Source organism: Curtobacterium sp. MCLR17_044 (assembly GCF_003234435.1).
Lineage (GTDB): Bacteria > Actinomycetota > Actinomycetes > Actinomycetales > Microbacteriaceae > Curtobacterium > Curtobacterium flaccumfaciens.
In genome coordinates, this window is the sequence record NZ_QKTC01000009.1 from 1 (window position 1) to 56171 (window position 56171).

The window sequence follows — 56171 nt, forward strand, 5'->3', positions numbered from 1 at the left end:
AGGCCGTCAGGCTCGCACCGGGTGACGCACCGCGCACGGTGCGGCTCGCGCGGATGCGGCACGGGATCGCGGACCGCGCACGGTGCGGACTGGAGGCGCGGGGCGGGCCCGTCCCGCGCCTCCAGACCGAAGGTGGCCGGGTCAGGCGTCGTCGTGCGCGGCCAGGAAGGCCGCGACGACCCGGCGGAACTCCGCCGGCTGTTCCAGGTGCGAGCAGTGGCTCGCGCCGGGGAAGACGTGCTGCTGGACGTCGGCGATCCGCTCGACGAACGGCGCCCACGTGGCGGGGGTGGCCTCGTCGTGCTCGCCGGCGACGACGAGCGTCGGCACGGCGACACGATCGAGCCGGTCGACGATGGTCCAGTCGCGCATCGTGCCGATGACGTGGAACTCGTTCGGGCCGTTCATCGTGTGGTAGACCGTCGGCTCGCGCTCCATCTGCTCCTCGGAGTCGACGAAGTCCTGCGGCATCGGGACCACGCGGCAGACGTGCCGCTCGTAGAAGACCTGCGTCGCCGCCAGGTACTCGGGGTCGTCGACGGTGCCGGCCGTCTCGTGCCGGGTCAGGGCGTCCTGCACGTCGGCGGGCAGCTGCGCGCGGAGCTCGGCGGCGCCGTCGACCCAGAGCTGCATCGAGGCGGGGGAGTTGCAGATCGCCAGCGACCGGAGCCCAGCGGGCTGCTGCACCGCGATCTCGGCGCCGAGCATGCCGCCCCACGACTGCCCGAGCACGTGGTGGTCGCCGAGCCCGAGGTGCTCGACCAGGGCGGCGTACTCGTCGACGAACAGCTGCGGCTGCCAGGTGTCGACCGGCGCGTCCGGGCGGTGGCTGCTCCGGCCGCAGCCGAACTGGTCGTGGTGGACGACGGTCCGGCCGGTCTCGTCGGCCAGGGCCGCGAGGTTCCGGAGGTAGTCGTGGGCCATGCCGGGCCCGCCGTGCAGGACGACGAGGGGCAGCGCGCCCGCGACCGGGGTGTCGGGCGTGGTGACCCGGTACCAGGTCTCGCCGTCGCGGAACGGCATCGTGGATTCGGTGATGCTGGACATGGGGGTCAGCATGGAGCGGAAAAAGGTCCCACGCAATACCTTTTCTGCTGCCTTAACGTGGTCGTAACACCGCGAAGGGGGTCCGTGTGTCCGATCGTGCGACCGAGACGCGCGTCGACGAGGTCGAGGACCGCCTCGTGACCGCCGTCGCCGTGGGTGAGTACCTGCCCGGCGCGAACCTGCCGCCGGAACGCGAACTGGCCGGCCTGCTCGGCGTCGCCCGGGTCACCGTGCGCGGTGCGATCGCGCGGCTCGTCGAACGGGGGCTGCTCGAGACCCGTCGAGGCCGGGGCGGCGGCACGTTCGTCCGCACCGAGTGGCCGGACAACTCTTCGGACGCCGTCGGGCGGGTGCTGCTCGCCCGGTGGGAGGCGATCCAGGACACCGCCGACGCCATCGCGCTGCTGCACGGGGCGCTCGCGACGGCCGCCGCGGAACGGGTCACCCCGGACGACGCCGCCCTGATCCGTGCGCGGCTCGAGGTGTTCCGTGACGCCACCTCGGGACTCGAGAAGCAGCAGGCCGACGCCGTGCTGCACCGGACGATCATCGACGCCGCGCGGAACGACGCCCTGCGGACGGCGCTCGCCGGGTTGGAGGCGCAGATCTCCATCGCCGCTCCGGCGCACCTGTGGGGCACGGCCGAGGGCATGGCGGAGATGGAGACCCGCGCGCTCCACGAGCACGAACTGCTGGTGGACGCGGTGTGTTCGGGGCGGGCGCCCGAGGCGGGCGTGATCGCCCGGCAGCACGTCGGGATCGACGTCGAACTGCTCGAACGGGCCGTACGGCGGACGGGGCAGGTGCCCCGCCACTGAGAGGACGGTCTGTCGGTCGGTGTGTTGGTCGGTCGGTGTGGCGGTCGGTCGTCAGTGCACGGCGGGTGCCGGCACCGGGTAGACGTCGTCGGGCATCGGCCACGGCGCCCACTTCGGCCGCGGCGCGTACACCAGGTACGGCTGCGGCGTCGGGTAGCTGACGAGCTCGAGTGTCGACCCCCACGGCGTGCGCGTGTAGACGAACCGGTTGCCGGCCCCCGCCTCGTCGCCACGCAGGTCGCGCGGGTCGGAATTCCGGGTACCGCCGGCTGACTCGACCCGGGCGAGCGTCTCGTCCAGGTCGTCGGCGTACATCGCCAGGTGCTGCCACCCCAGGTCGGACGGGTGTGCGGCGTTCCGCTGCTCGGGCCCCAGGTACTCGAACAGCTCGAGCCCCGGCCCCTCCGGCAGCGCGAGCATCCGCATGGCCCCCTGCGCCATGGTGCTCGGGATGCCGAGGTAGCCGTGCGCCTCGGAACTGCTGTTCGGCGTCTCGTCACGACGCCGCATGTCGTACAGGACGACGGCGTCGAACGCCGCCTCGAAGAACTGCGTGGCTGCGTCGATGTCCGGCACCGTGACGCCCACGTGGTCGATCCTGATTCCCCTGCTCATGGTCGATTCGTACCACCGGCGGTCCCCGCTGCTCGGGTCGGAGCGGGGTCCGTGCGGGGTCGGTGCCCATCGATGCGGCAAGCCGCACCGTGGCTCCGCGCGCGGCACCGGGAGCGGTCGGCGCCGGTCTCGACCACCGTCCCGGAACGGTCGTTCCAGGACGGGGTGCGGGACACACGACCGTTACACGAGGGAAACGGCGGGGGCGAAGTCGCTCCGTAGCTTCGTGCTCAAGCACGCACCGCCCCGCTTCCCACTCCCTCGGAGGACGCCATGGCTACCGACATCGCGACACCAGTCGCCGCGCCCCACGCCCCCACCACGACCGTCGCTCCCGCCCCAGCGGGCGCCGGTGTCGTCAAGCCCGGGTACGACCCGGCGCTCACGAACGAGGACCTCGCCCCGCTGCGCGAGCAGCGCTGGACGAGCTACAACTTCTTCGCCTTCTGGATGTCCGACGTGCACTCGGTCGGCGGCTACGTCACCGCCGGGTCGCTCTTCGCCCTCGGGATCGCGAGCTGGCAGGTGCTCATCGCCCTGGTGGTCGGCATCCTCATCGTGCAGGTCTTCGCCAACCTGGTCGCGAAGCCGTCGCAGCGCACCGGCGTGCCGTACCCGGTGATCAACCGCGCGGTGTTCGGGGTGCTCGGCGCGAACGTCCCCGCCATCATCCGCGGCCTCATCGCGATGGCCTGGTACGGCGTGCAGACCTTCCTCGCCGCCCAGTCGCTGAACATCATCTTCCTCAAGTTCATCCCGGCGTCGGCGGGGCTGCTCGACCACTCGTTCCTCGGGCTGTCGGCCCTGGGCTGGATCTCGTACGCGATCCTCTGGGTGGCACAGGGCGCGCTGTTCTGGATGGGCATGGAGGCGATCAAGCGGTTCATCGACTGGGCCGGACCGGCGGTCTACGTGGTGATGATCGTGCTCGCGGTCTACCTGGTCAGCCAGGCGGGCATCGGCAACATCTCGTTCACCCTGTCGGCCGGCGAGCCGCTGTCGTTCGGGGCGTCGATCCCGGTGATGCTGTCCGCGGTCGCCCTGGTGGTCAGCTACTTCTCCGGCCCGATGCTGAACTTCGGTGACTTCTCGCGCTACGGCCGGTCGTTCCGTGCGGTCAAGCGCGGCAACTTCTGGGGTCTGCCGATCAACTTCCTGTTCTTCTCGGTCCTGACGGTCCTCTGCGCCAGCGCGACGGTGCCGGTGTTCGGCAAGCTCATCACCGACCCGATCGAGACCGTGCAGGCCATCGGAGCACCCTTCGCGATCCTGCTCGGCGGCCTGACCTTCGTCACCGCGACCGTCGGCATCAACATCGTGGCGAACTTCATCAGCCCCGCGTTCGACTTCTCGAACGTGGCACCCCGGAAGATCTCGTGGCGGGCCGGGGGCATGATCGCCGCGGTCGGCTCCGTGCTCCTCACCCCGTGGAACTGGTACGGCAACGACCAGGCGATCCTGTACACGCTCGGGGTGCTCGGTGCGCTGATCGGCCCGCTGTTCGGCATCCTCATCGCGGGCTACTACATCGTCGGCAAGCAGCGCATCGCGATCGACGACATGTACTCCACGAGCCGCACGGCCCGGTACTGGTACCGCGGCGGGTTCAACCCGAACGCCATCTGGACCCTCGTGGTCACCGGCGCGATCTCGGTGGCGAGCGCGGTCCTGCCCCCGGCAGTCGGCGTGCTGCCGTGGCTGTCGAGCTACAGCTGGTTCATCGGGTGCGGCCTGGGCCTCGTCGTCTTCTGGGCGCTCGAGCGTGTCCGGCCGAGCATGCCCGTGCTCGACGCGGACGACCCCTCGGTCGACGACGGCGCGGCCGTCGGTCGCGCCTGACCCCCGGCGTCGCGGCCCGTCCTCCACAGGGCGGGTCGCGGCGCTCGGTCGTCCACAGATCCACACCACGGCCGGGAGGCCCGCCCCGCCCCCGCCACGATGGTCACCACCCAGCACCACCGGTTCCACCGCTCCACTCGCTCCACCGGAAGGACCCCGATGCGCATCCGCGTCGTCAACCCCAACACCACCGCGTCGATGACACGGGCGATCGGCGTCGCGGCCCAGGCCGCCGCCGCTCCCGGCACGCTGGTCGAAGCGGTCGAACCCTCGATGGGGCCGGCCTCGATCGAGAGCCACTACGAAGAGGCCCTGGCCGTGCCCGGGTTGCTCGAGCAGATCGCCCGCGGCGAGCAGGACGGGGTGGACGCGTTCGTCGTCGCCTGCTTCGGGGACCCGGGGCTCGACGCCGCGCGGGAGCTCGCGACGGTGCCGGTGATCGGGATCGCGGAGGCCGGGTTCCACGCCGCCGCGATGCTCGGCAGGCGGTTCGGCGTGGTCACCACCCTGGCGCGGACGACCGGCCGCGCCCACGAGCTCGCCCAGCGCTACGGCTTCGCCCCGCTCGTCACGGAGATCCGGGCGTGCGAGGTCCCGGTGCTCGAGCTCGACGACCCCGAGTCCGGAGCGCGGGCGCTCGTGATCGAGGAGTGCCGAGCGGTCATCGACGGGGGAGCCGATGCCGTCGTGCTCGGCTGCGCGGGCATGGCCGACTTCTGCGCCGAGGTCTCGCTGGCCATCGGGGCACCGGTCGTCGACGGCGTCGCGGCGGCCACGGTCCTGACGGAGTCGCTCGTCCGGCTCGGGTTGTCCACGGGCAAGCGCGGCGAGTACGCCCTGCCGCCGGTGAAGGTCATGTCGGGGCTGCTGGCGGGCTTCGAACGCCACCCGGCGGCGGTCGAGACGGCCGGGGCGGGCGCATGACGGGCCTCCCGGCGGGCGACACGGCAGACCTGGTCGTCCGCGCGCAGCGAGCCTGGGTCGACGGGGCGTTCCGTCCTGCCGCGGTCGTCGTCCACGACGGCCGGGTCACCGGCGTCCTGCCCGTCGACGCGGTCGTCGACGCCGTGCAGGACCACACCGTGCCGGCCGGGCAGGTGCTGCTCCCCGGACTCGTCGACACGCACGTGCACGTCAACGAGCCCGGCCGCACCGAGTGGGAGGGCTTCGCGTCCGCGACCCGGGCCGCTGCGATGGGCGGCGTCACCACGATCGTGGACATGCCGCTCAACTCCATCCCCGCGACGACCACGGTCGAGGCGCTCGCGGTCAAACGTGCGAGTGCCGAGGGCCGGGTGGCGGTCGACGTCGGGTTCTGGGGTGGCGCGGTCCCCGAGGGTCTCGGGTCGCTCGACACCCTGCACGACGCCGGCGTCTTCGGGTTCAAGTGCTTCACGGCGCCGAGCGGTGTCGACGAGTTCCCGCACCTCGACCCCGAGCAGCTCCGCGCCGCGATCGCCGAGGTCGCCGGTATCGACGCCCTGCTGATCGTGCACGCCGAGGACCCGGAACACCTCGTGCCGCACCGCGCGCTCGGCGGCCGGTACGCCGACTTCCTGGCCACCCGGCCCGTCGCCGCCGAACGGTCCGCGATCGCGCAGGTCATCGACGGCGCGCGGGCGACCGGTGCGCGGGTGCACGTGCTGCACCTGTCCGACGCGGGCGCACTGCCGATGCTCCGCACGGCGAAGGACGACGGCGTCCGGATCACGGTCGAGACGTGCCCGCACTACCTGTCGTTCGAGGCGGGCACGATCCCGGACGGCGCGACCGCCTACAAGTGCTGCCCACCGATCCGCGACGACGCCAACCGCGACGCGCTGTGGGGCGGCGTGCTCGACGGCACGATCGACCTCGTCGTGTCGGACCACTCGCCCTCCACTGCCGATCTGAAGACCGATGACTGGGGTCTCGCCTGGGGCGGGGTCGCCGGCCTGCAGGTCGGGTTCCGGGCGGTGTGGACCGAGGCCGAGCACCGAGGGATCCCGCTCGAGGCGCTGCTCCCGCTGTTCACGACCGGTCCGGCCGCCCTGGTCGGGCTGCGCGACCGCGGGGTGATCGCTCCCGGTGCCCTGGCGCACTTCGCCGTGTTCGATCCGTCCGCCGAGTCCGTCGTCGACGTCGCCGGGCTCGAGCACCGCAACCCGGTGTCCGCGTTCGACGGGCTCCGCGTGCGCGGCAGCGTCACCGAGACCTGGCTCCGCGGCCGTCGCATCGCCACGGCGGACGGCGGCGTGGTCGGCGTCGAGGGGCAGCTGGCCGGACGGCCCGTGCTCGCGGCGGAAACACCCCTGTAACGATCGTTCCGGTATCGTCGGATCAGGAACGGAAGGAACCACCATGCTCCCAGTGAACCCACCCGCCCGTCTCCTCATGGGGCCCGGTCCGATCGACGCCGACCCGCGCGTGCTCCGTGCCCTGTCGACGCCGCTCGTCGGCCAGTACGACCCCTGGATGACCTCGACGATGAACGAGACGCAGGCGCTCTACCGCCGCGTGTTCGGCACCCGCAACGACGCGACGCTGCTCGTGGACGGCACCTCGCGTGCGGGGATCGAAGCGGTGCTGGTGTCACTGCTCGCCCCGGGTGACCGCGTGCTCGTGCCGGTGTTCGGTCGGTTCGGGCACCTGCTCGCCGAGATCGCCGGCCGTGCCGGGGCCGAGGTCCACACCATCGAGACCGACTGGGGCCAGGTCTTCACGCCGTCCGCGATCGAGTCGGCCATCGCCCGCGTCCGGCCGAAGGTGCTGGCGGTCGTGCAGGGCGACACCTCGACCACGATGAACCAGCCGCTCGACGAACTCGGTGCGATCTGCGAGCGGTACGGCGTCCTGCTCTACACCGACGCCACGGCGACGGTCGGCGGCAACCCGCTCGAGGTCGACGCCTGGGGGATCGACGCCGTGAGCGCCGGGCTGCAGAAGTGCCTCGGCGGCCCGTCCGGCAGCGCACCCGTCACGCTGTCGCCGAAGGCCGTGGCCGTGCTCGACGAGCGGCGGAGCGTCGAGGCCGGCATCCGGGAACCCGGTGACGACGTCGCCGACGAACCGATCCGCTCGAACTACCTCGACCTCGCGATGATCCTCGACTACTGGGGCCCCCGCCGCCTGAACCACCACACCGAGGCCGCTTCGATGCTCTACGCCGCGCACGAGTGCGCCCGCATCCTGCTCGAGGAAGGCCGCGACGCGGTCGTCGCCCGCCACGAGACCGCCGGGCGCGCGATGCTCGCCGGGGTGCAGGCCCTCGGGCTCCCGGTATTCGGCGACGTCGCCCACAAGATGCACAACGTCGTCGCCGTCGAGATCCCGTCCGACGTCGTCGGCGACCAGGTGCGCGGCGCGATGCTCGACGACCACGGGATCGAGATCGGCACCTCGTTCGGGCCGCTGCACGGTCGGGTCTGGCGCATCGGCACGATGGGCTACAACGCCCGGAAGGACACCGTGGTCACGACCCTGGCCGCGCTCGAGCACACCCTGCGCCGGGCCGGGCACGCGGTCCCGCACGGCGGTGGTGTCGATGCCGCCCTCGACGTCTTCCGCGACGACACCGCAGCGGTCGCTCCCGCCGGGGCCGAGGTGCTCGCGTGAGCGCCGTGCCCGTCCTGAACGCCACCGCCGTGGGCACCGCCGACGCCGAACTCGTCGCCCGCTGGTGCGACGAGCTCGCCGCCCTCAGTGCCGAACCGGGCCGGATCACCCGCGTCTACCTGTCGCCCGAGCACGCCCGGGCGAACGCCCTCGTCGCGGGCTGGATGCAGGACGCCGGACTGTCCACCTGGCAGGACGCCGCCGGCAACCTGCACGGCCGGGCCGCGGGCGCGACGCCCGACGCCCCCGTGCTGCTGCTCGGCTCGCACCTGGACACCGTGGTCGACGCCGGACGGTACGACGGCGTCGTCGGGGTGCTCATGGCCATCCGCACCGCCGCCCGGCTCACCGCGGACGGTCCGCTGCCCGTCGCGCTCGAGGTCATCGCGTTCTCCGACGAAGAGGGCACGCGCTTCGGCAAGGCCCTGCTCGGGTCGTCCGCGGTGGCCGGGGTCTGGGACGACGCCTGGTGGAACCTGACCGACGGTGACGGCGTCACGCTCCGGCAGGCCTTCACCGACTTCGGCCTCGACCCGGAGCGCGTCGGCGACGCCGCGGTCGACCCGGCGTCGGTGGTCGGCTACCTCGAGGCGCACATCGAGCAGGGGCCGTACCTCGAGCAGGCCGGGCAGGCCCTCGGGGTCGTCACGAGCATCGCGAGTGCCCGCCGGTTCTCGGTCGAGGCCGTGGGAGAGGCCCGGCACGCCGGCGGCACCCCCTACGAGCGCCGGCACGACGCCCTGCTCGCCGCCGCCGAGGCCGCGCTCGCGGTGGAACGGATCTGCCGGGCATCGCACCAGGTCGGCACCGTCGGCACGATGACCGTCGAGCCCGGAGCCGTCAACGTCGTCCCCGGGCTCGCACGGTTCTCCGTCGATCTGCGCGGCGAGTTCGACGACGAGCGCGACGAGGTCTGGGACGAACTCTCCAAGGCCTTCACACTCATCGGTGAACGGCGCGGGGTGAGCGTCACCCCGACCGAGGTGCACCGTGCACCCGCGGTGTTCTGCTCGCCCCGGCTGATGGACGCCGTCCGCGCCGGGATCGTGTCGACGGGCGAGACCGCGCCGATGGAGCTGTTCTCACGAGCCGGCCACGACGCGATGTCGCTCGGGCTCGTGACCGACGTGGCGATGCTGTTCCTCCGCAACCCCGACGGCATCAGCCACCACCCGGACGAGTTCGTGTCGACGCCGGACATCGCCCTCGGCCTCGACGCCCTGGCCGTCGCCGTCGACCGGGTGGCCCGCGCATGAGCACCGCCGGCCCCGACGTCCGCGCCCGGATCGACTCCGTGTGGGAACAGCTCTCGCCCGCCGAACGACGGGTCGCCGCCATGGTCCGCCACGACCCGGAACTCCTGCTCGTCGGCACCTCCGCCGAACTCGCGGCCGAGTCCGGCACCTCGAAGGCCACGGTCTCGCGACTCGTGCGGTCGCTGGGGTTCCAGGACGCCGCCGAGGTCCGGCAGAACCTGATGTCCGCACGGGGTTCGGGCCTGCCGTGGGTCGCCGAGGACGCCGCCCACGTCGACCAGCGCGCGGTCGAGGCGCGCAACCTCGACGCGGCCTTCGCGTCCCTCGGCCGAGCGGATCGCCCGCGCCTGGCCCGTCGGATCGTCCGTGCCCGCCGCGTGCTCGTCCTCGGTGAACGCGGCGCGTACCCGATCGCACTGCAACTGCGGTCCCAGCTGGCGCAGGTGCGGTCCGACGTCCGGGTCGGTCCGTCGCCCGGGCAGCGACTCGGCGAAGAGGTCGCCGACCTCGACCGGCACGACCTCGTGATCCTGGTGACCGTGCGTCGGCACACCGCCGGGGTCGAACGGATCGTCCGGCACTGCGTCGACTCCGGGGCGGACGTCATCGTCCTCGGCGACCCGACGGCCGCGGTCATCGCCGCTCCCGCCGCCACCGCGATCCTCTGCCCGGTCGACTCGCCGTCGGCGTTCGACTCGATGGCCGCGCTGTTCGCCGTCGTCGCCGCGATCACGAACGACGTCTACGACGCCTCGGGTCCCGGTGGCCGGGTGCGGGTCGACGCCGTCGCCACCGCCTACGACGCGTTGGGGGAGCTCGCTGCGCCCTGATCGCCGTCCGATCCGGCGCGCAGCTCGGCACGCAGTTCGGCGGCGAGCGAGGCGTTGCGGTCGGCGATGAGCCGCGGCATGTACCGGGCCAGCGCGAGCAGCTCGGCCAGGCGGCCCAGCAGGCCGAGCGGTGCCCGGAACGTGATGGTGTCGACCATGCGCGTGCCGCCGGCCGACGGCTCGAAGCGGTGCTCGTGGTGGAACCGGGCGAACGGCCCACGCACCTGTTCGTCGACGAAGCGGTGGGGCGCCTCCAGGGCGGTGATCCTGCTCGTCATCCGCCAGACGACCCCGAAGTGCCGCGCACGCCAGGTGACGGTCTCGCCCAGGCCGATCATGCCGGCCGTCGTGCCGGCGACGGCGCGTTCGTCGGTCGCGGCCATCGATCGCTCGTGCGCGCCGATGTCGAGCGACAGCGCGAAGGCGCGCTCCGGCGGAACCGGCAGGTCCGTCACGACCCGGAACGAGACGGTCACGACGTCGGCCAGACCGTCGCGGCGGACCGATCGTCGTCGTGCAACGCGGCGGCGAGCAACTGGTCGTGCCGGCTGCCGCGGTGCAGCACGCTCGACCGCGTACGTCCTTCGAACCGAAGACCGAGCCGCTGTGCGACCGCGGCCGACGCGGTGTTCGTGGCGATCGCGCGCCACTGCACCCGGACGAGACCGAGTCCCTCGGGCGGACCGACGAAGGCCCACTGCAGCACGCGCTCGGCGGCCTCGGTCATGATGCCGGAGCCGCGACCGTCCGGGTGCATGGCGTACCCGATCTCGGCGGCCCCGTCGGCGAAGGCGAACAGGCCGACCGTGCCGAGCAGCCGGAGGTCGTCCGCGCGCCGGATCCCGAACTCGTACCGGGTGTCCGCCACCCAGCCGGGCGCGACGACGTCAGTGATCCAGTACCGTGCCTCGGCGTGCCCGTACGGCACCGGCACCGGGGTGGAAGCGATGACGTCGGGGTCGTTGGCGTAGGCCACCACGTCGTCGGCGTCGCCGAGCTCGGGGACCGAGAGCACCAGTCGCTCGGTGCGGAGGGTGACGGGCTGCACCGTTCGAGCCTAGCCACGACGGCGCGGGCGGTAGCGTCGGGGGATGACGTTCGACGCGCTCCCGTTCCCGGTCATCGACGGCCACAACGACCTGCCCTGGGAACGCCGTGACAGCCACGACTCCGGCGTCGAGGGCATCGACACCGAGACCGACTCGCTGCACACCGACATCCCGAAGCTCCGCGCCGGCGGCGTCGTCGGGCAGTTCTGGTCGGTGTTCGTGCCCGCGGACGACCCGGACCCCGTGACGACGACGCTGCAGCAGGTCGACCTCGCGCACCGGATCATCGCGCGCTACCCCGACGACCTCGCGCTCGCCCGCACCGCCGCCGAGGTCCGTGCCGCCGTCGACTCCGGCCGGATCGCGTCGCTGCTCGGCGCCGAGGGCGGGCACTCGATCGGTGACGACCTCGCGGTCCTCCGCACCCTCGCGCGGCTCGGCGTCCGCTACATGACGCTCACCCACAACGACGACACCCCCTGGGCCGACTCCGCGACCGGGGAGCGGGCGCACGGCGGCCTCACCGACCGCGGGCGGCAGATCGTCGCCGAGATGGAGCGGATCGGCATGCTCGTCGACCTGTCCCACACCGCACCGGCCACCATGCGGGACACCCTCGACGTGGCGACCCGGCCCGTCGTGTTCAGCCACTCGTCGACCGTCGCGATCGACGACCACCCGCGGAACGTGCCCGACGACGTGCTCGCCCGGTTGGCCGACAACGGCGGCGTCGTGATGATCACCTTCGTGCCGAAGTTCGTGTCGCGGGCGTGGGCGGACTGGGAGGAGTCGGGCATGGCCGGCGAACCGCCCCTGGTCACGGTGTCGGACGTCGCCGACCACGTCGAGCACGCCCGCGACGTCGCCGGTGTGGCGCACCTGGGCCTCGGCGGCGACTACGACGGCACCCCGGTGCTGCCGCCGGACCTGCGGGACGTGTCGCGGTACCCGGTGCTCGCGGCGGAGCTCGTCCGACGCGGGTGGGGCGAGTCGGACCTGCGGGCGCTGGCCGGTGGCAACGTGCTGCGGGTGCTCGAGGCGACCGACGAGCGGTTCGCCCGGACGGCGTTCGTGCGCTGAGGCGGTGGGGCGAGCCGCGAAAGCGACTCTCCTCGGCGCTGGTCGTGCTCACTCCCGCGAAAGCGACAGAACCCTGCGAACCTTCCGCGGGCATCTGTCGCTTTCGCAGGCCGGGGCAGGAAGGGCCTGGAGGCGCGACTCGCGTCCGGCGCGCACGCGCCGTCACGGACAGGACCGCCTGGGGTCCGGTCGCTAGGATCGGGCGCACACCGCGCCTCCAGGAAGAGCGATGCGCGACCTGAGCTGCGAAGGACGGACCGGATGAGCGGCACCATCTACGAGAACATCTCCCAGGCGTTCGGCAACACCCCCCTCGTCAAGCTGAACCGGCTGCCGAAGGCGGGCGGGGCCGAGGTGCTCGCCAAGCTCGAGTTCTACAACCCGGGTGCCAGCGTCAAGGACCGTCTGGGCGTCGCGATCATCGACGCCGCCGAGGCCTCCGGTGCGCTGCAGGCCGGTGGCACCATCGTCGAGGGCTCGTCCGGCAACACCGGCATCGCCCTCGCCCTGGTCGGCGCCGCTCGCGGGTACCGGGTCGTCATCACGATGCCCGAGACGATGAGCGTCGAGCGCCGTGCGGTCATCCGTGCGTACGGGGCCGAGATCGTCCTGACCCCCGGGCCCGAGGGCATGAAGGGCGCGGTCGCCAAGGCAGAGTCGATCGTCGCGGAGACCCCCGGCGCGATCCTCGCCCACCAGTTCGAGACGGCTGCGAACGCCGAGATCCACCGGAAGACCACGGCGGAGGAGATCCTCCGCGACACCGAGGAACACGTCGACGTGTTCGTCGCGGGTGTCGGCACCGGCGGCACGATCACCGGTGTCGGGCAGGTGCTCAAGGAGCGCGTACCCGGCGTGCAGATCGTCGCCGTCGAGCCGAAGGACTCGCCCCTGCTCACCGAGGGCAAGGCCGGTCCGCACAAGATCCAGGGCATCGGCGCGAACTTCGTGCCAGAGGTCCTCGACCAGAGCGTCATCGACGAGGTGTTCGACGTCGAGCTCGACGACGCGCTCCGGGTCGCCCGTGCCCTGGCGACGCAGGAGGGCATCCTGTCCGGCATCTCGTCCGGCGCGATCATCCACGCGGCCCTCGAGATCGCCGCACGCCCCGAGAACGCCGGCAAGCGGATCGTCGCCATCGTGTGCGACACCGGAGAGCGCTACCTGTCGACGGTGCTCTTCGAGGGGCTCACTGCGTGAGTCGTCCTCTTCGACGAGGCGTGCTGCGGACCATCCGGGAGGACCTGTCCGCAGCACGCCGCGGTGACCCCGCTGCCCGGGGCGACCTGGAGAACGCGATCGTCTACTCCGGGTTGCACGCCATCTGGACGTACCGCGTGACCCACCGTCTCTGGAACGCGCAGGGGCTGCCCGGGTCCCGGTTCGCGGCCCGCCTGCTCGGGCAGATCGCACGGTCGGTCACCGGCATCGAGATCCACCCCGGCGCGCGCATCGGCCGCCGGTTCTTCATCGACCACGGCATGGGCGTCGTCATCGGCGAGACCTCGGTCATCGGTGACGACGTGCTCGTGTTCCACGGCGTCACACTCGGCGGACGCGGCGGAGACCACGGGCCGGGAGCCCGACGGCACCCGGTGGTGGGGGACCGCGTGGTGCTCGGCGCCGGGTCGTCACTGATCGGGGCGATCACGATCGGGCCGGACTCCGTCGTCGGTGCCAACACGGTGGTCACGAAGGACGTGCCGGCGGGGTCGGTCGTCACGGGCGTCGCCGGGACTCCGCGTCCCCGATCCGGGCACGAGGGCGTCCCGACGCTCTGAGCGCGTCGCGCCGCCCCGCGCCGCCCCGCGTCGCGTCGCGCCACCCGCGTACGCCGGGGCACGCCGGGCACGCAAAACACCGGTGTTCGCGCATCGCACCCCGGCGTGCGGGTGTTCAGGACGCGAACACCGGTGTCGTGCCGGCGTCACCGAGCGAGTGGGAGCGTCAGCTCTTCTCGCAGGCGATGCCGTCCTTGTCGCGGTCGAGCTTGGTGTTCGCCTTGTACAGGGCGTCGTCCTTCTTCACCGTGCCCTTGAGCGCACGGTAGGTGGTCTTGCCGCCGGAGACGACCTTGTTCTTCGTGACGGACTTCTTGGCGATGCCGCCGGAGTACACCTTGTGCACCGCGGTGCAGTTGGCGTAGGACTTCGGCGCGGCCTGCGCGGTCGAGGTCCCGCCGACGACGACGGTGGTCGCGAGGACGGCGGTGGCGGCGGCGATGCCGAGGGTACGGATGATGCGCACGGGTTCCCCCTGGAACTGGTGGTGATCGCGCGAGCGACCGCCGCGTCGGGTGCGCGGCGTGGTGATCCTACGACGTGATCGACACTCATGACCTGCCCCCGAACGGGGTGCGCTGTCGGCGGCCTGCGGCATCCTGGTCACATGGACGGCGAGCAGCTGCACGACATCGCGAGCCGCACGGCGCTGGCGTTGCCGGCGGCCGTCGAGACCCAGCCGTTCGGCGAGGGCTCGGTGGTCTACAAGGTCGTCGGCAAGATGTTCGTGATGGTCACCGAGGTGCGTGGGACCCCGATCGTGAACCTCAAGTGCGCGCCGCCGCACGGAGCGGCGCTCGTGCGCGACCACGACGAGATCACGCCCGGGTGGCACATGAACAAGCGGCACTGGATCACGCTGACGCCGGGCAACGGCATCGACGAGACCCTGGTCGAGGACCTCGTGGCGAACGCCTACGACCTGGTCGTGGCCGGGCTGCCCGTGGCGAAGCGTCCGATCGACCCCTCGCGCGGCGTGCTGCCGAGCTGATCGGGACCGACGGGCCCGACCGGCTCGACCGGCTCAGGCCCGCGCGGCGACCTTCGTCAGGTCGTGGACGACCTTCGGCACCAGCCGTTCTCCCGACTCGAGCACGGCCCGCGCACGATCGGGCGCCAGGTCCCCGAAGATCTCGCCGATGGTCACCCCGTGTTCCGGCCGGTACGTCACCTCGATCGGGTCACCCGCGGCGACCGAACCGGACTTGACGACGCGGAAGTACGCCCCCGGCCGCCCCTCGTCGGCGAACCGCTTCACCCACCCGTCGATCCCCATGCGCCGGGCGAAGGTGCCGCAGGGTGTTCGGGGGACCGTCACCTCGAGCACGAGGGTGTCGCCGATCCGCCAGCGTTCCCCGGTCACGGCCCCGGTGACGTCGATGCCGCTGGTGCGGAGGTTCTCGCCGAACAGGCCGGGCGGGACCTCGCGCTCGAGCAGGTCGGCGAAGTACGCGGCGTCCTCGTCGGCGTAGGCGTACACGGCCTGGTCCACACCGCCGTGGTACTTGCGGTTCGCCTGCACGTCGGCGCGCAGGCCGAGCGGCCGGACCCGGACGCTGCCGGTGACCGGACGCTTGTCGATGGCGGTGACGCCGATGATGCCGGAGTCCGGCAGCAGGCGGTCGACGCGGCAGACGGCGGTGACGAGCGACATGGGATCAACTCTGGTGCACACACGCCCGCGAACCAAGCCGTGCCCGGCCCGGCCGGATCGGGATGAATGACCCAAGCGGTCGACGGAGCGCCGGTCCTACGGTGAAGGGGCTTCGGTCTCCCGCCGAACGGGAGGCAGCGGCCAGTCCGCGTCACATGTGGAGCAGAAACTCACGGAGGTTCACGATGGCGTTCGTCACCACGAGCGATGGTGCAGAGATCTTCTACAAGGACTGGGGGCCGCGCGACGCGCAGCCGATCGTCTTCCACCACGGATGGCCCCTGTCGTCGGACGACTGGGACGCGCAGATGCTGTTCTTCCTGGGCAAGGGGTACCGGGTGATCGCGCACGACCGCCGCGGGCACGGGCGTTCGTCGCAGATCGGCACCGGTCACGACATGGACCACTACGCGAGCGACACGGATGCGGTCGTGCAGCACCTCGACCTGCAGAACGCGGTCCACATCGGGCACTCCACCGGTGGTGGCCAGGTCGCACGGTACGTCGCGCAGTACGGCGAGCCCCAGGGCCGCGTCGCCAAGGCCGTCCTGGTCTCGTCGGTGCCCCCGATCATGCTGCAGAGCGACACCAACCCGGAGGGCACGCCGATCTCGGTGCTCGACGGGTTCCGGAGCGCCCTCGCCGCGAACCGCGCCGAGTTCTTCCAGGCCGTCGCCGAGGGCCCGTTCTACGGGTTCAACCGTCCCGGCGTGGAGGTCTCCGCCCCGGTGGTCGCGAACTGGTGGCGCCAGGGGATGACGGGCAGCGCCCTGGCCCACTACGAGGGCATCAAGGCGTTCTCGGAGACGGACCAGACCGAGGACCTCAAGGCGATCTCCGTCCCGGTCCTCGTCACGCAGGGCGACGACGACCAGGTCGTGCCGTACAAGGCGGCCTCGCTCAAGCAGGCCGAGCTGCTCAGCAACGCCACGCTCAAGATCTACGAGGGCTACCCGCACGGGATGCTGACGACCCACGCGGACGTCATCAACCCCGACCTGCTCGCCTTCATCCAGCAGTAGGACGAGCCGACCGGCAGGAGGACGAGCCGACACGCAGTAGGGCGAGCCGACACGCACGACGTCAGGGGCGCGCACCGGAACCGTCCGGTGTGCGCCCCTTCGGTGTGTGACGAACGCGGTGCGGGATGCGTCCCACCAGTACCCGTCCGACGACGGTGGACGGACGCACCCAGCCGTTCACCATCCACCACCAGTAGAAGGAACGCGTGCACCACCAGTCCCTCGCCGAGCTCGACGACGCGGTCCTCGCCGGCCGGTCGTCCGACGGCGACGTCCGGGCCTTCGAGGTCCTGATCCGTCGCCACACTCCGCTGCTCCGCGCCTACGCCCGTCGGACCCTCGGTTCCACCGACGAACTCGACGACGTCGTGCAGGAGACCTTCATCACCGCGTGGGACCGCCTCGACTCCCTCGAGGACCTCGCGCGCGTGAAGTCGTGGTTGATGCGCATCCTGAGCCGGAAGTGCCTCGACCGGATCCGCGCGCGGCGTGTCCACGACGACGTCACCGAGCTCGAGGTCGCCGCGCCGGCCGACGACGCACCCGACCGGGTCGCCGAGGCGCGCTCGCGCGAGGACGCGGTCGAACGTGCGCTGGCCGAACTGCCCGAAGCCCAACGACGGTGCTGGATCATGAAGGAGGTGCTCGAGTACCGGTACGACGAGATCGCCGCCGAACTCGACCTGCCACCCTCGACGGTCCGGGGACTGCTGTCCCGAGCGAGGAAGAACATGATCCGACTCATGGAGGGATGGCGATGACCGACCACGACGGCATCCGGCCGGACCTGCCCGACAGCCCGGAAGCACTCGACGCCCTCGAACGCGGTGACCTCGACGGCCACTCGATCGACGAACTCGCCGACTACCTCGACGCCGGCATGCAGCCGGCGGACCCGAGCATCGACGACTCGCCCGCCTGCCAGAACGCCCTGGCCGCGATCATCCGCGTCCGCCACGCGTCGCTCCGCTCGCTCGAGGCGGCCGCCCGCGACGAGGCCCCGGCCGACGAGTCCTGGATCAGCGGCGTCCTGGCGAACATCTCGATCGAGTCCCGCTCCGGTCGCGACGTCCCGCTCCGCCCCCTGTCCGAGACCGAGCGCCCGGTGATGACCGAGGGCGCCATCCGGTCCCTCATCCGCCGCACCGGCGACGAGGTCCCCGGCGTGCTCGTGGCCCGCTGCCACCTCGACGGCGACGTCACCGAACTCGCGTCCCCGATCCGGGTGGTCGTCGAGATCGCGATCGCGTCCGGTCCGTCGATCCCGGCGACCGCCGAGCTGGTCCGCGCCGCCGTGGCCGGCGCCCTGGCCGAGCAGACCGACCTGCTCGTCGAGGCGATCGACGTCGTCGTCCGCGACCTGCTGCCGGACCCCGAGCCCGGCACCGACGAAACAGGCACCGACGAGCCCGGCACCGACCCGGAGGAGGCCCGATGAGCACCACCGACGAGACCCTCGCCGCGATCGAGGCCGCCGTCCTCGAGGTCCCCGGCGTCACCGACCTGTACCGCTCCCGCCCGACGGTCGCGAGCGCCGTGCAAGCGGTCCGCAGCATCGCCACGAGCACCGGACCGCTCCGGATCGTCGTCGACGACGACGCCCTGCGCGTGGTCATCGGTACCGACGGCTTCCGCCCGGCCCCCGAGGTCGCCCGCGCCGTCCACGACGTCGCCCTGGCGACCGCGGCAGCGCACGGCCTGGCGCTCAGCCGCGTCGACGTGCGCGTCGCGCGGGTGGGCTGACCGCGACCACAGACCGGACGGGAGGCCCGTGGCGACGCCGCCACGGGCCTCCCGTCCGCCGTGGGCGCAGCTGATCCCGCCCGGCGCGACCCGACGCCGCCTCCGGTGCCGAAGGAGACCCTCGCAGGACCACGTGCAGCGCGCCGGCAGTCCGTAGCGTGCTCGTGAGGGAGCGGCAGCAGTTCCGCACCGATCGTCGTCGCACGGACCGGAGGAACCATGGAGACCGACGCCGCCGTGGTCCCGTCACGTCGCGTCCGTGTGTACGGACGGCCGTTCGACGCGGACTCCTACGCCCTGCGGGACTTTCTGTCGCGCTCCGTGGTGCAGTTCGACTGGTTCCCGGTCGACGTCGGTGGTGCCGGACCCGGCGACCAGGCCGCGGCCGCCGTCCGGGTCGATCCGTCGCGGCTCCCGCTCGTGGTGTTCCCCGACGGCACGGAACTGGTCGCACCGACCCTGCGCGAGGTCGCCGACCGGCTCGGGTGGATCCACGCTCCGCGCCGCCAGGAGTACGACCTGTCGATCTACGGTGCCGGTCCGGCGGGGCTGTCCGCTGCCGTGTACGCCGCGTCCGAAGGGCTCGACGTCGTCCTGCTCGAGCGGGACGCCGTGGGCGGGCAGGCCGGATCGAGCAGCCTCATCGAGAACTACCTGGGGTTCCCCGAGGGCATCGCCGGGGCGGACCTCGCCGAGCGTGCCCGGGAACAGGCGGTCCGGTTCGGCGCCGAACTCCTGGTGATGCGCGAGGGGGTGCGCGGGGTCTTCCACGACGGCCGCATCCACGCCGACCTCGCCGACGGCGGCCACGTCGTCGCCCGTGCGAACATCTGCGCGACCGGTGTCGAGTGGCGTCGGCTCGGGCTGCAGCGCGAGCAGGAGTTGCTCGGCTGCGGTGTCTACTACGGTGCCGGGACGAGCGAGGCGGACGGCTGCGCCGGCGAGCAGGTCTTCGTGGTCGGCGGGGCGAACTCGGCGGGCCAGGCGGCGATGAACCTGTCCCGTTCCGCGGCGCACGTCACGATGCTCGTGCGGGGCGCGTCGCTGTCGGCCACGATGTCGGAGTACCTGAGCGCCAGGATCGCGGCCGCACCGAACGTGACGGTCCGGACGGGCTGCCAGGTCTCGGCGCTCCACGGGGACACCCGACTCGAGTCGATCGAGGTGACCGACGGCGACGGGGCCACGGTGTCGCTGCCGGCCACGCGGTTGTTCATCTGCATCGGCGGACGACCGGACACGAGCTGGGCCGAACAGACGCCCATGGTCCGCGACCGGCTCGGGTACCTGGTCACCGGCCCGGACCTCGACGCCGTCGACGGCTCACTCGACCAGTGGCCGCTCGAGCGGCGTCCGTTCTGGCTCGAGACGAACGTGCCGGGGTCCTTCGCCGCCGGGGACGTCCGCGCCGGGTCCGTCAAGCGCGTCGCCGCAGCGGTCGGCGAGGGCGCCATGGCCGTGACCTTCGTCCACCGCCACCTGGCGACGAGCGACTGACCGAGGAGTCCCGTGATGCCCGACGAACCCGACACGACACTGCCGACCGCCGCGGAGTCGATCACCTCCCTGGACCGGCCCACCGCCTTCTTCAACGCCCTGATGACCGAGCACTTCGTCCTCGAGAGCGCGCGGAGCATCACGGTCAGCGAGTCGAGCAGTCGCTCCTCGCTGTACCTCACCACGCTCTCCAGCTCGCTCGTCGCCTTCGGGTTCCTCGCGCACACGCCCTTCGCGCTCGGGTTCCTCGGCGCGATCATCCCGGTGATCGTCCTGCTCGGCGCGTTCACCTACGAACGCCTCGTCGAGACCTCGCTCGAGGACGTCGCCGCGCTCGCCGCGATGCAACGGATCCGTCGCTACTACGGTCGGCTGCTGCCCGAGGCCGACACGTACTTCCCGATGCCCCGCGGGCGGCACGCGGCGAACGAGCTGCTCGACATCGGCCGGGCCCCGTCGTGGTACCGGCTGCTGTTCACGATGTCGTCCGCGATCGCGGTGGTGAACTCGATCGTCGCCGGCGCCGGGGTCGCCATCCTGGTCGACCAGCTCGGCGTCGACGACCCGGGTTCGATCGCGTGGGGCGTCGGGTCGGCGGTGGTGCTGGCCGTGGCGCACCTGTCGTACCAGGTGCGGTCGCACACCACGATGCACGAGGTGATCGCCCGGTCGGAGGCGCTCGACACCGACCGTCGGCTGCCCTGACCGGTCGCGGGAGGCCGCGACCGGCCGCGACCGGCCGCGACCGGTGTCAGCGTCGCTCGGCCAGCTGCTCCGACCAGTCGCGGGGGAGCCGGTCGGCCGGACCCGGCACCGACTGGGTCGTCGGGTGCGCCTGCGGGTCGGCGAGGCGGGGCCCGTCCACGAAGTCCTGCGCAACGAAGTCCCAGAACCACCCCTCGCCCGGCTCGAACGACTGCATGACCTCGTGCCCGGTGACCGCGAAGTGCGCCGTGGCGTGCCGGTTCAGGGAGTCGTCGCAGCAGCCGACGTGCCCGCAGGCGGCGCACCGACGCAGGTGCACCCACCACGAGCCCGTCGCGTCGCACTCCACGCACCCCGTGCCGGACGGGGGGACGGACGGGGAGACCATGGTCGCGCGTGCACTCATGGTCCAACCGTGCGCCGCGCACCCACCGGAGCGCTTGAGTCAAACGGCGCTGGTACCGCGCGGGCGGACTTCCTACGGTCGAACCGAGGCCGGACGAGGAGTGCGTGGTGCGGGAGACGACGGATGACAGGACCACGTCCTTGACGACCCTCGCCACGTGGGCGCAGCAGGTCCTCGACGATCCTCGGCACCGACGACCGGCCGTCCACGTCCCGGTCGCCGTCGCAGACCTCGGTCGACACGGCACCCTCGGGCTCGGTGCGCTCGCCGGCACCGGCACCGGCACCGGCACCGCCGACGGCCTGGTCGTGTTCGACCGCCGGTGCTTCCGGATGCTGCCGGACGGCGCCGCAGCGGTCGCGGACGCGGCCGACCCGGTCGCGTTCGCGGTCGTCTCGACGTTCTCGCCCGACCTGGTGGTGACGGTCGCGTCGGTCGCCTCCGTTGCCGACCTGGAGGCCCGGATCGCCGCCGTCCTGCCGCCGCGCGACTTCGCGGTGGCGGTCTCGGTCGACGGCGTCTTCGACGAGGTCCGGACCGAGGACAGCACGACCGGGACGACGGTGCACCGCGCGGTGACGGGGCGTCTCGTCGGCTTCCGGACGCCGGGCCCGGGCGGGGTCCGTGCCGACCTGCACCTCGGGTTCCTCGACGCCACCCGCACCCGCGCCGGAGCGCTCGCCGGGTTCGCGGGGTTCTCCGGGCGGATCGAGCTCGGCTTCTCCACCGCGCCGCACCTGGCGGTTCGTGCGCTCGGTGCCGGGTTCGACGACGACCGCGATGTGACCCGATGTGACCCGGAGTGACCCGATGTGACCCGATGTGACCCGGAGTGACCCGGTGCGGCCCGGCGCTGCCCGACCGGAGGTCAGCCGGAGCGGTGCTGCCGGAACCGCGCCGCGAGCTCCCGGCGGGAGGCCACGCCCCACTTCGCGTAGACGTGGCGGACGTGGCTCGTCACCGTGTGGGTCGAGATGAACAGGTCGGACGCGATCTGCTGCGTCGTCAGGCCGGCGGCGACCCGTTCGACGACCTGGGCCTCGCGAGCGGTGAGCCCCGGGAGTCCCGAGGCGCCCGACGCAGCGGGGTCGGCGGTGGCCGCCCGGACGGTCACGCCGACGCCCCGCAGGTGCCGCCGCGCCCGTTCGGCCTCGCGCAGGGCACCGGCGTCGTCGAACATCGTGGTCGCCTCCCGCCACACCTCGACGGCCGCGGGCACGGAGCGCCGCCGCAGGGCGCTCCCGAGGTCCTCGAGCGCCGCGGCGAGCACGAGCCGGCGATCGACCCGGCGCAGCCGCTCCACCGCCGCGCCGAGGTGCTCCACGGAGTCGTGGACGAGTCCGTGCACGTGCAGCCAGGTCCCGTCGCACAGGTCGTTGTCCGGGTTCGCCGCGGCCCGGAGTCGCGCCACCCGTTCGATCCGCTCGAGTCGGTCCCGTCGGCCCCCACGGATCGCGATGCGCGCGAGGTGGACGTCGTCGGCGAAGTCGGCCGGGCTCGACATCGACGCGATCGGCTCCTCCAGGCTCCGCCACGCCACCTCGCTGCGGTCGACGGCGGCCCGGGCATCGCCGTGTGCGTCCGCTTCGAGCGCCAGCAGCCACGAGCCGGAGCGTGCGAAGGCCGGATCGGCGTGCAGGGCCTCGGCGAAGTGCCGCGTCCTGTCGGCCGCTGAGCGGTCGCCCTGCAGCAGCGCCGTGCGGAAGAGGACCGTCCCGGCCGTGAGCGCGGCGAACTGACCGAGCTCCAGGTCCTCGGCCAGGTCGAGGACCGACTCGGCCGACGTCTTGGCGTCCTCCAGACGGCCCTGGTCGAAGAGCACCCGCGTGCGCAGCATCATCCAGGCGGCGGTCGGGCGGGCCAGGTGGTTGCGACGGGTCTCGATGGCGTTCGCCTCGGCGATGCGTCCTGCCCGTTCGGTGTCGCCGAGTGCACCCGCGAGGAACGCCACCCAGAGCCCCTCGGGCAACCAGGTGCTCGACGAGCCCCCGGTGGCAGCGATCCGGCTCATCGCCGACGTGATCGCCTGCGTCGCGTCCGCGAACCGGCCCTCGTTGAAGGCGAGCACGGACGCGCTGGCCTCGAAGGTGGCGACGGCGACCGGGTCCGCGTCACCGTCGCCCGTCGCCCGGGCCTCCCGCAGCGCGGTCGCGAGGTCCGCGTGCCGTCCGGCCTGGGCGAGGTTCAGCGCGCGGACGGCGAGCAGACGGGACCGCACGCCGGCGCTCACGCCGGGCAGGGCCAGCGCGGACTCGACCGTCCGCAGCGCATCCGGCGTCGAGCCCTCGGTCTGCAGCCGCGCCAGGGTGAGGTGCAGGCGTGCGTCGTCCTCCGGGGCGAGGCGCCCCTGCAGGTCGTCGAGCAGCGCACGGGCCTCGGCCGTCCGACCGCTGTGCCAGAGCAGCGGCAGGACGTCGACGACGACGCCGGGCAACGCCGGGGTGCCGTGCGCGAGGTCGGCGGCGCGGAGGGCGAGCGCGCCGGCCTCGGTGGGATCGGTGCTCGCGAGGTCGATCGCCACCGTGCGCAGGACCTCGGCGGCGCGGACGTCCCCGCGCTGCGCCACGGTGGCGATGCGCGCGGCGATCGAGACCGGTGGGACACCCTGCCGCAGGAGTTCGTCCACCGCTTGCCGGAGCAGGTCGTCGCGGACGGCCGCGGGGATCATCGACTCCGCCGCCTCGCGGAGGACGTCGTGGCGGAACGACAGGTCCGTGCCGTCGTCGACGAGCACCCCCGCCTCGATCGCTTCCTGCAGCCCGGGGAGCAGTCGCTGCACCGGCTGGTCGAGCATCGCTGACAACGACCGCACCGAGAACGAGCGTCCCAGGGTCGCTCCGACCTGCACGAGCTGCTGCGTGGGCTTCGACAGGCGTCGGAGGCCCTCGCGGATCGACGCACCGAACCTCGCCGGCAGTGCGGCGCCCGGCATCGTGGCGACGCCGTCCACGATCGTCAGCAGGCCCTCGTCGACGAGCCCGCGGACGAGTTCGGCGACGAGGATCGGGATGTGCTCCGTCCGGCGCGCCGCACGCAGGACCGAGCCGTCCGGCGTCGCGCCGACCAGGTCGGCGATCATCGCGGCCGTGGCCTGTTCGTCCAGCGGGTCGAGGTCGACGAGCCGTCCCGTCGCGGCGAGCTCGTCGACGGTCGCCGTCACCGGCGGGTCCTGGTGCTCGGTCCGGACCGCGACGACCCAGAGCACGGGGACGTCGGCGAGCCGGCGCGACAGCGATCGGAGCACCGCCAGGGTCGTCGTGTCGCACCACTGCAGGTCGTCGACGACGACCACGACGCCGTCCGACGCCGCGGCCCGCTCCAGGTCGTCCTGGAGCTGCTGGAGGAGCCAGTACCGCGCCTCCGGGTCCAGCGTCACCGCGCTGAGCCGGACGCGGTCGGAGATCGGCCGGGGCCCGGCGCCGAGCGCGTCCATGATCGGTGCGAGCGGGATCAGGCGTGCGTCGCGGTCCGTGCGACCGACGGCCACGCGGAGGCCGGCCGCGGTCGCCTGGTCGACGACGTCCTCGAGGAGACGCGACTTGCCGACCCCCGCTGCTCCGCGGACGACGAGCACGTCACCAGCACCCCGTGCCAGACCGGCCACGGCATCGGCGACGAGGGCTTGCTCGATGCTCCGGCCGCGGATCGGCAGCCGGTTGCTGGGCACGGCGAACACCGGCACGGAGACCTCGTCTCCGCGGGGGAGCAACTCCTCGTCCGTCAACACGGCGGCCACCAGTCCTCGTCGGTGGCTGGAGTCTACGAACGGACCGCGGGCTCGCGACGGGCCCTGCCGTTACCCCGGCGACGGGTTCCGGTGACGCTCCCGGGTCGTCCGCCCGGGGTGTCGCGGGTGGTGGCCGGGGCATCCGGGGCCCGCGGGGCGAGCGGCCGGCGAGGGTGTCCCTGACAGGGTCACGTCCGGACGTCGCCCGTCGCATCGCCTCCCAGTCGCAGGAGTGCATCCCGGAGTCCGGCCCGTGTCGTCACGCCGAGCTTCGGGAACAGCCGGTACAGGTGCCCGCTCACGGTGCGCGGCGAGAGGTACAGCTGCCCGGCGATCTGCTTGTTGGTCAGCCCGGCCGCGGCGAGGGACGCCACACGGCGCTCCTGTTCGCTCAGGTCGACCGCCTCCAGCGCCGTCGGCAGCGGACGGGCAGCACCGGCTGCGCGCAGCTCGCGTTCCGCGCGGGCCTGCCAGTCACCGGCACCGAGCACCTCGAAGGCGCGCGCCGCCATCCGGAACTGGCCCCGGGCCTCCAGGGCGTGCATCCCACGACGCAACCACTCGCCGTAGGCCAGGCGGACGCGGGCCACCTCGAACGGCGAGACGTCGCCGTCGACGCTGGCCAGCGCGTCCTCGAAGAGGGCGCGGGCACCGTGCGTCTCGTCGACGACCGCTCGGCAGGCGAGCAGCACCAGGGAGCGGCGCGGGGTCGGCTGGTCGGTGAACGCCCGTTCCGCCCGGGCCACCAGTGCGGCACCGTGGTCGGCCAGGCGGAGCCGCGCAGCCGACTCCACCGCGTCGAGCAGCTCGATCGGTCCGTAGCTGCTCTCGAGCCACCGCCCCGCCCTGCCCGATCGCGTCGCCGAGCGGCTGTAGGCCTCCTCGAACCGTCCCGTCGCGACGTCGAGCGCGGCGCGGGCGTGCTCCGCAGCCCGGGCGACCAGCGGCGTGCCGTGCTGCGCCGCCCACCGTGCTGCGCGGTCGGCCTTCCGTGCCGCCTGCTCCGGCTCGCCCTGCACGGAGAGCACCAGTGCCTGCAGCGCCTCGGTCAGCGCGACGAGCGTCCCGGCCTGCCAGCGCTCGGCCGCTCGGTGCACGTGGTCGAACGCCGCCCGCGCCGCGTCGAGCCGCCCCGCCTGGTAGTGCGTCACGGCGGCACGGCACGAGCTGAAGTAGCCGAGGAGCCCGGCGTCGCCCGCTCGTCGGAGCGCGGCCTCCACGTGGTCCCGGCGCGGATCCGTCGAGTCGAGCAGCGTCCACGCGATGTGCAGTGCCACGGCCTTCCAGGGCTCCGTGTCGGCAGCGGATGCCTGCACCTCGCGGTACAGCGCGGCACGTTCGTGCTCGGTCCGGCCGGAGCCGTCCACGCAGTCCTCGACGAGCCGCAGCACCGGGTCGAGGTCGCGGTCCGCGGTCAGCGCCAGCGCCTCGTCCCACCAGGAGTTGTGCCCGCCGAGGTAGCAGAGCACGTGCAGCGTCGCGACCAGGACGTCGTCGGCGCCCGCCCGGTCGGACTCCCCGAGCGCGGCCAGGACGCTCCGCCTGCCGGCGTGCACGTCACCGGACCGGACCGCCCGGACGAACTCGACCGCCGCCACCAGCGACGGATCGGGTCGGGTGCCCCGGCGGACGGCCCGTTCGGCCTCGGTGTCGACGAGACCGAAGTCCCCGGTGAAGGCGGCCGTGACCGTGACGGAGACGTCGGCCGACGGCAGCCGGCTGCCCGATCCGGCCAGGGCCCGGCCCTCGCGCACCGCGACCACCACGATCGTCCCGAGGTCCCGCGCCAGTGCGGCGAGCAGGTCGTGCAGCACGGTCCTGGCGTCCTCGTCGAGCGCGTCGAAGTCCTCGACGAGCACGACGCTGTGGGTGGGCCCCGGTGCCCCGGCGTCGTGCGCCCGGACGAGGGCGAGCCACGGGGCCAGCGACGCTGCCTCGATGACGGGGTCACCGCCCACCGCACGCCACCGGACGACCGTGTGGCCGTCCGCCCGGGCGGCGTCCGTGATGTCCGCGAGCGCCCGTGCCCGGGCGGACGCGTCCGGTCCGGTGACGACCACGAAGGGATCGGTGCCGCCGGACCGCGAGTGCAGCGCTCGCCCGATGCCGTCGTCGTGTGCCGGTCGTGCGTCCGAGATGCTGATCGTCATCGTCGCTCCTGGATCGTCGGTCGACTGCGCCGCCCGGGAGGCCCGTGGCGGCTGCTCCGGACGCTAGCGACGACGACGCGGTCACCACATCACCCCGTGGTCGCGCGGGCATCCCCCCCTTGCGGAGCGGGTCATCCGACTCAGGCGTGACGGGGCACCGGGTGGCGATGCTCGACGGGAGACACCCCACGGCACCGAACCGCACCGTCAGGACGGCTGCGGAGGAAAGGCGGACACCATGGCCTCCGTCCACGGCGCACCCTGATGCCCGGCGCACCGGGCAGCCGCGTCCCCATCGACGCGCAGAGCGTCGACGCACCGCTGTCCCGTTCGGCGGTGTTCCTGACCCTCGACGTCGGGCCGGACGACGACGACCTCGATGCCGTCCGCGACGTGCTCAGCGACCTCGACGGCCTGCTGAAGACGGTCGGGTTCCGCGACCTCGACGCACACCTGTCCTGCGTCGTCGGGATCGGGGCGGTGGCGTGGGACCGGTTCTCGCCGCATGCCCGCCCGGACGCGCTGCACCCGTTCCCCGCCCTGACCGGGCCGGTCCACGCGGCGCCGTCCACCGGGGGAGACCTGCTCTTCCACATCCGGGGTGAACGCACCGACGTCTGCTTCGAGTTCGAGCGCCTGCTGCTCGCCGCGCTCGGGGACCACGTCACCGTGGTCGACGAGGTCTGCGGCTTCCGGTACTTCGACACCCGCGACCTGCTCGGCTTCGTGGACGGCACGGCGAACCCGGTCGCGCAGGACCTGGCAGCCTCCGCACTCATCGGTGCGGACGACCCGGACTGGGCCGGTGGCAGCTACGTCGTCGTCCAGAAGTACCTGCACGACCTGGCGGCGTGGAACGCCCTCGGCACGGACGCGCAGGAACGCATCATCGGCCGGTCGAAGTCGGACAACGTGGAGCATGACAGCGCCACCGAGGTCCGGCCGTCGCACAAGTCGCTCGCGACCATCGTCGACGACGACGGGGTCGAGCACGACGTCCTCCGCGACAACATGCCCTTCGGTCGACCCGGCAGCGGGGAGTACGGCACCTACTTCATCGGCTACAGCGGTGAGCTCTGGGTGCTCGAACGGATGCTGGAACGGATGTTCGTCGGCGATCCTCCCGGGACGTACGACCGGCTGCTCGACTTCTCGCGCGCGGTCACCGGAGCGACGTTCTTCGCCCCCGCACGCGATCGTCTGGTGGACCTCGCCGCGCTCGCGGCACCGCCGTCGCCGTCCGTGGTGACGGCTCCCGACGCCACCGGTCCCGGTCTCGGCATCGGTTCACTCCGCAGCACGGAAGGGCACACGCCATGAACCACCTCCTCCGCGAACTCGCGCCGTTCGGCGACGACACCTGGGCGGTGCTCGACGCCGAGGCCCGTGACCGGCTGGTCCCGGCGCTCGCCGCACGGCGCATCGTCGACTTCGACGGACCGCGCGGCTGGCAGTGGTCCTCGGTCGACCTCGGCCGCACCGACGCGGTGACCGGCGGAGTCGCCGACGGCATCACCGCACGGCGACGCCGGGTCCTGCCGCTCTGCGAGGTCCGTGCGACCTTCACCGTCGCGCTCGAAGAGCTCGTGGACTCCTCCCGCGGCGCCACCGACGTCGACCTGGGCGACCTCGACGCGGCCGTGCTGCGGCTCGCGGCCCACGAGAACCGGGCGACGCTGCGCGGGTGGCCGGAGGGCGGCATCACCGGGGCCGGCCACGCGTCGACCCAGCCCGCACAGTCGCACGACGGCTCGCCGGCGTCGTTCCGGGCCGCGGTCACCGCTGCGGTCGCCGCACTCCGCGACGTCGGGGTCGCCGGGCCGTACGCCCTGGCGTGCAGCCCCCGTGACTGGGCGGACATCGTCGAGACCGACGATGCCGGCACGCCCCTGCGTGAGCAGCTCGAGGGCATCACCGGCGGTCAGGTCGAGCGAGCGCCCGGCATCGACGAGTCGCTGCTGATCAGTCAGCGCGGCGGGGACTTCGTGTTCACCGTCGGCGAGGACCTGGCCCTCGGCTACCTGGGCCACGACGCCGTCGACGTCACGATGTACGTCGAGGAGACCTTCGCGTTCCAGGTGAACACCCCCGAGGCGTCCGTCGTCCTCCGCCGGTCACTCTGAGGAGCAGGCGCGAGGAGCGGCCCGACGTGGTCCGATGCCCGCCCGCACCGACGTACGCGTCGCGCGGGTGGGCTGACCGCGACCACGCAACGGACGGGAGGCCCGTGGCGGATCCGCCACGGGCCTCCCGTCCGTCTGCCGGTCGCCGTCGCGACCCGCGCCGATCAGTAGAAGTTGTTCGCCTGCGAGTGCCCCCACGCCGCGCACGGGGTGCCGTACGCCGAGCTGATGTACTGCAGGCCCCAGGTGATCTGGGTGGTGGCGTTGGTGCGCCAGTCCGCGGCGATCGTGGCCATCTTCGAGCCGGGGAGCGCCTGCGGGATGCCGGTCGCGCCGCCGTTCGCGTTGACGGCCTGGTAGTTCCAGCCGGACTCCTTGGTCCACAGGTTGTCCAGGCACTGGAACTGGTCGGCACCCCAGCCGTACTCCGACGACGCGAGCGAGCTCGCCGTGGCCTTGGCGCCGGCGACGGTGTTGCCGGCGGCGAGCTTCCGGGCGGCCTCCGCTGCCTCGGCGGCAGCCTTCCGCTCGGCTGCGGCCTTCGCTGCGGCCGCGGCCTTCGCGTCGACGTCCCGCTTGTCCTGCGTGGCGCTGGCCTGCGCGACGTGCGTGGTCGACGCGACCGTCGTCGAGATGCGGTTCGTCAGCGCAGCGCCGGACAGGTCCGGGTAGTCGCTCAGCGCGTCGACGCGCTGTTCGAGCGCCGAGGTGTCGACCTTGTGGTTCGCGGTCTGCATGACGGTCTTCGCCGTGGTGATCGTGGCGGCGGCCTGGGCACGGTCGAGCGCGGTGCCGCGCAGGGCGGGCTCCGCGGTCGCCGAGGCGCTCGGGGTGCCGGTCGGCATGCCGAGGGCCTCGCCGATGGCGGGCTGCGTGCCGACGGTCAGGGCGCCACCGGCGACGGCCAGGACCGCTGCGCCGCCGGCGATCAACGTCGCGCGGTGCCGCAGGGCCCGACGCATCCGGCGGGTGGGGGTGTTCAGGGCTTCACGTCGGGTCGAGGCCGTCGTGGTGGGGAGCTCAGGGGTGTGTCGCATCGGTTCCGCAGGTCGGCGGCTCGGTGGGGGAGGGACTCCCGCCCGCGCGACCGAGGTCGTGCGGGCACGCCGGAGGCTGGCGGTGTCGGTGACACCGTCGGCGACGACGAGGAGTCCTCGAGCCGGTGAGGACCGGACGGTGGTGTGGGGCCCGTCCGTCCGCCGGGAGCAGCCGTGGGGTGGCCGCGGTCAGGCGGAGCCGACACCATGACCGGTCAGACTGGGCAGCGCGTCCAGGAACGCTGGCAGAACGGTCCGTCCACCGCTTGGTAACGGTTCGGTAACGGCCGTGCGGGGCCTAGAAGGTGTGAGGTTCCTGGGCGTGCTCGCCCTGGGCGACACGCTCGAGCGCGGCCAGGGCGCCGGCGATCGCCTGGACGTCCGACTCGTCGAGCTCGGCGATGAGCTCGGCGACGATCCCGGTGCGGTTCGCACGGGCCTGCTCGACCGCCTCGATGCCCTCCGGCGTGGCCGTCACCATGAACGCCCGGCCGTCGCGTGGGTCGGCCTCGCGCTGGATGAAGCCGCGCTGCTCGAGCTCGGTCAGGATGCGGGTCATCGTGGGCTTCGTGACCACCTCGATCCGCGACAGGTCGCCGGGGCGCAGGGGTCCGTGCCGCTGGATCGACGCGAGTGCCGACACGATGCCGTACCCGAGCGAGGCCGAGTCGGTGCGGGCCCGTCGGTTGATCCGACCGACCGCGGCGGCCAGGCGTGCGGCGACCTCGGTACGGTCCGTCGGGCGGGGGTTCATGTGCTGCTCCGGGTGCCTGGTTCAGGTGGTCGCCAGCGATGCTATCGGTCCGCGCGGCCCCGGGACTGGGAGCGTCACGCGCGTGGCCGGGCCGCCGACCGGGAGGCCCGTGGAACGTCGGCCGCCCGCCTCGCGTGGGCGAGACGGGCGGTTCCTGTACGCGGGTACAGGTGGACTCAGTGCTTCTCGCCCGGCAGCTGGTGGATCGCCTCGGTCGCGAGCTCGGCCGTGACGTTGTCGCCGGATTCGGTCGCCGCCCGGAGTCGCCGGAAGTCCTCGGTCATCCGGTCCCAGTCGACCAGTTCGTCGAGGTTCGGCAGTCGCAGCCGGAACGCCAGGCCGTCCATCGTGTCGCGGCAGACGCGCTGCAGGTTCTCGTTGCCGCACTCGGCGACGTACAGGGCGAAGACGTCGAGGGCGTCGTGGTTGACGGCGGCGACCTCGTGGGCCTCGAGCTCGGTGATCGTCTTGTCGAGCTGGGCCAGGATCTTCTTCCGGCTCGCCGAACCGAGGCGCGGGACCGCGAGCCGGACCACGCCACCGAACAGGACGCCGAGGGTCTGCATCGCTTCGATGACCTCGGCGGGGTCCGGCGTGGTGACGCGGGTGTACCGGTTCGGGGCCATCTCGATCAGGCCGGCGCGGGACAGCTGGCTCAGGGCCTCGCGGATGGGTGTCCGGGAGACGCCGAGCCACGAGATGAGCTCGTCGTCGTTCAGCCGTTCCCCGGGCAGGAGCGTGCCGTCCATGATCGCGTCGTGGATCTTGTGGCGGACGGTGTCACGGAGCAGCTGGTGCTCGGTCGGGGCGCTGCGGGGGACCGGCATGCGTTCTCCTTCGGGGGCGGCGGCGTCGGGGCGCCGGGCGAACGGGCACGGTCGACATCGCACGTGCTCGCATCACCGTACCTGATATGACAACGGCGTTGCGGTCGGCTCACTGTGTGCAGGTGCAGGTGCAGGTGCCGCTGGTGCCCGTTTCGGTGCCGGCCTGACCGGTGGCGCTCCGGTGCGTCCTCAGCGTTCCCCGAGCAGGCGGACCGTCGCCGGGTCCTCGTCGCCGTCGTACCAGCGGTCCAGCACGGCGACGAACGGCTGTGGGTCAGTCGCGACCCGGGCGAACAGCGTCATCGACGACCGGAGCTTCACCGAATCGATGCCCCCGAGCAGGGCGTCGGCGGAGCGGGCGGGGGCGTCGTGTGCGACGTCGGTCGCCGTGCGCAGACGGGGCCCGAGCACCGGGTGCGTCAGGTAGGCGCGGGCTTCGTCCACGCCGGTGATCGCGAAGCGCACGGCCGTGGCGCTCCGCCCCAGACCGGCCAGCTGCGGGAACACGAACCACATCCAGTGCGACGACTTCCGGCCCCGACGGAGTTCGTCGAGCGCGACGTCGTGGACACCCTGCTGGGCACGGACGAAGCGGTCGAGGTCGAACGGGTCGTCGGCCTGTGCGTGCGGCTGTGCGTCCGTCACCGGACGACCCCGCCCCAGCCGTACCGGACGGTCGTGCCGTCGACCACGAGCAGGGAGTCCGGCGCCCGGTCGAACAGTCCGGGCATGCCGACGGCGTCGGGCAGGTCGCCCTCGAGCCGGTCGAGCGTGGCCGAACGGGTGGTGAGCACCGGGTGCTGTCGCTGCCAGAACAGGGTCTGCGCCAGGTACCGCGCGTGGATGCCGGCGCGGGTGGTGAGCTCGGCGGCCAGCGGGGTGTCGACGACCTCGCCGGCGGTCACCCGCACCGAGGCCGCGTGCTTCGGCCGCACCGCACCGGTCGGGCGTTCCTGCCGGAGCGACCGCGCCCACCGCACGGGGTGCAGCGCGCGGGTCGGGTGCCGGACGGACCGGTGCGCCACCGCGTCACCGCGGCGACGGGAACGTGCGTGCGCGAACGTGTACGGCACGCCGAGCAGTGCGTGCGCGGCCACGATGGCAGGCACGTTGGCGGTGTCGACCGTGCGGTAGGTCACCCCGCGCCGCCCCTGGTCGTCCACCGTGAGGACCTCGATCGTGACCTCGGTCATGGTGCCGAGTCGCCCGGCAGAGGGGAACGGCGGCACCCGGGTCTCCCGGAACACGTACGCCGACAGCCCCACCCAGGCGCTGCCGTCGACCACGTCCGGACGGGTCCCGCGGGGGACGAGCCGCTGCAGCGACGCCGGGTCGTGCCGCCAGTGCGCGAACACGATGTCCTCCCAGGCATGCTGGGTGACCGGGCGGTGCAGCAAGGGCACCGCCGCGCGGGTCCGCGACGGCTGGGTCACGGCTTCGGTGCGTGCCGACCGACGCGCATGCTCCAGAGGACCAGCGGCAGCTGCAGGGGGAGCCGCAGGACCCCGATCAGCCGCATCACCCGGCTCGAGCGGGGGTGGTCGAGCAGGTCGTTCGCCATCTTGACGTTGGCCGGGAACACCGCCGCGAACAGCGCCGCGGCGGCCCACCCCGAGGCACGGCGGGTGGCGGGGAACGCGAGCCCGGCGGCGATGCCCAGCTCGGCCACCCCGGAGGCCAGCGTGGTCAGCCGCGGGGGCAGGGCCTCCGGCACGATCCGGTCGAAGTGGGTCGGGCGCAGGAAGTGCATGGTGCCCGCCACGCCGAGGGCCACCGCCAGGATGGGGGCCGTGCGGTTGGCACGTCGGATCCGCTCACGTCGTCGCATGTGCCCCATCGTGCCCGCTCGTCCTCGGAAGCAGCCGGAGACGCTGCTCACGTCAGTGTGCATTCACGTCAGTGTGCATTCACGTCAGTGTGCATTCACGTCAGTGCGCATCCACTGCAGTGCGCATTCACGTCAGGGCTGTCGCGACGAGGTCGAGGACCGCCGTCGCCACCTCGGCCTTCGTGCCGGAGGTCTCGCGGACCACCTCGCCACCGGGCACCAGGACCTCGATCGCGTTCTCCTCGCGCTCGAAGCCGGCCGACCAGCCGACGTGGTTCACGACGAGCAGGTCCGCCGGCTTCCGGCTGATCTTGGCGCGTCCGAGCTCGATCCGTGCATCGCGGTCGGGCTCGGTCTCGGCGGCGAACCCGACGATGATCTGCCCGGTCCGCCGCGCCGCCACGAGGTCGGCGAGCACGTCCGGGTTCCGCACCAGCTCGAGCGTCATGCGCTCGCCCTGCGCGTCCTTCTTGAGCTTCTCGGTGAGCACCTCGGCCGGACGGTAGTCGGCGACGGCGGCGGTCATCACGACGACATCCGCTTCGGCGGCGGCGGTGTGCACGGCCTCGGCGAGTTCGAGCGCGGACCCGACGGGCACCACGGTCGCGTCCAGTCCGGCGGTCAGCGAGCCCTCGACGTTCGCGGCGACGAGGGTCACGGACGCGCCACGACGGACGGCGTCGGCGGCGATCGCGATGCCCTGGCGGCCGCTCGAACGGTTGCCGACGAACCGCACCGGGTCGAAGGGTTCGCGGGTGCCGCCCGCGCTGACGACGACACGGACGCCGGCCAGGTCGCCCTGCTCACCGCGGGCCCCGGTGCTGGCCGCGGTGCCGGTGTCCGCACTGCGGCGGCCGGCCGGTGCGGGGTGCTGGTCGAGCACGGCGAGCGCTGCGGCGACGATGTCCGCGGGCTCCGCCATCCGACCGATGCCCGCATCGTCGCCGGTGAGCGCGCCGACGACCGGGCCGACCAGGTGGACGCCGCGGTCACGCAGCGTGGCGACGTTCGCACGGGTCGCGGGGTGCTCCCACATCTGCGGGTGCATCGCCGGAGCGACGACGACGGGCGCCTCGGTCGCGAGCAGCGTCGTGCCGAGCAGGTCGCTCGCCAGGCCGTGCGCCATCCGGGCGAGCGAGTCGGCGGTGGCCGGGGCGATGACGACCAGGTCGGCCCGGCGACCGAGCGCGACGTGGCGCACCTCGGCGACGTCGTCCCACACGCTCGTGGTGACGGGGTTGCGGCTGAGGGCCTCGAGCGTCGGCAGTCCGACGAAGCGCAGGGCGCCCTCGGTCGGGACGACGTGCACGTCGTGGCCGCGCTTGACCAGGTCGCGGACGACCCCGACGGCCTTGTAGGCGGCGATGCCCCCGGTGATCCCCACGATGACGGTCAGGGTGCGCTCTGCTGCTGCGTTCACCTGGCTCACGCTACCGGGGCCACGTGCGAGGATCGACGGCATGTGCACCGTCGTCGTCCGCGTCGACCCCGGGGCTGCATGGCCCGTCACCGTGCTCGCCCTGCGGGACGAGTCGCCCGAGCGCCCGTGGGACCCGCCCGCTGCCTGGTGGCCGGACCGGGACCCGGACCTCCGTGGTGTCCGTGACCGCTCCGCCGGTGGTGCGTGGCTCGCCGCGTCCGACCGTGCCGGCCTGGCCGTGGTGCTCAACCGCGCCGAACCAGTGACCAGCGTCGACGGCACGTGGACGACCCGCGGCGTGGTGCCGGTGGACGCCGTCGCCGACGACCTGCTGCCCGGACACGACGGCACGCTGCCGACCACCCGGGCCTTCAACCTGGTGCGCGCCACGGCCGAGGGTGCCTCGGTGCTGACCTGGGACGGCGAACAGGTCCGCACCACCGACCTCGGCCCCGGCGTCCACATGGTCACGCACGGTGCGGCCGACGACCCTGCGGCGCCGCGCATCGGTCGGTGGCTCGAGGCCTTCCGCGCCGTCGACGCCCCGGCCGGCCCACCGGTGCTCGGCCCGTTCGACGAACTCCGCACCGTGGACGCCGGTGGCGACGCCGGGGACGGCTGGGGCGACTGGTTCGGCGTGCTGGCGGAGTCCGCGGCGCTGCCGAGCGACCACCCCGACGCGATCCTCCGCGACGTGCACGAGGCCGAGGGACACATGACGACCCTGTCGATCGTCGCCGCGGCGATCGCGCCGGGCCGCACTGTCCTGCAGCACGCCCGCCTGACCGAACCCGGTCGGCTGGACGGGTCGGTGGAGCTGCACCGCGCCTGACGCCGGCGGCGTGCCGGACCCGCCCCGGGCCTCCCGGCCGTGCCCCGTGCCCCGCGCCCGGCGCGAGACGCCGGTGTCTCGGCTAGAGCGGCGGGCGCGTCCCGGTGAGGTCCTCGGCGACGGCCCAGAGCGAGCGGGCGAGGTCGGCACTCCGCGCGGACCCGGGGATCGACACGGTGGTGGTCGGACCGGTCATGCCGAACGGACCCGAGGGACCGTAGTACGCGCCGCCCACGGCGTTCGGCCCGACCGCCGCGTACAGCAGCGGCTCGGTGCCCTGCTCGACGGCCTGGGTGAACGGCAGGGCCCGGTTGCTCGACCGCACCGGCTTCGACCGACCGAGCGAGCGTCCCGCGGCCTGCAGGTTCGTCCGGGTGTAGCCGGGGTGGGCGGCGGTGCTGACCAGTGGCACGTCGGCCTCGACGGTCAGGCGGTGCAGGTGCAGCGCGAGCAGCAGGTCGGCGAGCTTCGACTGCGCGTAGGCGCGCCAGCCGTTGTAGCCGCGCTCCCACTGCAGGTCGGCGAAGCGGATCCGACCGGGGATCGCGGCGAGGCTCGACATCGTGACGACCCGGGGTGCCTCGGCCAGGGGGCCGTCGGCGAGGGGCGTGCGCGCGCGCAGCAGCGACGGCAGCAGCAGGTTCGTCAGGGCGAACGGGCCGAGGAAGTTCGTGCCGAACTGCAGCTCGAAGCCGTCGACGGTCTCGAAGCGCTCCGGCGGGGCCATCACACCGGCGTTGTTGACCAGGACGTCGATCGGACGTTCCTCGTCGACGATGCCGCTGGCGAAGCGGCGGACGCTCGCCAGGTCGGCGAGGTCGAGTTCGCGGACCTCCACGTCGGCTGCGGGGTGGGCGGCGCGGATGCCGGCGGCGGCGGTCTCGCCCTTCTCGGTGCTGCGGACGGCGAGCACGACACTGGCGCCGGCTCCGGCGAGGCGCAGGGCGGCCTCCTGTCCGGTGCCGCTGTTGGACCCGGTGACGACGATGCGGCGTCCGGTCTGGTCGGGGAGGTTCGGCATGCGGGTGACCGTACTCGTGCGGGCTGGTCGACCCCGGTCCGGGCCCGGTGCGCGCGCGCCGCCGCCGTGCTATGTTTATGCAAACGCATGAAAGTGCGACCAGGAGGACACCATGAGCAACGCATTCGGCACCGACCGTCCCTCGGACGTCCCGCCGCCCGCACCCGACCGGATCGGACCGCTGCAGCTCGGCCTCGACACCTTCGGTGACGTCACCGAGCGCGCCGACGGCAGCCTGCAGTCCGACGCGCAGAGCATCCGCGACGTGGTCGACCAGGCCGTCCTCGCCGACCAGGTCGGCGTCGACTTCATCGGCGTCGGGGAGCACCACCGGGCCGACTTCGTCGTGAGCGCCCCCGAGGTCGTCCTCGCCGCGATCGCCGCCAGCACCGAGCGCATCCGGATGGGCTCCGCGGTCACGGTGTTGTCCTCCGACGACCCCGTTCGCGTGTACGAGCGCTTCGCCACCGTCGACGCCCTGTCGAGCGGCCGCGCCGAGGTCATCCTGGGGCGTGGCTCCTTCACCGAGTCGTTCCCCCTGTTCGGCTACGAGCTGAGCGACTACGAGGTCCTGTTCGAGGAGAAGCTCCAGCTCTGGTCGGCCCTGCGCGGCGGCGACGCCGTCACCTGGTCCGGCACGAAGCGTGCGGGCCTGGTCGACCAGGACGTCTTCCCCAAGCTCGAGCACGGCGCCATCCCGACGTGGATCGGCGTCGGCGGCTCCCCGCAGTCGGTCATCCGTGCCGCGTCGTACGGCCTGCCGCTGTTCCTCGCCATCATCGGCGGGCAGCCGGCCCAGTTCGCCCCGTTCTCGCGCCTGTACCGCCAGGCCCTCGCGCAGCTCGACCTGCCGCAGCAGCCCATCGCGATGCACTCGCCGGGCTTCGTGGCCGCCACCGACGAAGAGGCCGCCGAGCGCTACTGGCCGTACCACAAGGCCGTCACCGACCAGCTCGGCCGGGAGCGCGGCTGGCCGCCCCTCGACGTCGCCGGGTACCGCGCGAGCCTGTCGGCCGGCGGTTCGCTCTACGTCGGCTCCCCGGAGACCGTCGCCCGGAAGGTCGCGCGCAACATGCGGATCCTCGGCGCCTCGCGCTTCGACATGCGGTACGCCACGGGTCGCCTGCCGCACGCCGACATGATGCGCTCGATCGAGCTCTACGGCACCGAGGTCGCGCCCCGCGTGCGCGAGCTGCTGGCGCAGCCCGTCCCCGTCGCCTGACGGTCGCGGGCCCGTCCGGGTCCGGTCCGGTTCGGCCCGCAAAACACCGGTGTTCGCGCTCCGCACCCCCCTTCGCGGGTGTTCGGAGCGTGGACACCGGTGTTTGCGTTCAGGTTCCGGTCCGTGCGGCGCGCGGTTGACGGCCGGGAGGCCCGGGGCGGCCGCCGAGATCGGCTCACGGGGGCCGCGGGTACGGTCCAGGGCATGTCGTCACGCCCCGACCACGCCTCCGGTCCCGCTGCTGGTCACGCCGCAGGCTCCGCCGTCGAACGCCGGTTCCGCGGCCGGATCATGGGCGTCGGCACCACCTCGGGCGTCCGGATCGTCGTCGGGATGTGGGACCGGTCGCCGTTCGGGCCGTTCACGGACGTGTTCCTCGAGCTCCCCGACGGCACCAGCGTGCTGCTCGCACCCGACGAGATCGTCGCCGCGTACGTCTCCGGCACCTACCGCTTCGACACGGTCTCGGTCGTCGACGTCCGCGCCCGCCGCACCGCGCGCGGGCTCGAACTGTCCGCCGGGGCGCTGCAGGCCTCGATCGACGTCGGCGGGATCTCGCCGCTCGGCCGGATCCTGCGCATCGTCCCGAAGCCGATCGCCCGCGACCCGCGCTGGCTCGCCGCGATCGACCCCGTGGCACGGCTGCTCGCGCCCGGGTCCGGTACCGCGGGCTCGGCGGGCAACGGCCGGCGCGAGTACTACGGCGTGACCGGGGCACACGACGTCACCGGCGTGCGGGGGACCTGGGCGGGGGAGCCCCTCGGGGACCTGGCGCCGCTCGACCCGCCCGTGGCGTTCGGCTTCGCCTCGATGCCGAAGATCCCGCAGGTCGTCGACGTCGAGACCACGATCCGCGAACCCGCCTGACGCCGGCTGGCCCGCCCACGGTGCCGCCCGCCGGTTCCGTTCGTGCGCATGTTCCGACGATCCGCGCGTCGATCGACTCGTGTCCGGTCGCTCGATGCACACGCATCCGGTGCGTGTGCATGCAACGACGTTCCACCTGTCGATCGACGCGTGTGGTGTCGCTTCCTGCACACGCATGCACGGCTCGGAGGCCGGCGCGCGCCGGGCGGGGGCGGCGTGGCGGGCGTGCACCGGGCCTCCAGGCCGACCGCGACCGGACCGCGTCGACGCGCCGGGCTGACGCGTCCAGCGCTGGAGGGGCACACTGGTCGGAACGGTACGGCCCCGTGCACCGACGGTCGCACGTCGGCAGGAGCGGGGCGCATGACGCAAAGGAGCACCATGACCGACACACAGACGGACCAGCGCGCCGCCATCTCGGACATCGTCCACGGCGCCCACACGGCACTGCTCACCACGGTGAGCGAGGACGGGAACCTGCACGCCAGGCCCCTCGCGGTGCAGGACAAGACGTTCCACGGGACCCTGCGGTTCCTGGTGCAGGACGGCAGCGAGAAGGTCGAGGACATCGCGCGGAACCCGCACGTCAACGTCTCGATCGAGTCGCAGGGCGGGTACCTCTCCATCGCCGGGACCGCGACCGTGACCCAGGACGACTCGGTCGTCGACGAGCTGTGGTCCCCGTTCGCCGAGGCCTGGTTCCCCGAGGGCCGTCAGGACCCGTCGATCCGGCTGCTCACGGTCGAGGGGGTCTCGGTCGAGTACTGGACCCAGGACACCGGGCCGGTCGGCAGCCTGGTGCAGATGTTCAAGGCGGCGCTCGGTAAGCAGAGCCAGCCGGACACCGGCGACCACGGCACGGTCGAGCTCTGAGGCGCGACGCCTGACGCGTAGCGCGCGACGTCGTCGTCCTGTCCGGACGGCGGCGTCGTGCCGCGTCGGGGGCGCGGCTCACGGTGCTTGTGCGTCGTGTGCGGTGCCTGCGCCTCAGCCGCTCACGGAGGGCCGAGCAGCCACAGCACCGCGACCAGCACCGGCTGCCCGGCCAACGCGGCCGTCACGAAGGTCCACCGCATCCAGGGCTTCGCGACCAGCTCGGGCGACCCGAACAGCGGCGCGAGCGGCATGAGCAGCCGCGGGGTCGAGGCCATCGGCAGCGACACCGCGAAGATGTACAGCGCGTACGCGGCTGAGTACAGCACCGTCGTGGGCCCGAGCCGCAGCGTCGACCGGCGGAGCAGCCAGATCGGGTACGTGACGAGCAGGAACACCACGATCAGGATCCCGCCCACGCCGAGCCAGCGACCCGCGATGAGGAACCACGGCGTCAGCGGGACGAAGTCCACCCGGCCGATGAAGTTCACCCACCAGGACATCTCGGTCTCCAGGTAGGCGTTCGGCGTTCCGGTCGCGTGCGAGGCGATCACTGGCCAGGCGAGCCCCGCGAGGACCATGGTCAGCCCCGCGGCGACGACCCGGACCTGCTCGCGGAGTGGGAAGCCCTCGAACACCCGGCCGGTCTCGCGCCGTGCACGGACCCACCGCACGAGTGCGACGACGCCGAGCACGAGCGGGATCGCCAGGGCACCGGGGCGTGTGAAGGCCGCGGCGACGCCGAGTGCCGTCAGGAGCCCGTAGCGCCGACGCTCCAGCGCGAGCAGCGCCCCGAACGACAGCGCGAGGAACATGCTCTCCGCGTACCCGACCTGCAGCAGGAACGACAGCGGACCGCAGCTGAAGAAGAAGACCGCCCACATCGCGGCGGCGTGCCCGGCGCGGTCCCGCACCAGGCGGTGCAGCAGGTAGGTGGCGAGCAGCCCGGCGACGATCGCGACGAGCGGGGCACCGAGTTCGAACGGCACCCCGGTCGAGGCGGTCAGCGCCCGGATCGTGAAGGGGAACGCCGGTAGGAAGGCCCAGGCGTTCTGCGCGACGTTGCCGGCGGCGTCCAGCGGCAGCGCGTCCGGGTACCCGTGCAGCGAGATCTGCTCGTAGTACTGCCCGTCCCAGGCCACCAGGAAGGCACCGAAGCCGTGCTCGTTGCCCCAGATCGCGTTGCCCGGGAGCGCACGACCGATGAGCGGGTACGCGAGTGCAAGCCACAGGGTCGACAGGACCCGGCCGCCCGTCCAGACGAGCAGGACCGCCGCCCACGCCGGCAGCGAGGCAACGGTGTCCAGGACACGTCGTCGACCGCTGGCCGTGCCCGCGGCGACCACGCCGGCACTGTCGGTGCGGCTCACGCGCGAGTTCCTCGGCGTTCGTGTGGTCGGGTCGGCACCCGGACAGGCTAGTCGGCCCGAGCGTGAGGATCGCCCGGAACTGCGCCTGGAGGCCCGTCCCGCGTCGTGTGCGCTGCGTCGCGTCCGGTGGGTGGCGGGTGCGGCGTCCGGCGGGTGGTCGGTGCCGCGCCCGGTGTCCCGTCCGGTGTCCCGTCCGGTGGGCGGCCCGTCCGTGACAGCGCGGACGTCCGCGGGCATAGTCTCGGTGGGCGATGACGACGACGGCGACGACACCCAGACGACGGACGGGCAGCACGGCGGTCGCCGTGCTGGTGGCCGGGACCTTCTTCATGGAGCTCCTGGACGGCACGATCCTGGCGACCGCCGCCCCGGCCATGGGGCGTGACCTCGGGGTTGACTCCGCCGCGGTGGGCGTCACGATCACCGCGTACCTCGTGACCCTCGCGGTGTTCATCCCGGTGTCCGGCTGGCTCACCGACCGGATCGGTTCGCGGACCGTCTTCGCCGGGGCCATCGCGCTGTTCACGATCGCGTCCGCCCTGTGCGCGCTGTCCACGGGGCTGGTCGAGCTGACGCTGTGGCGCATCCTGCAGGGGCTCGGTGGAGCGCTCATGGTGCCCGTCGGCCGGCTCGTCGTCCTCCGGAGCGCCGGGCGCGAACAACTCGTCACCGCCATCGCCATCCTGACCTGGCCGGCCCTCGCCGCACCGATCATCGCGCCGTTCATCGGCGGGGTCCTCGTCGAGACGCTGTCGTGGCACTGGATCTTCCTCATCAACATCCCGCTCGGCGTCATCGCCTTCGTCGCCGCCCTGGTGCTCGTGCCACAGGAGCGTGCGGCGCAGCGGGTGCCGTTCGACTGGTTCGGGTCGCTGCTCGCCTGCGTCGGGCTCGGCTCGCTCGTGGTCATGGCGTCGTTGCTCGCGCTGGACGTCGTGCCGGTCACCGCGGTCGTCGTCTCCGGCATCCTCGGCGCGGTCTGCTGCTGGCTCGCGATCCGGCACTTCCGCCGGGCTCCGCACCCGATCATGGGGCTCGACGCGTTCCGGCTCGAGACCTTCCGGGTGTCGCACGCCGGCGGCGGCCTGTTCCGCCTGGCGGTGTCCGCGGTGCCGTTCGTGCTCCCGCTGCTGTTCCAGGACGCCTGGGGTTGGAGCGCCGTGCTCGCCGGGTCCGCCGTGCTGTGGGTGTTCGTCGGCAACCTCGGCATCAAGCCGATGACGACGCCGTTCCTCCGTTGGTTCGGCTACCGCCCGGTGATCATCGTGTCGTCGGCCGTCGCCGCGCTGACCGTGGTCGCGATGGCGTTCATGACCGAGGACACCCCGTTCTGGCTGCTCGCCGTGCTGCTCGTCGTCAGCGGTGCCGCCCGCTCCGTGGGCTTCACGGCGTACAACACCATCGCCTTCGCCGACGTCGAGCAGGCCGACATGACCCCCGCGAACACGCTGTCGTCGACGCTGCAGCAGACCGCCGCGGGCTTCGGTGTCGCCGTCGCCGCCGTGGTCATCCGCGCGGCCTCCGGGCTGGGTGGTGACGGGCCGTACGCAGCCGCGTTCTGGGTCATCGCCGCCCTGCTCGTGATCGCCTGCATCGAGGGCATCCTGATGAGTCGCACAGCGGGCGACACCGTCCGCCCGGTCCGCCGTGTCCGCGCCTGATCCCGCCGCTGTCCGTTTCCGTCACGGTCACACGGACGAAACCCGGCAGGCGTTACAGTCTCAGCAACCGTCCGCGGTACCCGAGTACGGTGACCGCGGCAGGGTGACCGGAACACCCGGACAGGAAGGCAGCATGGCCGCGCCAGAGCAGCAGAGCACGATCGCATCAGAGCAGACCGTGCAGCCCACGCAGCTCCGTGTCGTCAGTTACAACCTCCGCGAGCACACCGCGAACAGCGAGCTCGCCGCACTGGCCGAGGCGTCCGACGCCGACGTCCTGTGCGTGCAGGAGTGCGACAGCAACGACCTCGCTCCCTCGATCGGTGGCCTCTCGCTCGCCGCGTCGACCCGCACCAACCGGCTCGGGCTCGCGATCTACAAGCGCGACGACCGCTTCGAGGTGCAGGACTTCAGCATCCACTCGCTGCAGAAGTCGCTGCACGATCGGGTCCTCGCACCCGCGCACGAACGGCTCATCGCGATGCACCTGCGCGACACCGAAGCCGACGCCGAGGTCGTCGTCGCGTCGTTCCATGCCTCGCCCCTGACCGCGACGAACTCCCTGCGCCGTAAGCAGATCGAGGCGGCGCACCAGTTCCTGCGTGAGCTGGCGAAGGACGTCCCCGCGGTCATGGTCGGCGACTTCAACTACCCGTGGTTCCAGACGAACCTGCGCCGCAAGATCGAGCAGGGCGGGTTCGCGCTGTCGCTGTCCGACCAGCCGACGTACCTGCGCTACCGCAAGTTCACCGGCCACTTCGACTTCGCGACGAGTGTCGGCCTGCACATCGCCGGCGTCGAGACCCTGCCGGCCGGCATCTCCGACCACCGCCCGATCCTGGTCCGTGCCCACTACGAGCACCCCGGCGAGACCGGCGCCGTCACCACCGTCGAGGCTCCCGCCGCCTGACCCGCGTCGGCGGCCGCTCGTGTCGGCCGCCCAGGTCGCACGACGTGCCGCGTGCGTGCCGCCGAGTGGTCGCAAACTGTCGGTTGCGGGGGCGTCGGGCGACGGTTCGTGCGACCTCGGCGGAGGTGAGCGGGGAGTCGTGACCGCTCGACAGGGGGCCTTCGGGCGCGTCGGCGGCGCGTGCCGAGGTCGCACGACGTGCCGTGTGCGCGGCCCCGAGTGGTCCCGAACTGTCGGTTGCGGGCCCGGTAAACGACGGTTCGTGCGACCTCGGCAGAGGTGAGCGGGGAGTTGTGACCGCTCGGCAGGGGGCCTTCGGGCGCGTCGGCGGCGCGTGCCGAGGTTGCACGACATGCCGCGTGCGCATCGCCGAGTGGTCGCGAACCGTTGGTTGCGGGGGCGTCGGGCGGCGGTTCGTGCGACCTCGGCGGAGGTGAGCGGGGAGTCGTGACCGCTCGGCAGCCCGTGCCGAGGTTGCACGACATGCCGCGTGCGTGCCGCCGAGTGGTCGGGAACTGTCGGTTGCGGGCCCGGTAAACGACGGTTCGTGCGACCTCGGCAGATGCGCGGGGAGTCGTGACCGCTCGGCGCACGACGCTGGGCGCGTCCGTCCGGGCGGCGACGCACCGGAGGCCCGGTGCCGGTCTCGTGGACCGGCACCGGGCCTCCAGGCGGTTGCCCTCGGAACCCGCCCGCGTCAGCGACGCAGCGTCGCCCGCGCCAAGCGGTTGCCGATGAACTGGCCGAGCTGCACGATGACGACGATCGCCGCCACCGAGACGTAGACCACCCACCAGTCGTAGCGCTGCGAGCCGTAGGTGATCGCGTACTCGCCGAGCCCGCCACCACCGATCAGCGCACCCTGCGCCGTCATGTCGACGATGCCGATGTAGATGAACGTGTAGCCGAGGATCAGGGGGCCGAGACCCTCGGGGATGAGCACGGTCAGCAGGATCGAGACCGGGTGCGCACCCGAGGCCCGAGCCGCCTCGACGACGCCCGGGTCGACCGACAGCAGGTTCTGCTCGACGATCCGGGACACCGCGAAGGCCGCGGCCAACGAGATCGCGAAGGTCACCGCGGGGACACCGATCGTGGTCTGCACGACGACCCGCGACAGCGGCGCGATCGCGGCGAGGAAGATCACGAACGGGATCGGGCGGATCAGGTTCACGAACACGTTGAGCACCGTGTACGCGGTGCGGTTGCCGAGGACGTTGCCCGGCCGGGTCGCGTAGAGCAGCAGGCCGAGCGCGAGGCCGATGACCCCGGCGATGACCAGCGAGATCAGCGACATCACGATGGTGTCGCGGATGGCGGCGAGGAAGACGTCGAACGTGTCGATCACGCTCTGGAACGAGTTGTTGTTCACGCGGCGGCCTCCTCGTCGGTCGTGACGCCGTCGGCGCGGAGTGCGGCGATCGCGGCGTCGATGGCGCCGGGCTCGGCGCCGGGCGCGCTCAGTTCGTAGGTGAGCGACCCGATCCGACGCTCCCGGATCTCGCCGACCCCGCCGTAGACGAGCTCGGCGGTGACCCCGGCGGTGCGGAAGGCTGCGTCGATGCGGTTCTGCAGCCCGGCCTCGTCGGTGATCTGCACCGTGACGAGCCGACCCGGGTGGCGGTCCCGCAGGCGCCGGAGCGTCTCGGGGGAGGGCCGGTCGTGCAGCGCGGTGCGGACGAAGCGCTGCGCGGCGCCGGTCTTCGGGGTCGAGAACACGTCGTAGACGTCGCCGACCTCGACGACCCGACCCTGTTCCATCACGGCGACCCGGTCGGCGATCTGCCGGACGGCGTCCATCTCGTGCGTGATGACGATGATGGTGACGCCGAGCTCCCGGTTGACCCGGCGGAGCAACGCGAGCACCTCGGAGGTGGTCTCCGGGTCGAGAGCGCTGGTCGCCTCGTCGGCGAGCAGCAGGTCGGGCGACGCGGCGAGGGCGCGGGCGATGCCGACGCGCTGCTTCTGGCCGCCGGACAGCTGCTCCGGGTAGGCGTGGGCGCGCTCGAGCAGGCCCACGAAGTCGAGCAGCTCGGCGACGCGACGGTTCCGCTCGGCCTTCGGCACGCCGGCGACCTTGAGCGGGTACGCGACGTTGCCGGCGATCGTGCGGGACCGGAACAGGTTGAACTGCTGGAAGATCATCCCGATGTTGCGACGCGCCAGACGGCGGTCCCGCTCGGGGATCGCCGTCAGTTCGCGGCCCGCGACGGTCACCGTGCCGGAGCTCGGCAGCTCCAGCGCGTTGACCAGGCGGACCAGGGTGGACTTGCCGGCACCGGAGTACCCGATGACGCCGAGGACCTCTCCCTGGTGCACGTCCAGGGAGACGTCCTCGACGGCCACCACGGTCTCGCCGGTGTCGGCGCGGCGGTAGTGCTTCGAGACGCCGCGGAGTTCGACGAGGACCGGCACTACTGCTTGGCCGCCTTCGCGTCCTGCTCGACCTGGGCGAGCTCGTCCTGCAGCTTCGAGGCGCTCTCGTCGCGGGCGACGGCCTCGGGCAGGTCCTTCGCGAAGGCCTTCTGCACGGCGTCGTCCTGGAACAGCTCCGCGAGGTCGAGGTAGGTCTTGTTGCCCTTGTCCTCGTCGCGGACGGCGAAGACGTTCACGTACGGGGCGGCGCTCGCGCTCGAGGGGTCGTCCTGGTAGATCGCGTCCGAGATCGGCAGACCGGCGGCGGTGGCGAAGTTGTTGTTCACGACGGCGGCGGCGACGGAGCCCTGCTGCAGCGCGTTCGCGGTCTGCGAGGCGTCGAGGGGCTGGACGTCGACCTTCTTCGTCTCGATGTCGTCGGCGGTGGAGAACGCCGAGCCGCCGTCCTTCAGGGTGATCAGGTCGGCCGCCTGCAGGATCAGGAGCGCACGGGCCTGGTTGATCGAGTCGTTCGGGATCGCGACCTTCGCGTTCGCGGGCAGCTCGGACGGCTTGTCGTACTTCGTCGCGTAGAGCGGCAGTGGGTACACGGCGGTCGAGCCGATCGGCTGCAGGTCGTCGTTCGAGGTGACGTTGTAGTCCGCCAGGTACTGGATGTGCTGGAACTGGTTGATGTCCAGCTGGCCGTCCTTGAGGGCGGGGTTCGGCAGCGAGTAGTCCGAGAAGTTCGTCAGCTTGACGGTGACGTTGAGCTTGTCCTTCGCGAGCTTCGTGTACGTGTTCCAGTAGCCGAGCGACTTGTCCGAGACACCGATCGTGACGGTCTTCGGGGCGGCGTCACCGGCGGCACCGGCGTCGTTGCTCCCGGAGCGGAGGGCTCCGACGACGACGGCGACGACGATCGCCACGACGACGATCGCGGCCGCGACGATCCAGCCGATCGGGCGCTTGCCCTTCGGCTTCTCGGGCAGTGCGGGGGCTGCGGACATGCTGGTGCTCCTCGTGGGCAGTGCGTGTGGGGGAGCCGCGGTGGTCCGCGGCGTGGAGACGAGTGTGACGTGCGGTCCACCCCCGGTGCGAGTTCCGTTCCGTCGTGTTACGCAGCCCTCGATCCGTGCCGCCTGCGTCGGAGCACGCGTCCCGACACGACTTGGTTGACTCGGATCGTGCGCAGCATCGAACTCGTCCTCGGCCCGGAGTCGGACGCCGCCGTGCGGTCCGCCTGGCAGGCCCTGATCGACGCCGACCTGCCGAGCCTCGGTCGGCACCCGTCGCCGTCGAACGCCCCGCACGTCACCCTGGCCGCCGGGGACACGCTGCCCGTGCCGGCCGGGTTCCGGACGTCGGTCCCGACCGCGATCCGGCTCGGCGGGCTGCTGCTCTTCCCCGCGGGTGCCGGTCGGTCGGTGCTCGTGCGCGCGGTGGTCCTCGACGCGGCGCTCACGACCTTCCACGGCGAGGTGCACGCGGTCGCCCCCGGCGGCGTCGAGACGTCGGTGCCCGGGCACTGGTCGCCGCACGTCACGCTGGCCCGTCGGGTGCGCGACGAGGACCTTCCGCGCGCCGTCGCTGCGCTGCGCGCCGTGCCGCTGCCGGAGATGCTCGACGTCGGCGGCGTGCGCCACTGGGACGGCGAGACGCGGACGATCACGCCGCTCGCGTTCACGACCGACTAGCGGGGCACGGCCTGGAGGCCCGGGTCAGGTCCCGAGCACCCGCTCGCCGAACGCGGATGCGAACGTCCGCTCCGGGTCGGTCCGGGCGACGAGGTCGCGGAAGTCCGCCAGCCGCGGGTACAGCCCGGCGATCGCCGCGTGGTCGAGCGAGCTCATCTTGCCCCAGTGCGGTCGGCCGTCGAAGGCCGCGAGCCGGGACTCCAGGTCGGGCAGGAGCGCGGCGACCTCTGCCGGGTGCTTCTTCCAGGTGAACGCGATGCAGAGGACGTCCTCGCCCTGGGTCGGGCTGAGCCAGAGGTCGTCCGCGGCCATCGTCCGGAGTTCGCAGACGTGCAGGTGCGGCTGGATCCGGTCGGCGAGCCCCCGGAGCGCGTCGAGGGCGGCCGCCGCGTGCCGGAGCGGGACGAAGTGCTCGCTCTGCACCTCGGACCCGTGGCTCGGGACGGACCCGATCGGGAAGTGCGGCAGGCGGTCCCACCACGGGCCGACCGAGCCGTCGCGCGCGGTCCGGTGGTCGTCGCCGGGGGTGCCGGGCAGGCGCCGTGCGCCGGCCAGGGTCTCCGGGACCGGCACGTCCTCGGCGCCCTCGGGGACGCGCGACTTCACCAGGACCTCGGTGATCGCATCGGCGAACACGGTGTAGGCGCACACCGAGTACGCGGCGGCGTGCACGGCAGCGACGTTCGCCGTGAAGGTGTCCCAGGGGATCGCGCCGTAGACGTCCTGACGCATCCGGTAGGACGGTTCGACGTCGAGGGTCACCCGGGTCACGATGCCGAGCAGTCCGAGGTGCAGCACGGCACCGTCGAACGCGGGGTCCGTCCGGTCGATCGTCCGGGCGGAGCCGTCCGGACCGAGCACCTCGAACGCGCGCACCGCGGTGGCGAGCGAGCCCAGTGCCGTGCCGGAACCGTGGGTGCCCGTCGCGACCGCACCCCCGACCGAGATGTGCGGCAGGGACCCCGTGTTGTGCAGGGCGAACCCCGCACGGTCGATGTCGGCCGCCACGTCGCCGTAGCGGGTGCCGGCCCCGAGCGTGACGGTGCGGTGCTCGGCGTCGACCACCAGGTCGGTGGGGATGCCGGTCAGGTCGAGCAGGGTGCCCGCGGTGTCGGCGACGTCGTTGAACGAGTGCCGGGTGCCGAGGCCGTGCACCCGATCGGCGTCGGCCACGACCTGGGCGGCCTCGTCGATCGACGACGGGCGGACGACCCGTTCGGCCGTGTACGTGACCGTGCCGGACCAGTTGAGCTCGCTCGTCGTCGACCGCATGGCGCCCACCCTGCCACGCGGTCCGGAGACGGGCGCGGGCCGGGCGCCGGTCCCGTCACGGGTTCGGTGTCCGGCCCGGCTCGTCGGTCGGTGCGCGAGGCTCGTCGGTCAGTGGACGGGCGGGGGCGTCGGCGCGCCCTCGGGCACCTCGGGCCGGCGGACGAACACCGACGCCAGGATGCCGAACAGCGAGATGATCGCGCCGACCATGAAGGCGGTGCCGACGCCCGACGCGGTGGCCACCTGTACCCCACGGGCACCGGAGCCCTCGACGGCGGTGGCCGCACCGATCGTCAGCAGCGTGACGAACAGGGCCGTGCCCGCCGCACCGGCGAGCTGCTGCGCCGTGCCGAGCACCGCGCTGCCGTGCGAGTACAGCTTCGGGGGCAGCCCGCCGAGCGCCGCGGTGAACAGCGGCGTGAAGGTCAGGGCCAGGCCGATGCTCAGCACCACGTGCGCACCGAGGACGAACCACACGCTGGTGTCGACGCCCACGGTGGAGAGCGCCCAGAGCACGGCGCTGACGATGATCGATCCGGGGATGAGCAGCACGCGCGGGCCACGGCGGTCGTAGATGCGGCCGACGATGGGGGAGAGCAGGCCCATCAGCAGCCCACCGGGGAGCAGCAGCAGGCCGACCTGCAGGACCTCGAGGCCGAGCACGCGCTCCAGGTAGATCGGCAGCAGGATGAGCGTGCCGAACATCGCCATGAAGCTCAGGCCCATCGCGACGATCGGCACCGTGAAGCCACGGGTGCGGAAGGTGCGCAGGTCGAGCAGGGCGCTGTCGGTGCGCTGCAGGCGCGTCTGCCGGACGATGAACACCGCGAGGGCCACGGCACCGACGACCAGGGCGGTCACCGGGACGAGCGGACCGGTCGTGCCGGCTTCACCGATGCTGGACAGGCCGTAGACGATGCCGCCGAACGCGAAGGCGGAGAGGATGACCGAGACGACGTCGATCGGTGCCTTGCGCGGCGTCGAGACGTTCTGCACCTTGACCATGCCGAGGATGAGCGCCGCGATCGCGATGGGCAGCACGAAGCCGAACAGCCAGCGCCACGAGAACGCGTTGAGGATCAGGCCGGAGATCGTCGGGCCGATGGCCGGAGCGACCGAGATGACGATCGAGATGTTGCCCATGATGCGGCCACGGTGCGCGGGGTCGACGAGGGTCAGGACCGTCGTCATCAGCAGCGGCATCATGATCGCGGTGCCGCTGGCCTGCACGATGCGGCCGACGAGCAGGACGGTGAAGCCCGGCGCGAGCAGGGCGATCAGCGTGCCGACCGAGAACAGGCCCATCGCCCAGACGAACACCGGTCGGGTGTTGAAGCGCTGCAGCAGGAACCCGGTGATCGGAATGACGACCGCCATGGTGAGCAGGAAGCCGGTGGTCAGCCACTGGCCGGTCGCGGCGCTGATGTCCAGGTCGTCCATGAGCCGGGGCAGGGCCACGCCCATGATGGTCTCGTTGAGGATGACGACGAACGCGGAGACGAGCAGCAGCCCGATCACGAGTCGGGTCTCGGCAGCGGACGGCTGCGAGACGCTTCCCGTGCGGGGGGCGGAATCGACGGCCTGGGTCATGCGGGTGCTCCTGGTGGGTCACGACGGGTGGAACGGGTGTGGCGCAGGACGCGCAGACAGGCCAACTCCCTGAGTGGATGCGATTATTCCGCTTCGCTCCGACATACGCAGGTGAACGATCGGTGCCGAGCACGCCGGGCGCCGGCACCGCTCCCATGCACGTCCGCTCAGTGCAGGATCGCGAACCCGTCGGCGTCCCCGTGCGGCACGACCGACCGCAGGGTGACGTCGGTCACGGTCGCTGACGGCGGCCCGGTGCGCAGGCACTCGACCAACGAGTCCACAGCGACCGAGGGTCCCTCTGCCTCGACCTCCACCGTGCCGTCCCAGAGGTTCCTCGCGTAGCCGACGAGGTCGAGCCCGTCGGCCTTCCGAGCGGTCCAGTACCGGAAGCCGACCCCCTGGACCGTCCCCGACACCACGGCATGCACCCTCGTCACCGTCGTCATGTCCTCCACGCTAACCGCGGCGGCCTCCCGGGAGTTTTCGGCCCCGTGACGATCTGTTTCCGGCTCGTGACGAGCGCACCGCGTCGGCAGTGATAGTGTCATCCCAACCCGAACACTTCGAGTCAGATTGACACTATCTCCACCATGAACGAAGCAGGCATCCGCGTCGCGGTCTCCACCGTGATCGTCGCACTGCGCCCGCACCCCGACACCGGGGCCCCGGCGCTGTGGATGCCGCTCGTCCGTCGCGTCGCCGAACCGTTCGAGGGTTCCTGGGCGCTCCCCGGCGGCTGGGTCGGCGACGACGAGGGCCTCGAGGACTCCGCGGCCGCCCGACTGCGCGAGACGACGAACGTCCAGCCGCGGTACCTCGAGCAGCTCTACGCGTTCGGTGACGTCGGACGCTCCCCGAGCCGCGTGGTGTCGATCGTGTACTGGGCACTCGTGCACCCGGACGAGGCGAACGTCGTGCCCGATGACTGGAACGTCAGGTGGTTCCTGGCCGACGAGCACCCGCCGCTCGCCTTCGACCACGACCGCATCGTCGAGTACGCCCTGTGGCGGCTGCGCAACAAGATGTCGTACTCGCGGATCGCGCAGGCGTTCCTCGGTGACCGCTTCACCCTCGCCGAACTCCGCGGCGTGTACGAGGCGGTGCTCGGCCGAGCACTCGACCCCGCGAACTTCCGTCGGCAGGTCGAGAAGACCGACGCGGTCCTGCCGACCGACGAGACCACGAGCGGGGGCCGGCACCGTCCGGCCCGGCTGTACCGCTCGAACCCCGACCTGGCCTACGCGGACAACGGCCCGCTGCAGACCGGGGCCGATCAGCACCAGCAGCGGAACCGATAGGAAGCCCCGTGTCCATCGCCACGACGATCGAACTCATCTCCAACGGCAAGGCCGGCGGCAGCACCTGCACGCCCGACCTCGCGATGCCGACGTGGGACTTCGACTCCCGCCCCGGGTACGGCCCGGGGTCGTCGATGTCCGACGTCATCCCGACGAGCGCCCCGCGCCAGGGCGTCCTGCCCGACGAGTACAAGACGACCCCGACCGACGAGCTCCACGAGCGCATCGAGCGGGCGAAGGCCACCCTCGGCGACCGGGTCGTCGTCCTCGGGCACTTCTACCAGCGCGACGAGGTCGTCCGGCACGCGGACTTCCTCGGCGACTCGTTCCAGCTCGCGAACGCCGCCCTGACGAAGCCCGACGCCGAGGCGATCGTGTTCTGCGGCGTGCACTTCATGGCCGAGACCGCCGACATCCTGGCGCGCGACGACCAGCGCGTGATCCTGCCGAACCTGGCCGCCGGCTGCTCGATGGCCGACATGGCCGACATCGACAGCGTCGAGGCCGCGTGGGCGGAGCTGACCGCGGTGTACGGCACCGAGCCCGACGCCGACGGCCGCGTCCCCGTGATCCCGGTCACCTACATGAACTCCGCCGCCGACCTCAAGGCCTTCTGCGGTCGGAACGGCGGCATCGTCTGCACCTCGTCGAACGCCGCGACCGTGCTCGAGTGGGCTTTCGAGCGTGGGCAGCGCGTCCTGTTCTTCCCCGACCAGCACCTCGGCCGCAACACCGCGAAGGCGATGGGCATCAGCACCGACCTGATGCCGATGTGGAACCCCCGGAAGCCCCTCGGCGGCAACGAGACGAGCGACCTCGAAGCGGCGAAGGTCATCCTCTGGCACGGCTTCTGCTCGGTGCACCGCCGCTTCACCGTCGAGCAGATCGACCAGGCCCGCCGCGAGCACCCGGGCGTGCAGGTCATCGTGCACCCGGAGTGCCCGATGGCCGTCGTCGACGCCGCCGACCACGCCGGCAGCACCGACCTGATCCGGAAGACCGTCGCCGCGGCCACCGAGCCGACGACGTTCGCGATCGGCACCGAGATCAACATGGTGAACCGGCTCGCCGCCGAGTACCCGCAGCACACGATCTTCTGCCTCGACCCGGTCGTCTGCCCCTGCTCGACGATGTACCGGATCCACCCGGGCTACCTCGCCTGGGTGCTCGAGGCACTCGTCCGCGGCGAGGTCCTCAACGAGATCGTCGTCCCCGCCGACGTGCAGGCCGACGCCAAGGTCGCGCTCGAGCGCATGCTCGCGGCCAAGCCGCGCGGCTGAGACGCGGACCCGAGCGAACGAGGGAGACCACCGTGCACGTCGTCATCGTCGGCTCCGGCATCGCCGGGCTGACCGCAGCGATCCGCGCCAGTGCCCTGCACGACGTCACCCTGGTGACGAAGGGGGCGCTCGCCGACAGCGCCACCGCGTACGCCCAGGGCGGCATCGCGGTGGCGCTCGGTGCCGACGACTCCGCGGCGCTGCACCAGGCCGACACCCACGTCGCGGCGGCGGGCAGCGCCGACGCCCGGGCCGTCGAGGTCCTGTGCACCGACGGGCCGGCCCGCGTCCGCGACCTGCTCGCCCTCGGGGTGCCCTTCGACCGGTCGTCGGACCCGGCGACCCTCGACCGGTACGGCGACGACCTCGCCCGCGGGCGAGAAGCCGCGCACGGCCGGTGGCGCGTCGTGCACGCCGACGGTGACGCGACCGGAGCCGCGATCGAACGCACCCTCATCGCGGCACTGCACCGACGGCACGTCACGATCCTGGAGCGCACGAGCCTGACCGACCTGGTCGTCCGCGGCGGCGTGGTCGTCGGCGTCGACGTCCTCGACCTGCTCGGCGAACCCCGCCGGCTCGACGCCGACGCCGTCGTCATCGCGTCCGGGGGAGCCGGACACCTGTACCGCGAGACGACGAACCCCCTGGTCGCGACGGGCGACGGGGTCGCCGCCGCCTGGCGCGCCGGCGCCGTCCTCGCCGACCTGGAGTTCGTCCAGTTCCACCCGACACGGCTGGCCGTCCCCGGTGGCGGACTGGTGTCCGAAGCCGTCCGCGGTGAGGGCGCCGTCCTCCGCGACGCCGCCGGGCACCGCTTCATGACCGACGTGCACCCGGACGCCGAGCTCGCCCCGCGTGACGTCGTCGCCCGGGGGATCGCCGCCGCGGTGCGCGACCAGGGCGGCGCACCCGTGATCCTCGACGCCACCGGCCTCGACGCCGGGTTCCTGGTCACGCGGTTCCCCGGACTCACCCGGGCCACCCGCGCCGCCGGGTTCGACTGGACCCGCGAAGGCGTCCCGGTCGCACCGGCCGCGCACTATTCGATGGGCGGCATCGCCACCGACGCCGAGGGCCGCACCAGCCTGCCCGGACTCCTCGCCGTCGGAGAAGCCGCCTGCACCGGGGTCCACGGCGCCAACCGGCTCGCCTCGAACTCGCTGCTCGAGGGACTCGTCTTCGCGGTCCGCGCAGCGGACGCGGTCGCCGCACCGCGACCCGGCCTGCTCCGCCTGCGCGGGGACGCCGGTCTCCACGTCACCAGCGTGCCCCGAGCGGCCGACGCGATCCGTTCCTCCCGTCCGACCCCGCCTGGAGGCGCGACCCACCTCGACGACATCGGTGCCGTCCGGCAGGCGGTCCAGTCCGTCATGACGGACCGCGTCGGGCTGCTCCGTGACGCCGTCGGGCTGGCCAGCGCGCGCCGCGACCTCGACGCGCTGACCGCGCCGACCGGCGGCGGCGTGCGCGAGCACGAGGACCGTGCGCTGCTCGACCTGGCGCGACTCGTCGCGCTCGCCGCCGAGGCCCGCACCGAGTCCCGCGGGGCGCACGCCCGCACCGACCACCCCGACACCGACCCCACCGCCCCGGCCTCGTACGCCTGGGTCGCCGACCCCACCGACGCACACCCCGACGAGCACACGGACGAACGCGCCGACGGCTCCGCAGCCGTCCCGCAGGAGGTACCCGCATGACCACCGACCCCGGCACCATCCCGCCGCACGCGCTCCGTCGCGTGATCGAGACCGCGCTCGAGGAGGACGCACCCTGGGGCGACGTCACCAGCGAGACCCTCATCCCCGCCGAGGCGACCGCGACCGCGACCCTCGGCGCGCGCGAGCCCGGCGTGCTGAGCGGCGGGGCGGTGTTCGTCGCCGTGATGCACGCCGTCGACCCGTCGATCCACGCCGTCGTGCACGTCGCCGACGGGACGCACTTCGTCGCGGGTGACGTCCTCGCGACCGTGACCGGGTCGGCGCGGGCCGTGCTCCGGGCCGAACGGGTCGCCCTCAACCTGGTGCAGCGGATGTCGGGCATCGCGACGACCACCGCGGCGCACGTCGCTGCCGCCGCGGGCACCTCGGCGCGGATCGTCGACACCCGGAAGACGACGCCCGGCCTCCGTGTACTCGAGCGGTACGCCGTCCGGTGCGGTGGCGGACACAACCACCGCACCTCGCTCTCCGACGCCGTGCTCGCCAAGGACAACCACCTGGCGGTGCTCCTGGCCGGCGGGATCGGAATCGGCGACGCGATCGCCCAGGCCCGCCAGCGGCTCGGGCACACCGTGCACGTCGAGGTCGAGGTGGACCGGATCGACCAGATCGAACCCGTCGTCGCGGCCGGGGTCGACACGATCATGCTCGACAACTTCACCCCGGACGAACTCGTGGCCGGGGTCGGCATCGTCGCCGGACGCGCCCTCGTCGAGGCCTCGGGAGGCGTGTCGCTCGACACCGTCGCGGCGATCGCGGCGACCGGCGTCGACGTCATCTCGGTCGGGGCGCTGACCCATTCGGCGCGGGCGCTCGACCTCGGGCTCGACATCGACGTCGCGGTGCCCGAGCACGTCGCGGTGCCCGTGCGGGACTGACCGTGTTCTACCTGGACCGCGCCGCCACCACCCCGGTCCGCCGCGAGGTGCTCGAGGCGATGTGGCCGTACCTGACGGGGGTGTTCGGCAACCCCTCGTCGACGCACGGGGTCGGGGACGAGGCCGCGCGGGGACTCACCGCCGCACGGGCCACCGTCGCCGGGGTGCTCGGGTGCCGGCCCGCCGAGGTCGTCTTCACCACCGGCGGCACCGAGGGGGCGAACACCGCGATCAAGGGGATCGCCCTCGCCGCGCCCCGCGGTCGGCACGTCGTCACGAGCGCCATCGAGCACGAGGCGGTGCTGGAGAGCTGCGCGTACCTCGCCCGCTTCCACGACTTCGACGTCACCGTGCTGCCCGTCGGGCCGGACGGCCGCGTGGACCCGGCGGTGCTGCGCGCGGCCCTCCGCCCGGACACCACGCTCGTCTCGATCGCGCACGCCGACAACGAGATCGGCACCGTGCAGGACGTCCCCGCGCTCGCGGCGGTGGCGCATCAGGTCGGGGCGCGGTTCCACA

Annotated in this window: 56 protein-coding genes (1 of these 56 running past the window's edge); 32 read left to right on the forward strand and 24 right to left on the reverse strand. The window is 72.7% G+C overall.

What is annotated here, in order from left to right; genetic code table 11:
* Positions 1-141: 141 nt before the first annotated feature.
* Positions 142-1047 carry a proline iminopeptidase-family hydrolase gene (locus DEJ04_RS07645; RefSeq protein WP_258371336.1) on the reverse strand — a complete coding sequence of 302 codons (906 nt, stop codon included), beginning with the start codon at positions 1045-1047 and terminating at the stop codon, positions 142-144.
* A gap of 86 nt (positions 1048-1133) precedes the next feature.
* On the opposite strand from DEJ04_RS07645, the gene DEJ04_RS07650 reads away from it, so the two are divergent.
* Complete coding sequence (locus tag DEJ04_RS07650) at positions 1134-1865, forward strand: FadR/GntR family transcriptional regulator (RefSeq protein ID WP_111022162.1); 732 nt, start codon at positions 1134-1136, stop codon at positions 1863-1865.
* 51 nt (positions 1866-1916) lie between these two features.
* Here DEJ04_RS07650 and DEJ04_RS07655 read toward each other — a convergent pair whose 3' ends face one another.
* Positions 1917-2480 (reverse strand): VOC family protein, encoded by a 564-nt coding sequence (locus tag DEJ04_RS07655; protein ID WP_071405071.1) that lies wholly within the window; start codon positions 2478-2480, stop codon positions 1917-1919.
* 273 nt (positions 2481-2753) lie between these two features.
* On the opposite strand from DEJ04_RS07655, the gene DEJ04_RS07660 reads away from it, so the two are divergent.
* The 6 genes from DEJ04_RS07660 (at position 2754) to DEJ04_RS07685 (ending at position 9999) form a co-directional block, all read left to right on the forward strand.
* Complete coding sequence (locus DEJ04_RS07660; RefSeq protein ID WP_111046733.1) at positions 2754-4319, forward strand: NCS1 family nucleobase:cation symporter-1; 1566 nt, start codon at positions 2754-2756, stop codon at positions 4317-4319.
* A gap of 159 nt (positions 4320-4478) precedes the next feature.
* Positions 4479-5243 carry an aspartate/glutamate racemase family protein gene (locus DEJ04_RS07665; RefSeq protein ID WP_111046734.1) on the forward strand — a complete coding sequence of 255 codons (765 nt, stop codon included), beginning with the start codon at positions 4479-4481 and terminating at the stop codon, positions 5241-5243.
* Positions 5240-6616 (forward strand): allantoinase AllB, encoded by a 1377-nt coding sequence (gene allB, locus DEJ04_RS07670; RefSeq protein ID WP_111046735.1) that lies wholly within the window; start codon positions 5240-5242, stop codon positions 6614-6616. The genes DEJ04_RS07665 and allB overlap by 4 nt, the downstream gene beginning before the upstream one ends.
* 43 nt (positions 6617-6659) lie before the next feature.
* Positions 6660-7913, forward strand: a complete 1254-nt coding sequence (locus DEJ04_RS07675; protein WP_110863478.1) for an alanine--glyoxylate aminotransferase family protein — start codon at positions 6660-6662, stop codon at positions 7911-7913.
* Positions 7910-9169 (forward strand): allantoate amidohydrolase, encoded by a 1260-nt coding sequence (locus tag DEJ04_RS07680; RefSeq protein ID WP_111046736.1) that lies wholly within the window; start codon positions 7910-7912, stop codon positions 9167-9169. The genes DEJ04_RS07675 and DEJ04_RS07680 overlap by 4 nt, the downstream gene beginning before the upstream one ends.
* Positions 9166-9999 (forward strand): MurR/RpiR family transcriptional regulator, encoded by an 834-nt coding sequence (locus DEJ04_RS07685; RefSeq protein WP_111032069.1) that lies wholly within the window; start codon positions 9166-9168, stop codon positions 9997-9999. The genes DEJ04_RS07680 and DEJ04_RS07685 overlap by 4 nt, the downstream gene beginning before the upstream one ends.
* Here the strand turns inward: DEJ04_RS07685 and DEJ04_RS07690 are convergent.
* Both DEJ04_RS07690 and DEJ04_RS07695 read right to left on the reverse strand, forming a co-directional pair.
* A complete protein-coding gene (locus DEJ04_RS07690; RefSeq protein ID WP_111046737.1) occupies positions 9966-10475 on the reverse strand; it encodes an SRPBCC family protein in 510 nt (169 codons plus the stop codon). The two genes, DEJ04_RS07685 and DEJ04_RS07690, sit on opposite strands and share 34 nt — an antisense overlap.
* Entirely contained in the window at positions 10472-11047 is a 576-nt protein-coding gene (locus tag DEJ04_RS07695) for a GNAT family N-acetyltransferase (RefSeq protein ID WP_111046738.1), read from the reverse strand. The genes DEJ04_RS07690 and DEJ04_RS07695 overlap by 4 nt, the downstream gene beginning before the upstream one ends.
* 43 nt (positions 11048-11090) lie before the next feature.
* Between DEJ04_RS07695 and DEJ04_RS07700 the strand changes: the two genes are divergently transcribed.
* The 3 genes from DEJ04_RS07700 (at position 11091) to epsC (ending at position 13909) form a co-directional block, all read left to right on the forward strand.
* Positions 11091-12128, forward strand: a complete 1038-nt coding sequence (locus DEJ04_RS07700) for a dipeptidase (protein WP_111046739.1) — start codon at positions 11091-11093, stop codon at positions 12126-12128.
* 261 nt (positions 12129-12389) lie between these two features.
* Positions 12390-13328 carry a cysteine synthase A gene (gene cysK, locus DEJ04_RS07705; RefSeq protein ID WP_027466262.1) on the forward strand — a complete coding sequence of 313 codons (939 nt, stop codon included), beginning with the start codon at positions 12390-12392 and terminating at the stop codon, positions 13326-13328.
* A 20-nt stretch (positions 13329-13348) separates the two neighbouring features.
* Complete coding sequence (gene epsC / locus DEJ04_RS07710) at positions 13349-13909, forward strand: serine O-acetyltransferase EpsC (protein WP_111032065.1); 561 nt, start codon at positions 13349-13351, stop codon at positions 13907-13909.
* A 166-nt stretch (positions 13910-14075) separates the two neighbouring features.
* On the opposite strand, the gene DEJ04_RS07715 is transcribed toward epsC, so the two are convergent.
* Positions 14076-14375, reverse strand: a complete 300-nt coding sequence (locus DEJ04_RS07715; RefSeq protein ID WP_209049853.1) for an excalibur calcium-binding domain-containing protein — start codon at positions 14373-14375, stop codon at positions 14076-14078.
* A gap of 141 nt (positions 14376-14516) precedes the next feature.
* Here DEJ04_RS07715 and DEJ04_RS07720 point away from each other — a divergent pair, with 141 nt between their 5' ends.
* Complete coding sequence (locus tag DEJ04_RS07720) at positions 14517-14900, forward strand: MmcQ/YjbR family DNA-binding protein (protein ID WP_111038164.1); 384 nt, start codon at positions 14517-14519, stop codon at positions 14898-14900.
* A 33-nt stretch (positions 14901-14933) separates the two neighbouring features.
* Here the strand turns inward: DEJ04_RS07720 and DEJ04_RS07725 are convergent, their stop codons facing one another.
* Positions 14934-15563 (reverse strand): MOSC domain-containing protein, encoded by a 630-nt coding sequence (locus tag DEJ04_RS07725; protein WP_111046740.1) that lies wholly within the window; start codon positions 15561-15563, stop codon positions 14934-14936.
* A gap of 185 nt (positions 15564-15748) precedes the next feature.
* On the opposite strand from DEJ04_RS07725, the gene DEJ04_RS07730 reads away from it, so the two are divergent.
* The 6 genes from DEJ04_RS07730 (at position 15749) to DEJ04_RS07755 (ending at position 20530) form a co-directional block, all read left to right on the forward strand.
* Positions 15749-16585 (forward strand): alpha/beta fold hydrolase, encoded by an 837-nt coding sequence (locus tag DEJ04_RS07730; RefSeq protein WP_111046741.1) that lies wholly within the window; start codon positions 15749-15751, stop codon positions 16583-16585.
* A gap of 206 nt (positions 16586-16791) precedes the next feature.
* Complete coding sequence (locus tag DEJ04_RS07735; protein WP_027466268.1) at positions 16792-17346, forward strand: RNA polymerase sigma factor; 555 nt, start codon at positions 16792-16794, stop codon at positions 17344-17346.
* Positions 17343-18023 (forward strand): hypothetical protein, encoded by a 681-nt coding sequence (locus DEJ04_RS07740; protein WP_128780933.1) that lies wholly within the window; start codon positions 17343-17345, stop codon positions 18021-18023. The genes DEJ04_RS07735 and DEJ04_RS07740 overlap by 4 nt, the downstream gene beginning before the upstream one ends.
* On the forward strand, positions 18020-18328 hold the full coding sequence (locus DEJ04_RS07745) for a hypothetical protein (protein WP_110863466.1): 309 nt from the start codon (positions 18020-18022) through the stop codon (positions 18326-18328). The genes DEJ04_RS07740 and DEJ04_RS07745 overlap by 4 nt, the downstream gene beginning before the upstream one ends.
* Positions 18329-18547: 219 nt before the next feature.
* Positions 18548-19825, forward strand: coding sequence for an NAD(P)/FAD-dependent oxidoreductase (locus DEJ04_RS07750; RefSeq protein WP_111046742.1), 1278 nt, complete (start codon positions 18548-18550; stop codon positions 19823-19825).
* Positions 19826-19840: 15 nt separating this feature from the next.
* On the forward strand, positions 19841-20530 hold the full coding sequence (locus DEJ04_RS07755; protein ID WP_110863464.1) for a hypothetical protein: 690 nt from the start codon (positions 19841-19843) through the stop codon (positions 20528-20530).
* Between the two features lie 46 nt (positions 20531-20576).
* Here the strand turns inward: DEJ04_RS07755 and DEJ04_RS07760 are convergent, their stop codons facing one another.
* On the reverse strand, positions 20577-20936 hold the full coding sequence (locus DEJ04_RS07760) for a UBP-type zinc finger domain-containing protein (RefSeq protein WP_111022178.1): 360 nt from the start codon (positions 20934-20936) through the stop codon (positions 20577-20579).
* A gap of 140 nt (positions 20937-21076) precedes the next feature.
* On the opposite strand from DEJ04_RS07760, the gene DEJ04_RS07765 reads away from it, so the two are divergent.
* The gene (locus DEJ04_RS07765; RefSeq protein WP_181437765.1) at positions 21077-21742 is read left to right on the forward strand and encodes an acetolactate decarboxylase; all 666 of its coding nucleotides are present in this window, start codon (positions 21077-21079) and stop codon (positions 21740-21742) included.
* A gap of 62 nt (positions 21743-21804) precedes the next feature.
* Here the strand turns inward: DEJ04_RS07765 and DEJ04_RS07770 are convergent, their stop codons facing one another.
* Positions 21805-24672 (reverse strand): AAA family ATPase, encoded by a 2868-nt coding sequence (locus DEJ04_RS07770; protein ID WP_111046744.1) that lies wholly within the window; start codon positions 24670-24672, stop codon positions 21805-21807.
* A 179-nt stretch (positions 24673-24851) separates the two neighbouring features.
* Positions 24852-26813 (reverse strand): helix-turn-helix transcriptional regulator, encoded by a 1962-nt coding sequence (locus tag DEJ04_RS07775; RefSeq protein WP_111046745.1) that lies wholly within the window; start codon positions 26811-26813, stop codon positions 24852-24854.
* 264 nt (positions 26814-27077) lie between these two features.
* Between DEJ04_RS07775 and DEJ04_RS07780 the strand changes: the two genes are divergently transcribed.
* Both DEJ04_RS07780 and DEJ04_RS07785 read left to right on the forward strand, forming a co-directional pair.
* A complete protein-coding gene (locus DEJ04_RS07780; protein WP_111046746.1) occupies positions 27078-28133 on the forward strand; it encodes a Dyp-type peroxidase in 1056 nt (351 codons plus the stop codon).
* Positions 28130-28936: a family 1 encapsulin nanocompartment shell protein gene (locus DEJ04_RS07785; protein ID WP_111046747.1), complete on the forward strand. Its 807-nt coding sequence runs from the start codon at positions 28130-28132 to the stop codon at positions 28934-28936. The genes DEJ04_RS07780 and DEJ04_RS07785 overlap by 4 nt, the downstream gene beginning before the upstream one ends.
* Before the next feature lie 164 nt (positions 28937-29100).
* Here DEJ04_RS07785 and DEJ04_RS07790 read toward each other — a convergent pair whose 3' ends face one another.
* The 7 genes from DEJ04_RS07790 to DEJ04_RS07820 form a co-directional block, all read right to left on the reverse strand.
* Positions 29101-29973, reverse strand: a complete 873-nt coding sequence (locus DEJ04_RS07790; RefSeq protein WP_111029332.1) for a phospholipase — start codon at positions 29971-29973, stop codon at positions 29101-29103.
* Between the two features lie 298 nt (positions 29974-30271).
* Positions 30272-30727: a MarR family winged helix-turn-helix transcriptional regulator gene (locus DEJ04_RS07795; RefSeq protein ID WP_027466277.1), complete on the reverse strand. Its 456-nt coding sequence runs from the start codon at positions 30725-30727 to the stop codon at positions 30272-30274.
* 176 nt (positions 30728-30903) lie between these two features.
* The gene (locus tag DEJ04_RS07800; protein WP_111038155.1) at positions 30904-31554 is read right to left on the reverse strand and encodes a GntR family transcriptional regulator; all 651 of its coding nucleotides are present in this window, start codon (positions 31552-31554) and stop codon (positions 30904-30906) included.
* A gap of 189 nt (positions 31555-31743) precedes the next feature.
* The gene (locus tag DEJ04_RS07805; RefSeq protein WP_111046748.1) at positions 31744-32199 is read right to left on the reverse strand and encodes a DUF1810 domain-containing protein; all 456 of its coding nucleotides are present in this window, start codon (positions 32197-32199) and stop codon (positions 31744-31746) included.
* Positions 32196-32987, reverse strand: coding sequence for a YqjF family protein (locus DEJ04_RS07810; RefSeq protein WP_181437766.1), 792 nt, complete (start codon positions 32985-32987; stop codon positions 32196-32198). Before DEJ04_RS07810 ends, DEJ04_RS07805 begins: the two co-directional genes overlap by 4 nt.
* The gene (locus tag DEJ04_RS07815) at positions 32984-33382 is read right to left on the reverse strand and encodes a hypothetical protein (RefSeq protein ID WP_181437767.1); all 399 of its coding nucleotides are present in this window, start codon (positions 33380-33382) and stop codon (positions 32984-32986) included. Before DEJ04_RS07815 ends, DEJ04_RS07810 begins: the two co-directional genes overlap by 4 nt.
* A 127-nt stretch (positions 33383-33509) precedes the next feature.
* The gene (locus tag DEJ04_RS07820) at positions 33510-34778 is read right to left on the reverse strand and encodes a phosphopantothenate--cysteine ligase family flavoprotein (protein ID WP_111046798.1); all 1269 of its coding nucleotides are present in this window, start codon (positions 34776-34778) and stop codon (positions 33510-33512) included.
* A 64-nt stretch (positions 34779-34842) separates the two neighbouring features.
* On the opposite strand from DEJ04_RS07820, the gene DEJ04_RS07825 reads away from it, so the two are divergent.
* Positions 34843-35634, forward strand: a complete 792-nt coding sequence (locus DEJ04_RS07825) for an NRDE family protein (protein ID WP_181437768.1) — start codon at positions 34843-34845, stop codon at positions 35632-35634.
* An 82-nt stretch (positions 35635-35716) separates the two neighbouring features.
* On the opposite strand, the gene DEJ04_RS07830 is transcribed toward DEJ04_RS07825, so the two are convergent.
* Positions 35717-36655, reverse strand: coding sequence for an SDR family oxidoreductase (locus tag DEJ04_RS07830; RefSeq protein ID WP_027466280.1), 939 nt, complete (start codon positions 36653-36655; stop codon positions 35717-35719).
* A gap of 112 nt (positions 36656-36767) precedes the next feature.
* Here DEJ04_RS07830 and DEJ04_RS07835 point away from each other — a divergent pair, with 112 nt between their 5' ends.
* The 3 genes from DEJ04_RS07835 (at position 36768) to DEJ04_RS18380 (ending at position 39617) form a co-directional block, all read left to right on the forward strand.
* Positions 36768-37877 (forward strand): LLM class flavin-dependent oxidoreductase, encoded by a 1110-nt coding sequence (locus DEJ04_RS07835; RefSeq protein ID WP_258371337.1) that lies wholly within the window; start codon positions 36768-36770, stop codon positions 37875-37877.
* 204 nt (positions 37878-38081) lie between these two features.
* The gene (locus tag DEJ04_RS07840) at positions 38082-38744 is read left to right on the forward strand and encodes a hypothetical protein (RefSeq protein ID WP_111046751.1); all 663 of its coding nucleotides are present in this window, start codon (positions 38082-38084) and stop codon (positions 38742-38744) included.
* 381 nt (positions 38745-39125) lie between these two features.
* Positions 39126-39617, forward strand: a complete 492-nt coding sequence (locus tag DEJ04_RS18380; RefSeq protein WP_071405093.1) for a pyridoxamine 5'-phosphate oxidase family protein — start codon at positions 39126-39128, stop codon at positions 39615-39617.
* A 122-nt stretch (positions 39618-39739) separates the two neighbouring features.
* Here DEJ04_RS18380 and DEJ04_RS07850 read toward each other — a convergent pair whose 3' ends face one another.
* Entirely contained in the window at positions 39740-40987 is a 1248-nt protein-coding gene (locus tag DEJ04_RS07850) for a hypothetical protein (RefSeq protein ID WP_111038148.1), read from the reverse strand.
* Between the two features lie 251 nt (positions 40988-41238).
* Between DEJ04_RS07850 and DEJ04_RS07855 the strand changes: the two genes are divergently transcribed.
* Together DEJ04_RS07855 and DEJ04_RS07860 are read left to right on the forward strand one after the other, a co-directional pair.
* On the forward strand, positions 41239-42648 hold the full coding sequence (locus tag DEJ04_RS07855; protein WP_111046753.1) for an MFS transporter: 1410 nt from the start codon (positions 41239-41241) through the stop codon (positions 42646-42648).
* A 133-nt stretch (positions 42649-42781) separates the two neighbouring features.
* On the forward strand, positions 42782-43558 hold the full coding sequence (locus DEJ04_RS07860; RefSeq protein ID WP_071405095.1) for an endonuclease/exonuclease/phosphatase family protein: 777 nt from the start codon (positions 42782-42784) through the stop codon (positions 43556-43558).
* A gap of 697 nt (positions 43559-44255) precedes the next feature.
* Here the strand turns inward: DEJ04_RS07860 and DEJ04_RS07865 are convergent.
* The 3 genes from DEJ04_RS07865 to DEJ04_RS07875 are packed head-to-tail and all read right to left on the reverse strand — an operon-like array spanning position 44256 to position 46923.
* Positions 44256-44930, reverse strand: a complete 675-nt coding sequence (locus tag DEJ04_RS07865; protein ID WP_017888525.1) for a methionine ABC transporter permease — start codon at positions 44928-44930, stop codon at positions 44256-44258.
* Positions 44927-45973 (reverse strand): methionine ABC transporter ATP-binding protein, encoded by a 1047-nt coding sequence (locus DEJ04_RS07870; protein WP_111046754.1) that lies wholly within the window; start codon positions 45971-45973, stop codon positions 44927-44929. Before DEJ04_RS07870 ends, DEJ04_RS07865 begins: the two co-directional genes overlap by 4 nt.
* On the reverse strand, positions 45973-46923 hold the full coding sequence (locus DEJ04_RS07875; RefSeq protein WP_111046755.1) for a MetQ/NlpA family ABC transporter substrate-binding protein: 951 nt from the start codon (positions 46921-46923) through the stop codon (positions 45973-45975). Before DEJ04_RS07875 ends, DEJ04_RS07870 begins: the two co-directional genes overlap by 1 nt.
* 177 nt (positions 46924-47100) lie before the next feature.
* Between DEJ04_RS07875 and DEJ04_RS07880 the strand changes: the two genes are divergently transcribed.
* Positions 47101-47610, forward strand: a complete 510-nt coding sequence (locus tag DEJ04_RS07880; RefSeq protein ID WP_111046756.1) for a 2'-5' RNA ligase family protein — start codon at positions 47101-47103, stop codon at positions 47608-47610.
* 24 nt (positions 47611-47634) lie between these two features.
* Here DEJ04_RS07880 and DEJ04_RS07885 read toward each other — a convergent pair whose 3' ends face one another.
* The 3 genes from DEJ04_RS07885 to DEJ04_RS07895 form a co-directional block, all read right to left on the reverse strand.
* Positions 47635-48882 carry a D-arabinono-1,4-lactone oxidase gene (locus DEJ04_RS07885; RefSeq protein ID WP_111046757.1) on the reverse strand — a complete coding sequence of 416 codons (1248 nt, stop codon included), beginning with the start codon at positions 48880-48882 and terminating at the stop codon, positions 47635-47637.
* A 108-nt stretch (positions 48883-48990) separates the two neighbouring features.
* Entirely contained in the window at positions 48991-50472 is a 1482-nt protein-coding gene (locus tag DEJ04_RS07890; RefSeq protein WP_110863444.1) for an MDR family MFS transporter, read from the reverse strand.
* A gap of 167 nt (positions 50473-50639) precedes the next feature.
* Complete coding sequence (locus DEJ04_RS07895; protein ID WP_035808828.1) at positions 50640-50921, reverse strand: acylphosphatase; 282 nt, start codon at positions 50919-50921, stop codon at positions 50640-50642.
* A gap of 144 nt (positions 50922-51065) precedes the next feature.
* Between DEJ04_RS07895 and DEJ04_RS07900 the strand changes: the two genes are divergently transcribed.
* The 5 genes in view from DEJ04_RS07900 to DEJ04_RS07920 are tightly spaced (at most 32 nt apart) and all read left to right on the forward strand, a layout consistent with a single transcriptional unit that may run on beyond the window.
* A complete protein-coding gene (locus DEJ04_RS07900) occupies positions 51066-51773 on the forward strand; it encodes an NUDIX domain-containing protein (RefSeq protein ID WP_111046758.1) in 708 nt (235 codons plus the stop codon).
* An 8-nt stretch (positions 51774-51781) separates the two neighbouring features.
* Positions 51782-53053 carry a quinolinate synthase NadA gene (gene nadA, locus DEJ04_RS07905; protein WP_111046759.1) on the forward strand — a complete coding sequence of 424 codons (1272 nt, stop codon included), beginning with the start codon at positions 51782-51784 and terminating at the stop codon, positions 53051-53053.
* A gap of 32 nt (positions 53054-53085) precedes the next feature.
* On the forward strand, positions 53086-54753 hold the full coding sequence (gene nadB / locus DEJ04_RS07910; RefSeq protein ID WP_111046760.1) for an L-aspartate oxidase: 1668 nt from the start codon (positions 53086-53088) through the stop codon (positions 54751-54753).
* Positions 54750-55652, forward strand: a complete 903-nt coding sequence (nadC, locus tag DEJ04_RS07915) for a carboxylating nicotinate-nucleotide diphosphorylase (RefSeq protein WP_111046761.1) — start codon at positions 54750-54752, stop codon at positions 55650-55652. Before nadB ends, nadC begins: the two co-directional genes overlap by 4 nt.
* Positions 55653-55654: 2 nt before the next feature.
* A protein-coding gene (locus DEJ04_RS07920; RefSeq protein WP_111046762.1) for a cysteine desulfurase family protein crosses the window boundary here: on the forward strand, positions 55655-56171 show its 5' end (the start). It continues 623 nt past the right edge of the window; the window shows 517 of its 1140 coding nt (coding positions 1-517); it begins with the start codon at positions 55655-55657; its stop codon lies off the right edge, out of view.

Coding starts and splice junctions, on each gene's coding strand:
- DEJ04_RS07840 (WP_111046751.1), top strand. CDS start 38,082: ATGTCGTCACGCCCCGACCACGCCTCCGGTCCCGCTGCTGGTCACGCC.
- DEJ04_RS07775 (WP_111046745.1), bottom strand. CDS start 26,813: ATGACGATCAGCATCTCGGACGCACGACCGGCACACGACGACGGCATC.
- cysK (WP_027466262.1), top strand. CDS start 12,390: ATGAGCGGCACCATCTACGAGAACATCTCCCAGGCGTTCGGCAACACC.
- DEJ04_RS07785 (WP_111046747.1), top strand. CDS start 28,130: ATGAACCACCTCCTCCGCGAACTCGCGCCGTTCGGCGACGACACCTGG.
- DEJ04_RS07855 (WP_111046753.1), top strand. CDS start 41,239: ATGACGACGACGGCGACGACACCCAGACGACGGACGGGCAGCACGGCG.
- DEJ04_RS07825 (WP_181437768.1), top strand. CDS start 34,843: ATGTGCACCGTCGTCGTCCGCGTCGACCCCGGGGCTGCATGGCCCGTC.
- DEJ04_RS07885 (WP_111046757.1), bottom strand. CDS start 48,882: ATGCGGTCGACGACGAGCGAGCTCAACTGGTCCGGCACGGTCACGTAC.
- DEJ04_RS07645 (WP_258371336.1), bottom strand. CDS start 1,047: ATGTCCAGCATCACCGAATCCACGATGCCGTTCCGCGACGGCGAGACC.
- DEJ04_RS07720 (WP_111038164.1), top strand. CDS start 14,517: ATGGACGGCGAGCAGCTGCACGACATCGCGAGCCGCACGGCGCTGGCG.
- DEJ04_RS07795 (WP_027466277.1), bottom strand. CDS start 30,727: ATGAACCCCCGCCCGACGGACCGTACCGAGGTCGCCGCACGCCTGGCC.
- DEJ04_RS07835 (WP_258371337.1), top strand. CDS start 36,768: ATGAGCAACGCATTCGGCACCGACCGTCCCTCGGACGTCCCGCCGCCC.
- DEJ04_RS07860 (WP_071405095.1), top strand. CDS start 42,782: ATGGCCGCGCCAGAGCAGCAGAGCACGATCGCATCAGAGCAGACCGTG.
- DEJ04_RS07875 (WP_111046755.1), bottom strand. CDS start 46,923: ATGTCCGCAGCCCCCGCACTGCCCGAGAAGCCGAAGGGCAAGCGCCCG.
- allB (WP_111046735.1), top strand. CDS start 5,240: ATGACGGGCCTCCCGGCGGGCGACACGGCAGACCTGGTCGTCCGCGCG.
- nadC (WP_111046761.1), top strand. CDS start 54,750: ATGACCACCGACCCCGGCACCATCCCGCCGCACGCGCTCCGTCGCGTG.
- DEJ04_RS07730 (WP_111046741.1), top strand. CDS start 15,749: ATGGCGTTCGTCACCACGAGCGATGGTGCAGAGATCTTCTACAAGGAC.
- DEJ04_RS07745 (WP_110863466.1), top strand. CDS start 18,020: ATGAGCACCACCGACGAGACCCTCGCCGCGATCGAGGCCGCCGTCCTC.
- DEJ04_RS07685 (WP_111032069.1), top strand. CDS start 9,166: ATGAGCACCGCCGGCCCCGACGTCCGCGCCCGGATCGACTCCGTGTGG.
- DEJ04_RS07750 (WP_111046742.1), top strand. CDS start 18,548: ATGGAGACCGACGCCGCCGTGGTCCCGTCACGTCGCGTCCGTGTGTAC.
- DEJ04_RS07755 (WP_110863464.1), top strand. CDS start 19,841: ATGCCCGACGAACCCGACACGACACTGCCGACCGCCGCGGAGTCGATC.
- DEJ04_RS07790 (WP_111029332.1), bottom strand. CDS start 29,973: ATGCGACACACCCCTGAGCTCCCCACCACGACGGCCTCGACCCGACGT.
- DEJ04_RS07655 (WP_071405071.1), bottom strand. CDS start 2,480: ATGAGCAGGGGAATCAGGATCGACCACGTGGGCGTCACGGTGCCGGAC.
- DEJ04_RS07660 (WP_111046733.1), top strand. CDS start 2,754: ATGGCTACCGACATCGCGACACCAGTCGCCGCGCCCCACGCCCCCACC.
- DEJ04_RS18380 (WP_071405093.1), top strand. CDS start 39,126: ATGACCGACACACAGACGGACCAGCGCGCCGCCATCTCGGACATCGTC.
- DEJ04_RS07725 (WP_111046740.1), bottom strand. CDS start 15,563: ATGTCGCTCGTCACCGCCGTCTGCCGCGTCGACCGCCTGCTGCCGGAC.
- DEJ04_RS07895 (WP_035808828.1), bottom strand. CDS start 50,921: ATGACGACGGTGACGAGGGTGCATGCCGTGGTGTCGGGGACGGTCCAG.
- DEJ04_RS07760 (WP_111022178.1), bottom strand. CDS start 20,936: ATGAGTGCACGCGCGACCATGGTCTCCCCGTCCGTCCCCCCGTCCGGC.
- DEJ04_RS07780 (WP_111046746.1), top strand. CDS start 27,078: ATGCCCGGCGCACCGGGCAGCCGCGTCCCCATCGACGCGCAGAGCGTC.
- DEJ04_RS07900 (WP_111046758.1), top strand. CDS start 51,066: ATGAACGAAGCAGGCATCCGCGTCGCGGTCTCCACCGTGATCGTCGCA.
- DEJ04_RS07815 (WP_181437767.1), bottom strand. CDS start 33,382: ATGCGACGACGTGAGCGGATCCGACGTGCCAACCGCACGGCCCCCATC.
- DEJ04_RS07740 (WP_128780933.1), top strand. CDS start 17,343: ATGACCGACCACGACGGCATCCGGCCGGACCTGCCCGACAGCCCGGAA.
- DEJ04_RS07890 (WP_110863444.1), bottom strand. CDS start 50,472: ATGACCCAGGCCGTCGATTCCGCCCCCCGCACGGGAAGCGTCTCGCAG.
- DEJ04_RS07830 (WP_027466280.1), bottom strand. CDS start 36,655: ATGCCGAACCTCCCCGACCAGACCGGACGCCGCATCGTCGTCACCGGG.
- DEJ04_RS07800 (WP_111038155.1), bottom strand. CDS start 31,554: ATGCCGGTCCCCCGCAGCGCCCCGACCGAGCACCAGCTGCTCCGTGAC.
- DEJ04_RS07675 (WP_110863478.1), top strand. CDS start 6,660: ATGCTCCCAGTGAACCCACCCGCCCGTCTCCTCATGGGGCCCGGTCCG.
- DEJ04_RS07665 (WP_111046734.1), top strand. CDS start 4,479: ATGCGCATCCGCGTCGTCAACCCCAACACCACCGCGTCGATGACACGG.
- DEJ04_RS07700 (WP_111046739.1), top strand. CDS start 11,091: ATGACGTTCGACGCGCTCCCGTTCCCGGTCATCGACGGCCACAACGAC.